Consider the following 48254-nt stretch of genomic DNA (forward strand, 5'->3'; position numbering starts at 1 on the left):
CGCCGACCGCAAACGAGGAATCCGCCAACAACCCGTCCGTTCCACCAATTCAACCCGCTCCACCACGCAGGTTTCATGGAATCGGTCGTCTAGTTTGATGCCGGATGGCCCTGCCTATGATTTTAGACCCTTCCGATGGCTTCAAGGTTGTCACCAACCAGAAAACGCTGGCGTTCAACGGCAGTGACCGGCAACGGCAAATCGTTCTCCGCGATCTGCCCCAATACGTACGAAGCCAAAACACTGCCAAACACTGTGCCTGGTGCGATTCCGCGGCCGTTATAGCCACTGAAACCGATGACGTTGCGATCCAGCTTGTGAAGCCGGGGCAAGTTGTCCGACGTCATTCCAATCATGCCGAACCAGCCGGCTTCAAACTGGACGCCCCGAAGTCCTGGAAAAAGCTTGCGCAGCGATCTTTGGGCCCAGGCCCGGTGAATAGATTGCCCCATTCCCTCAAGCGCACCAACACTGCCAAACACGAGTCGCCCGGAGCGATCGAGGCGAAATGAAGAGAGGACCTATCGAGTGTCCCACACACCCTGCCGCTCAGGCAGGATCGACTTTCTCAGATCGGCGGCAGAGAAGGCGTGGCAAAGTTGAAATAAGGCAGTTGAATCTGTTCCTGGCGTACCTCAGACCAAAGTCCTTTGCCATAAGCATCCGTCGCGACGACCACCCAGTCGGCCTCTACAGAGCCGGTTTCGGTGCCGACTCTCCAGCGCAAACCGTTGTGTTGCGCCACGATGGCCTCGCTTTGCGTAAATATCCTGGCTCCCATAGCAAGCGCGGCCCGCGCTAACCCTCGCGCATAGGCCAATGGCTGTATGGTGCCGGCGCGGCTATCGAGCAGCGCGCCGGTGTAGTCGCCACCGCCTACTTTTCTGTGTGTTGCCTCCGCATTTAGCACCAAGGCAGGCGCTCCACGCTTCTGCCACTGTTCGGCACGGGCCTCAATCTCCTCCAGGCCCTTACGTCCGACCGCACAATGTAAAGTGCCGGCACGTTCCACTTCACATTCGATGTCGTGCTTTTCGATGAGTTCGAACACCGTCTGCGGTCCGCGCCCGAGTTGTTCAAGCAACCGTTCTCCAAACGGCGCGCGGAGCGCGTCCGGAAGCGCGTCAGGCATGAGCCACATACCACGCATTCACGAGCCCGACGTTCCGCCCGGAGCCGCCGAATCCTATTTCAGACGCCTCCAAAAGCGCGACACGCGCCCCACCTTCAGCAAGATGAAGGGCCGCCGACAGCCCCGTATATCCACCGCCAATCACGACGATATCCACTCCAGTTTCACCGGTAAGGGGAGCAGTTTCAGGCGCTGGTGGCGCAGTCAGAGCCCATAGTCCGTGTGATCGTCTATTGTTTCGCATCCGCCAATCTTGATCGACCCGAGGTCCAGCAGCTACGGTGAATACCGGTAAGCTCTGGCGGACCTCTCTAGTATGCAAAACTGACGCCGGCCAGGTGCTAGTTTCTCACTACATCATGCTCGGGGCGCAATGAATAGCCGCCATCGGGCCAAGTCGCGGAGGAGAAACATCGGCCAGGTGAAAGCGATCAGGCGTCGAGATTGTGCAGGTGCTGGCGGTTGCGCAGCACGATCTGGCGAGCGCCCGAGAAGCCGAGTATGCCCTTTGCGTGAAGCTGCGAGAGCGCGCGCGACACGGTCTCGAGCGTGAGGCCCAGATAGTCGCCGATATCGCGCCGACACATCGGCAGCGCCATCATGTTGGCGACGGCGAGGCGGCGATCCATTTCGAGCAGGAAGGTTGCAACACGCTCCATCGCCGTCTTGCGCCCCAGCAGCAACATGTGATCTTCGGCGTGACGCAGCTCGCCTGCCGTCATGGCCCAGAGCTTGCGCGCGACCTGTACGTCGGTGCCGGCGACCCTTTCGAGGCTAGCCCGCTCCACGAGGCGCACGCTTGTGGCGATAATCGCTTCGGCCGCAAGGCGATGCGTCTGGCCCGGTTCGAGGCCGAACACGTCACCGGGAAGGTGGAATGCGCCGATCTGACGGCGGCCGTCGGAGAGCAGCTTGTAGCTGCGCACTGCGCCGGAGACCACCTGATAGACATATTCGGCGGGCTCGTCTTCGCCGTAGATCTCCTCGTCCTTGCGATAGGAGAACTCGGTGGCAACGAGGCCGGCATGTCCCGCGATCGCGCCGAACTGGTCGGAAACGGGACGCGCGGGAGCGATCTTACCGCCGATTTGGGTGTTAATCGCCTCGGTCTTGAGCGTCTGGGTCAGCATCTGCGCCATCTCCGTTGTGATGGTGCATTGGTATGCCGGATCGTACGGTCCGGAAATTTCGAGCGATATCTTAAGGAGGTTTACCTACGGAGAATCCCGGAGGTCAGTGGCCGCGCCTGTCCTGGATGGCATGGCAGATGCATTTCGCGAGGCTTTCATCGAGGAGCGGCTTCAAAATCACGTCCTTGATCCCTGCCGCCGCCGCCCGTGCTGAGATATGTCCGTCCGGATAACCCGTGATCAGGATCACGGGCGTGTCTACGTCGGATTGGCGCAGCCGCCTGGCCAGCTCGATGCCATTGATGTCAGGCATCTTGTAGTCGATGACATAACAATCTGCGCGGGGCGGGTTCGTCGCATTGAGCAGCGCCGTGGCATTCCTGAAGGTCCGTACGGCAAAACCGTCGGTTTCCAACAGGAACCGCAGGGAGCCCAGCACGGCGGCATCGTCATCGACAACATAGACGGTGAGCTTCGCCGATGACGCCATTGGGAGCCGCTGATGGTGCGAGCCGATCTCGATCATGCTGATTGGCTAGCACAGGGCCAGCGCAAGGGCTTTGACCTGACTCAATCCTTGATCAGGCCGGCGCGCATCGCCAGCCGCACCAGCTCCGAGAGGCTGTTGGCCTGCATCTTGGTCATCACATTGGCCCGGTACACCTCGATCGTGCGCGGGCTGATATCGTATTCGCGGGCGATCAACTTGTTGGAGAGGCCTGCGATCAGTGCCTCCATGACCTGCCGTTCGCGCGGGCTCAAGGAGGTGACGCGGGCGGCGATGTCATGGGCGACGGCCTCGTTCTTGGCGACCGGTTCGGCCTGGCGGATAGCGGCTTCGATCATGGTGACGAGGCGGTCGTCCTCGAATGGCTTCTCGAGAAAGTCGACCGCACCAAGCTTCATCGCCTCGACCGCGAGCGGCACGTCGCCGTGACCAGTCATGATCAGGATCGGAAACGGACTGTTCTGCGCCTTCGTGCGCTTGAGAAGCTCGATTCCGTCAAGGCCCGGCATGCGGATGTCCGAGACGACGCAGCCGAAGGCGAGGCCGGGCAGGGCGTCGAGGAAACTTAGCGCGTTGTCGAACAGCGTGACGCCAAAGCCCGAGGAGTCCAGCAGGAAGTTCAGCGAGTCCCGCATCGCCTCGTCGTCGTCGATGACGTAGACATGTCCCTTGGTCGTCATGAATCAGGTCTCATCGGCTGCTGGGAGGGTGAAGCGGAATGTCGCGCCCCCCGATGCGTTGCTTTCGGCCACCATGCGGCCGCCGTGAGCCTCGATGATCGAGCGGCTGATCGACAGTCCGACGCCCATGCCGGTCTCTTTGGTGGTGAAGAAGGTCTGGAACAGATTTGGAATGACGTCGTCCTGAAAGCCGGAACCGGTGTCGGACACCTCCACCTCGATCATATCGTCGCTGACGCGGGCGTTGGTGACGGCGAGCTCACGCCGTGGCGACTGCGCCATCGCTTCCAGCGCGTTGCGGAACAGATTGACCAGCACCTGCTGGATCTGCACGCGGTCGGCAAGGACGAGATCGGCGTTCGGATCGAGGCTGAAACGGAGCTGCACGTTCTGCTCGCGTGCGCCGGCTAGTCCCAGCGCGCCGGCTTCCTCGATCAGTTTGGACAGGGTTTCGACCCGCTTTTCGGACTCGCCGCGGGAAACGAAGTCGCGCAAGCGCCGGATGATCTGGCCTGCACGCACAGCCTGCTCCGAGGCGCGATCCAGCGCGCTCTCGATCTTCGGCGTGTGCGGATCGGTACTGCCGGCGAGCAGTCGCCGCGAGCCCTTCATGTAATTGCTGATCGCCGCCAGCGGTTGGTTCAGCTCATGCGCGAGCGCGGACGCCATCTCGCCCATCGCGCTCAGCCGCGAGACATGGACGAGCTCCGACTGCAATTCCTGGAGCCGCGCCTGGGTCTGCTGATGCTCGGTGAGGTCGCGGACGAACCCGGTGAAATAAGGCTCGCCGCCCGACTGCATCTCGCCGATCGACAGGTGCATCGGGAAGGTGGTCCCGTCGCGGCGTCTGCCGGTGACGATGCGACCGATGCCGATGATGTGCGGATCGTGGCTGGAGCGATAGCGGGCGATGTAGCTGTCATGGCGGGCGCGGTCGGGCTCCGGCATCAAAATGCTGACGTTCTGTCCGATCGCCTCGTGCTCGGACCAGCCGAACAGCCGCTCCGCGGCCGTGCTGAACAGCTGGATGATGCTGTTGCCGCCGATGACGATCATCGCATCGGGAATGGTGTGTAGGATCGAGCGGAGGTGAGTCTCGCGGGTGCGCAGCGCCTCCTCGACCTGCTTCTCCTCGTCGATGTCCAGAAAGATACCGCTGAGATGACGGGCGGCGCCGGCTTCATCGCGAATGACTCCCGCCCGGGCGCGGATCCATTGCCCACTCTCTGATTCGCCTACGACCCGGAAAGACAGGTCGAACCCGCCGCCCCGCTCGGAGACGCGCTTGATCGCCGTCTCGACCCGCTCGCGGTCCCCGGGCTCGAGGCGGGACATAAACAGGTCGTAGCTCCGCGGCTGGCCCCGCGCGACGCCGAGCAAGATACCGGCGGTTTCCGACCAGTCCAGCTCCCGCGTGTTGAGGTCGAGATCCCAGGTGCCAACGCCGAATCCTTCGATTCGGACGCGAAAATATTCGCCGCGAGCGTCGTCTTGTGGATGCGTGACGCGGCTCGGCGACAAGCTATTGCTCCCATTCTCCTGCGGCGGGTTCCGTGCCGTGAAGATGGCTGCAATTTCGCCCAAGGCCGGGCCGGAGGCAAGTTCGGATGTCTGATTTTATTGGCGGATTTCTTCCAGCTGGCGCGACGAAATTTGATCTACCTCATCCCGCCTTGCGTCGGCGCGGCTAGATTCCACCGCATCTCGCTGCCCGGAGGCTCCCGATGACATATGCGACAGTGATGGTCAGCCTGGCGCTCGATCAGCCCAAAAACGGCCGTCTTCTGGCTCGCCCGCCACGGCGTCGCTGCTAGCACGCGCATCGCGGAAGTCGGGAGAAACGAAACCGCCGCCGTGCAATTGGAGAAGATCGCCCATGACGTCGGTGCCGGCCTGATCGTCGCCGGCGCCTGCGGTCATTCGCGCTTCCGCGAGCTGATCCTCAGCGGCGTTACGCAGTATCTTGTGATGCAATCCGCCCGCTGCGTGTTGCTGTCGCACTGACGGCCGGCGAACCCAGATGAACGAGGAGGACGCGCCGTGTACAAGTTTCTTGAGCAGACCGTCGACGGCTACATGACGCGCGACGTCCGGATGGTGAAGCGCGATCTCGACCTGCTCGAACTCAGCGAGATGTTCGAGCGCGACGATTTCAACTCCTATCCAGTCGAGGACGACGGGCAGGTCGTCGGCATCGTCACCAAATTCGACATCCTGAAGGGCTTCGCCCTCACGCCGAGCCAGATGCTGCCGCGCTATCACGATCTGACGAGCCGCAAAGTCGGTGACGTCATGGCGCCTGAATTCATTTATGTCAGTTCCGACACCAAGTTGACGCGCGTGCTCCAGATCATGGTCGAGCACCGCATCAGGAGCGTCATCGTGCTCAACAGCCGCCAGAAGCTGGTCGGAATCATCGCCCGTGAGGACGTCATCGCCGCACTCAAGGCGACCGCGCGCGACTGACAGGCCGTCCGCAAATCGCTCGACTTGAGCTCCATGATTTCACGCAAGCGGTGGTTACCGCGCGCTGCGAGGAGCGCGAGCGGTTGATATCGCTCTCCGACCAGCGGCTGCTTCACATTAACAGAAATTCACTGACCTTGATTTCAATCAAGTCCCCGCGAGGTTGAATGTGGTTTCTGGCGCTGTGTTTCTTTCGAAAGAGAATCCGCATGAGCCAGCCATCTATCTCAAAATCCATGACAACAGGTGAAAGCGGCCTGGCGCTCGTGTTTGCGGTCACCGCCTTCCTCTGCTTGATCGCCTCAGCCAAGGCGCTCGATGCGCCGTTCGCGTTCCATGCCGCGCTCAGCGCGGCGGCGAGCCTGGCCGCGGTGTTCTGCATCGTCAACCGCTACTTCGATCGGCCGGCAGAGCTGCCGCCGGCGGAGATCAACGGGCGCCCCAACTACAATATGGGGCCGATCAAGTTCTCGTCCTTCATGGCGATGTTCTGGGGCATTGCGGGCTTCCTTGTCGGCCTCATCATCGCCTCGCAACTGGCCTGGCCCGCGCTGAACTTCGATCTGCCCTGGACCAGTTTTGGCCGCTTGCGGCCGCTGCACACCTCGGCCGTGATCTTCGCCTTCGGCGGCAATGTGCTGATCGCGACATCCCTCTACGTCGTACAGAAGAGCTGCCGCGTGCGGCTTGCCGGCGATCTCGCGCCCTGGTTCGTCGTCGTCGGCTACAACTTCTTCATCCTGATCGCCGGCACCGGCTATCTGCTCGGCGTCACCCAGTCCAAGGAATATGCCGAGCCGGAATGGTATGCCGACCTCTGGCTGACCATCGTCTGGGTCACCTATCTGCTCGTGTTCCTCGGCACAATCATCAAGCGCAAGGAACCGCACATCTTCGTCGCGAACTGGTTCTATCTCGCCTTCATCGTGACGATCGCGGTGCTGCATCTCGGCAACAATCCCGCGCTTCCAGTCTCGGTGTTCGGCTCCAAATCCTACGTCGCCTGGGGCGGCATCCAGGATGCCATGTTCCAGTGGTGGTATGGCCACAACGCGGTCGGCTTCTTCCTCACCGCCGGCTTTCTCGCCATCATGTACTACTTCATTCCGAAGCGTGCCGAGCGGCCGATCTATTCCTACCGTCTGTCCATCATCCATTTCTGGGCGCTGATCTTCCTCTATATCTGGGCAGGTCCCCATCATCTGCACTACACGGCGCTGCCGGACTGGACGCAGACGCTCGGCATGACCTTCTCGATCATGCTGTGGATGCCATCCTGGGGCGGCATGATCAACGGCCTGATGACGCTGTCGGGTGCATGGGACAAGCTGCGCACCGATCCCGTGCTGCGCATGCTGGTCGTCTCCGTCGCCTTCTACGGCATGTCGACCTTCGAAGGCCCGATGATGTCGATCAAGGTGGTCAACTCGCTCAGCCACTACACCGACTGGACCATCGGCCACGTGCATTCCGGCGCGCTCGGCTGGGTCGGCTTCGTCTCCTTTGGCGCGCTCTATTGCCTGGTGCCGTGGGCCTGGAATCGCAAGGAGCTCTACAGCCTGAAGCTCGTCAACTGGCACTTCTGGATCGCGACGCTGGGCATCGTTCTCTACATCTCGGCGATGTGGGTGTCCGGCATCCTTCAGGGCCTGATGTGGCGCGCTTACACCTCGCTCGGCTTCCTCGAATATTCCTTCATCGAGACCGTCGAGGCGATGCATCCCTTCTACATCATCCGCGCCGCCGGCGGCGCGCTGTTCCTGATCGGCGCTCTGATCATGGCCTACAATCTCTGGATGACCGTTCGCGTCGGCGAACAGGAAGTCCAGATGCCCGTCGCTCTTCAGCCGGCGGAATGAGGAGTTTTGCATGTCGTTCTGGACACGCCACCAAGTCTTCGAAAAGAACTCGATCATCCTGATCGCCGGCATCCTGCTGGTGATCGCGATCGGCGGCCTCGTCGAGATCACGCCGCTGTTCTACCTCAAGAGCACGATCGAAGCGGTCGACGGGATCAGGCCCTACACGCCGCTGGAGCTCGCGGGCCGCAATATCTACGTCCGCGAGGGCTGCTATCTCTGCCATTCGCAGATGATCCGGCCCTTGCGCGACGAGGTCGAGCGCTACGGCCACTTCTCGCTTGCCGCCGAGAGCATGTTCGACCACCCGTTCCAGTGGGGATCGAAGCGCACCGGGCCTGATCTTGCCCGCGTCGGTGCCAAATATTCCGACGACTGGCACGTCACCCATCTGACCAACCCGCGCGCGATCGTGCCGCAATCGGTGATGCCGGGCTATCCGTTCCTCGGCGCAACCGAGGTCGATTCCGAGACGATCGCCGACCACATGCGCACGCTACGCACCGTCGGCGTGCCCTACACCGACGACGAGATCGCCAACGCCGGCGCCGACATGAAGGCCCAGGCCGATCCGGACAATGCCGGCACCGACGCCTTCAGCAAGCGCTACGCCAAGGCCGTGGTGCGCAATTTCGACGGCAAGACCGGCACGCCGACCGAGATGGACGCGCTTATCGCGTATTTGCAGATGCTCGGCACGCTGGTCGACTTCAAGATCTACAACGAGAAAGCCAATCTTCGCTGAGAAGGCATCACCGATGAAAGCCATCCTGACACTCGACAATCTCGCCTCCAGTCTCGTCACCACGATCTGGACGCCGGTCTTCGTCGCGATCTTTCTCGCGATCATCACCTACGCATTCTGGCCCCGCAACAAGGCTGCGTTCGACGAAGCGGCACGCCTGCCGTTGCGGGAGGAGTAAGAGATCATGACCGATCATCATGGCGACATCGATTCCGTCTCCGGCAGGTCCACGACCGGGCACGAGTGGGACGGCATCAAGGAGCTCAACACGCCGCTGCCGCGCTGGTGGGTGATTACGTTCTACCTCACCATCGTCTGGGCGATCGGCTACTGGATCGTCTATCCGGCCTGGCCGCTGATCTCCAGCAATACCACAGGACTGTTCGGCTACTCGACACGCGCCGACGTCGCGGTCGAGCTCGCCAATCTCGAGAAGATCCGCGGAGCCAAGATGGTGGCGCTGGGCGCGGCCTCGCTCGCCGACATCGAGAAGGATCCCGCCTTGCTGGCGCTCGCCCGGGCCAAGGGCAAGACCGTGTTCGGCGACAATTGCGCGCCGTGTCACGGCAGCGGCGGCGCCGGCGCCAAGGGCTATCCGAACCTGAACGACGACGACTGGCTGTGGGGCGGTACGCTCGACCAGATCATGCAGACCATCCAGTTCGGCGCGCGCTCCGGCCACGCCAAGGCGCATGAAGGCCAGATGCTCGCTTTCGGCAAGGACGGCGTGCTGAAGCCGGACGAGGTCGTCACGGTTGCCAACTACGTGCGGTCCTTGTCGGACCTCCCGACCCGGAAGGGCTATGACGCCGCCAAGGGCGAGAAGATCTTCGCAGACAATTGCGTCGCCTGTCACGGCGACGGCGGCAAGGGCAACCCGGAGATGGGCGCGCCCAACCTGACCGATAAGATCTGGCTCTACGGTTCCGACGAGGCAACCCTGATCGAGACCATCAGCCAGGGCCGCGCCGGCGTCATGCCGGCCTGGGAAGGGCGGCTTGATCCTTCCACCATCAAGGCCATGGCGGTCTACGTCCACTCGCTGGGCGGCGGAAAATAGTGGATCAGCGAACGACGGGGGCAAACAAAAGTGCCCCCGTTTGAGCAGGATCAACTGACGCGGCGGCGCCGGGTCTAGGTTTAATCGCACCTCTCGAGACAAATTTCGCGATGAACAAGCCCGTGAACCCGAACGACCTCACATCGGACGACGACAATGGGCCGCTCTACGTAGCCCAGAAGAAGGTGTATCCCCAGAGCGTTTCCGGCACCTTCCGCCGGATCAAATGGGGCCTGATGGCGCTCTGCCTCGGTGTCTACTACGTCCTGCCTTTCGTGCGCTGGAACCGCGGCTTCGGCGCCCCCAGCCAGGCGGTGCTGATCGATCTCCCCAACAGCCGCTTCTATTTCTTCTTCATCGAGCTGTGGCCGCAGGAGGTCTATTACTTCACCGGCCTGTTGATCGTGGCCGCAGTGGCGTTGTTCCTGATGAACTCGGTCGGCGGCCGCATCTGGTGCGGCTATCTCTGCCCGCAGACGGTGTGGACCGATTTGTTCTATGCCGTCGAGCGTCTGGTCGAAGGCGATCGCCGCGAGCGGATGAAGAAGGACAAGTCGTCCGATCCGATGAAGCTCGAGCGCATCTCCGAGATCGTGCTCAAGCATTCGATCTGGCTCCTGATCGCCTGGTGGACCGGCGGCGCCTGGGTGCTCTACTTCAACGACGCGCCGACCCTGGTGAAGGAGCTCGTCACCTTCCAGGGTCCGATGATCGCCTATGTGTGGATCGGCATCCTGACTGCGACGACCTATGTGCTGGCCGGCTCCATGCGCGAGCAGGTCTGCACCTATATGTGCCCGTGGCCGCGGATCCAGGCCGCGCTCACCGACGAATGGGCGCTCAACGTCACCTACCGCTACGACCGCGGCGAGAAGCGCACTTCGGTCAAGAAGGCTATCGAGCTGCGCGCGCTGGGCGAGCACGCCGGCGACTGCGTCGACTGCTACCAGTGCGTCGCGGTCTGCCCCACCGGCATCGATATCCGCAACGGGCCGCAGCTCGAATGCATCCAGTGCGGCCTCTGCATCGACGCCTGCGACAACGTGATGACCAAGATCGGCCGGCCGAAGCGCCTGATCGGCTACGACAACGACATCAACATCCATCGCCGCCAGGAAGGCAAGGCGCCGCTATATCGTGTCGTCCGTCCCCGCACCGTCGTCTACAGCGCGATTATCGCGGCCGTCGGCGGCTTCATGCTCTACACGTTGGCGACGCGCAGCCTGCTCGACGTCAACGTGCTGCACGACCGCAATCCGGTCGCGGTCAGGCTCAGCGATGGCTCGATCCGCAACGCCTATACAGTCCGACTCCTGAACAAGAGCGGCTACGAACGCGTCGTCGCGATCGACGCGGATGGTCCGGTCAACGTGACGATTCATGTCGTCGGCGTGGATTCGGTGACGCCGGACCGGCCGATGATCGTGATCGCCCGCGACTCCACCAGCGAGCTGCGGCTGCTCGTTACCGCGCCGGCGGACAGCAATCCGGAGAAGTCGACCCCCGTTCGCTTCCACGTCACCGATATCGGGCTCGGCGAGGTCGCCTCCGCCACCGATAATTTTGTCGCTCCTTGAGAAAGTCCGGAGTTCGCCATGGCATCCGCACCGAAGCCGCTGACCGGAACGAAGGTGTTCCTGATGCTGGTCGCCTTTTTCGGCGTCGTGATCGGCGTCAACGTGACCATGGCGAAGCTCGCGATCGCGACGCTGCCCGGGACCGACGTCGACAGCCCTTACGCTGCGGGTCTCGCCTATGACCGCGAGATCTCGGCGGCGCAGGACCAGGCCGCGCGCAAATGGCGGGTCAACGCCCATATCGAGCGGCGCGCCGATGGCGGCGCCGTGCTTCAGGTCGAAGCGCGCGATGCGAGCGGCCAGCCGATCGCCGGACTGAAATTCGGCGGCCGCCTGGAGCGGCCGACCGACAAGCGCGCCGATCTCGCGGTCGAACTCTCCGAGGCCGGCGTCGGCATCTATCGCGGCAGCGTTGCTTCCGTCGCGCCGGGCCAGTGGGATCTCGTGATCGAGGGCGACGCGCGGGGCGAGCGTGTGTTCATGTCGCGCAACCGCGCGATCCTGAATTGAGAGAACACGCCATGCAGATGACGCGGGATTTTTCGCACTATGTCCGGGCTGCGGGCGAAGGCCTCCAGCACATCGATCTCGCCGTCGAAGGCGTGCATTGCGCCGGGTGCATGGCGAAGATCGAGCGCGGGCTGTCCGCCATTCCCGACGTCACGCTGGCGCGCGTGAATCTCACCGACCGGCGCGTCGCGCTGGAATGGAAGCAGGGCACGCTCGATCCGGCCCGCTTCATCGATCGGCTCGAAGAGCTCGGCTACAAGGCCTACCCTTACGAGACCGAGAGCGCGGAGGCGACCGAGGTCGCCGAATCGCGCTTCCTGCTGCGCTGCCTCGGCGTCGCCGCGTTCGCCACCATGAACGTGATGATGCTGTCGATCCCGGTGTGGTCCGGCAATGTCTCGGACATGCTGCCGGAGCAGCGCGATTTCTTCCACTGGTTGTCGGCGCTGATCGCGCTGCCGGCGGCGGTCTATGCCGGCCAGCCGTTCTTCCGCTCGGCCTGGCGCGCGCTGTCGGCCAAGACCACCAACATGGACGTGCCGATCTCGATCGGCGTGTGCCTTGCGCTGGGCATGTCCGTGGTCGAGACTATCAACCACGCCGAGCACGCCTATTTCGACGCGGCGATCATGCTGCTGACTTTCCTCCTGGTTGGGCGCTTCCTCGACCAGAACATGCGGCGGCGGACCCGCGCGGTCGCCGGCAATCTCGCCGCGCTCAAGGCTGAGACCGCGGCCAAGTTCGTCGGCCCCGATGAAATCTCGCAGGTGCCGGTCGCCGCGATTCATCCCGGCGACATCGTGCTCTTGCGGCCCGGCGAGCGCTGCGCCGTCGACGGCACCGTAATCGAGGGGCGTTCCGAGATCGATCAAAGCCTGATCACCGGCGAGACGCTCTATGTCACGGCCGAGCACGGCACGCCGGTCTATGCCGGCTCCATGAACATCTCCGGCACGCTGCGGGTGCGGGTCTCGGCGGCCTCCGAAGCGACGCTGCTCGCCGAGATCACGCGGCTACTCGACAACGCGCTCCAGGCGCGCTCGCGCTACATGCGGCTCGCCGACCGCGCCTCGCGGCTCTATGCGCCGGTGGTGCATGCGACCGCGCTGATCACCATTTTGGGCTGGGTCATTGCGGGCGCAAGCTGGCATGATGCGATCGTTACCGGCGTTGCAGTGCTGATCATCACCTGTCCTTGCGCGCTCGGGCTTGCGATTCCGACGGTGCAGACGATCGCCTCGGGCGCGATGTTCAAGTCCGGCGTGTTGCTCAATTCGGGCGATGCCATCGAACGCCTCGCCGAAGTCGACCATGTCATCTTCGACAAGACCGGCACGCTGACGCTGCCGGATCTCGAAGTCACGAACGCGGCCGATATTCCGGCAGATATCCTCGATCTCGCCGGCCGGCTCGCGTTGTCGAGCCATCATCCTGTCGCAGCTGCGGTGGCGCAGGCTGCGGGTGCCAAATCGCCCATCCTCAGTGCGGTCGAAGAGGCCGGGCAGGGCGTGCGTGCTGTGGTCGATGATGTCGAAATCCGACTCGGCCGTCCGTCTTTCTGCGGTGCCGAGGCATTGGTCAGTGGCACCGATCTCGATCCAGAAGCGTCCGTCGTGGTCTTCAGCAAGGGCGGCGAAAAGTTCATCCTCTCCGTGCGCCAGGGCCTGCGTCCGGATGCGCAAGCGGTGATCGCGGCGCTGAAGGCGCGCAACATCGGCATCGAGATCCTGTCCGGCGATCGCGAACCGGCGGTGAGGGCGGCGGCCGACGCCCTCGGCATTCCCGAGTGGTGCGCCGGCGTCACCCCTGCCGACAAGATCGCGCGGATCGAGGAGTTGAAGCAGCGGGGCGCAAAGGTGCTGATGGTTGGCGACGGCATGAACGATGCGCCCTCGCTTGCGGCAGCTCACGTCTCGATGTCGCCGATCTCGGGCGCGCATCTCAGCCAGGCGACCGCCGATCTGGTCTTCCTCGGCCGGCCGTTGGCTCCGGTCGTCGCGGCGATCGACTCTTCGTGCCAGGCGCTGCGCCTGATGCGGCAAAACCTTTGGCTTGCGATCGGCTATAACGTCCTGGCGGTGCCGGTCGCGATCAGCGGCGTGGTGACGCCCCTGATTGCCGCGGCGGCCATGAGCGGATCGTCAGTCCTGGTCATGCTAAATTCGCTGCGCGCACGCAGCACTTCGCGGGAGATCGCGTGATGGAAATTCTGGTGATCCTAGTTCCGCTGATGCTGGCACTCGGAGGTGCCGGTCTCATCGCCTTCCTCTGGTCGCTCCGGAGTGGCCAGTATGACGATCTCGAGGGCGCAGCGTGGCGGGCCGTCGGCGAGGACCGGCCGCCGGAGGAGGCGCAGGGTTAGGGCTAGGTGTGGTCTTTCCAGAGGTTGTCCATCTGGTCTGAACCGAGCAAGCTGAGGTTGCGAAGCTTCAGTGTTCCAAGAGAGACCAGATGAAAGTCCAGAAGGCGCCTTTGACGCCCACCGAGAGGCGATGGTGCGGAGTGTCGTCCAGGGCGGGCTGAGCAAGGCCGACGCCCTATCAGTTCAACACGACACGGAAGACCATCGCCAAATGGGTCGAGCGGTTCCGCAGAAGGTGTGGAGCGGCGCATGATCGATCCTCCAGCCCCCCACTCACCGACGAGCCAAGCCCCGCAACCAGTGCCAGGTCATCCAGACGTTGCGCCGGCAGCGCCACACTGGCCTGCAAATCGCAGGCCAAATGGGCAGTTCGTCATCACCCCGAAGATGCGGCCGAGCTTCTAAGTTGTTGATCTCTCTTGAGGGGGCGCGCAGCACCCACGGCGGTGCGCCGGAGCCTCGGACTGCACGAAGCAATCCCACGCGCCTCTGTGCGAGACAATGGGTGCCAAAAGGGAATAAGGAACCGCACCGTGGCAGCCTCTCTTGACGGCGAAATTCGCGACGGCCGCCACCATATGCAGGTCACGCGAATTTTTTGCGCTTCATGGAACGCGGCAGAACGAACTACTTGCGCCTGCTCGGAACGAATCAGCAAGCGCTACTCAAAGAGGCCAAGAACGATGCGCCCGGCTTTGCCTTCGTTGTGCGCTCCATGACAATCGATTTTCTAAAACCGGCGGTCTTGGATGACCTTCTTGACGTCGTACAGTCCTGCAAGCGGTGAGGGGCGCGTCGATTGCCTTGCTGCAGGAATGCAGGCGCGGAGACGATCTCCTCGTCGCGGCGCGCGTACGGGTGGCGTTTATCTCGGCCGGAAAGGCGCAGCGCATCCCGAAGTCGCTGCGGCTCGCTATGGAAGGGCATAGATAAATCTGACGCCTCATTCACGCTTTTGCCTTCCAGCGTCCCAATGAAATCAAGTCATTAGGCTTCTGTTGCGACATCGGCAAACCAGTGTTCGGCCAAATTGTGTATCACGCGAATTTTTTACGCTTCATGGAACGCGGCAGGACGAATTACTTGCGCCTGCTCGGAACGAGTCAGCACGCGCTGCTCCAAGAGGCGCGGAACGATGCGCCCGACTTTACCTTAGGTCCGGTCGATGACAATCGATTTTCTAAAGCCGGCAGTTTTGGACGACGTCGTTACTCTCCCGCAAGAGGTGAGAGGCGCGTCAATTACCTTACTGCAGGAATGCAGGCGCGCAGAGGATATCTTGGTCACGGCGCGTGTACGTGTGGCGTTTATCTCAGGCGGAAAAGCTCAGCGTATCCCGAAAGGCGCTGCGGCTTGCTATGGAAGGGCATAAATGAAATCTGCTCCCCATTCAAGCCTTGGCCGTCGGGCGACAAACGAAGAGGTGCGTCGCGCCGCGGGTCGGAGGCGCATAACTCCTGTGCGCTGTAGCGTGCAAATCGGACAGACCGGATGGGCTGTTGGCAAGCTCGTAGCCTGCCGTCCCCGTGCTCACTTGGCCCCGTGTGCAAAGAAAAAGACGAAGGTCGGCGTGAAGGCGCGCCAGCGCCCGGCCCAGCGCCTTTCCAAACGTCTGCTTGCCGCGCTCGTCGTGGATGAATTTGGCAGCACTGGTGGTCATACCCGCCGCCAGCAGCGCATCAATGCGTGCTTGAATCTCGGGCAGGGACCGAATCTCTCCGGCATCAAATCGCCGGCAAAACTGACATCATCAGCGAGTTCACGCATCGGACCAGCGGATAAGGTCAACTGATGGAGAGTTGCGCCTCAATGTAGCTGTGCTAGTACGCCCACTCTCGAATCGAGGAGCTAAGAGTGGCGAAAAAGGAAGAAGACGGCTACGAAAAAGAAACCTGTGCGTCGTGAATACACGAAGGCTGACGTGAAGGAGCTGCGCGCTCATTCGAAAGCGAAGACTCCGGTTGCGAATATTGCGAAGCTCACAAAGCGCTCCGAAGGCTCACTCCGCCAAAAGGCGCTCAAGCTTGGAATCCGGCTCGGTCATCAGCGCTAGAAGGCGGCATCATGACGCGCTTCAATAGAGTGTTCTCGACCAGAACGTTGTTGCAGATCATCTGCGTTCTTGTCGCTGTTGTCACAATGAAGTTGTTGGGCACTCATTATGACTTCAGCTGGGCAGCCGCAGTTGCGGTTGACCAGAAGAACACCTTGGCAGGCTGAGCAGAAAAAAAGTACGCCTAGTGGCGAGCTATCGCGCGGCGTTCTGGTGGTGGGTTCGGAATACACCCGATTGGGGACCGTGTCACTGTGGGCAACGGTACTCATTGCCCTATGCGCTTTCATTCCCGCAATCGTGTCAATCCGAAGCCAGCGAGAGGTGGCCCGCAAACGAGCCGCGACCGATCACTTATTCAAGTCGGACGATCAGAAGGCCATGGACGCAATCCCGGTCGAGATGCTCGGTTAAATCTGCTGGCCGAAATCTGAAGCTAAAGCGGCTCTGCAGGACGCGAAAGGTTTTGGCTGGCTCTCAACAAAGTCCTTAACGAACGAATAGCCATGCCGTAACCGGTGTTCGAAAGCCGGTAACGACGTTTGGCGTCGGATTGTTCGCCGGCAATCTCGTAATACGCATAGAAATCCTGATTGAAGTAACGGCTAACGTTGTCTTTATGCTTTGGCGGGGCATTCAAAAATGTCGCCTGAATCCGTCTAGCCGTTATCGGCGACGCGTGACTGATCTGCCGCTCGCGGGGCGGATCGTCCAGCTGCTCGACGATCAATGGGCGTCCGGCTACCGCAATGGAGCCGAACCTTGGCGCCGCTTAAGAGCGCGTGGCTTTCGAGGCTCGCTCCGCGTCATCAGTGGCGCAAAAGCTGCGCAGTCAGCCAATCAGGCGCATAAATTCAAACTCTAGTCGGACTAAATTGAGAAACTTTGACTTCAAGGTACGGTACGTTGACCGCGCCGGGCCTGTCCGACGGCGAGTAGGGCGAAGACGATCTATCGAGTGGAGACCGAGGAATGTTGTACGCGTGTGCTTGCCGCGTGGACTGGCAATGCAGCCAACGAGTTCGTCATAGTCTCGGGTATCCGCGTCGAAAAACTCTTGATTCACCGTCGACAAAGCCGGATTGCTACTGTAGGTTAAGTCATCAATTTCGACGCTCTTCTCGCGAGCGCGCCATAATTATTTTGTTGCAGGTCCCCTGTATGTCCACGGGCTCGATCCTGTTCGGTACCAGCAGCACGAATGTCCGGAATCCGCTGCTGCTTTGCTAACTCCGTGAGTATCTCCGCAAGCCTCTTAGGGAATTGATGCGATGACTGTGCGCGAACAGCTCTTTGCCCTGTTACGCAACCTCCGGTGGATGATTGTCCTGTCGGTAGCCATCTCAATATTGCTATATCTGCCAGATCAGATCCAGGAGCTCTATCGGATAGCCGCTGACGACATTGGTTGGGTGACCGTCAGGGAGTTCTCCGCCCTGGGCGTGATTGCCGTAACGATCTGGGCAGGCGCGTTTCAGCTCACAACTGCGTCCCTGCCGGAAATTGCCCACGCTACGGGCCGTTTGGCCTTTTACATAAGACTTGCGCCCGTTTTGCTTGGGGCACTGCCGATAATCGCCGCGACGGCAGGTCAATTCGCGTCGCGCCCAGCGAGAAAGGTCGGTGAGGTCGAGGAAGTCGGAAGTATCTTCCGCATTCAGGACCAGGCGCTCGCGTTCGAGCGTAACATACTGCTCATCCTCGCAATCGCCATGCTGATCATGCTCGTCTGCTTCGTGATATTTACGTGGCGGATGGGATCAAGAGATCGATCGATTGATCTCGCGAGCCGCGCCAACAATACCTACTTCATCCGCTACAGGTTTCTCGCGCTCACGATCGGCGGCATCGTCCTGTTGACAACAGCATTCATTCTGCTGCCGGATAGGCTCGCACAATTTTTCGGATCGTTCGGCGTGATCGCTCTCTTTGCGGTTTGCGTCGTTGGTCTCACCGTCCACTTTGCCTTACTGACGATCAAGTTTACCTTTCCATTTATACCGGTTGTCTTTGGCGGCTTGTTTCTGCTTGCCTCCTTGTTGGGAGGCGACGACCACGAACTGCGCACCGCCGCTGAAGCAAACAGCCTGCCAAAAGACGCGCGCATGTCCGCGGTCGCGGCGTTCCGTGAGTGGCTCTTACAGAAGCCGCGGCTGGCGGAAGCCAGGAGGCTCGGCGAATATCCCGTCTTCATTGTCGCGGCTCAAGGAGGAGGTATCTATGCTGCGAATAATGCGGCGCGGTTTCTTGCGAGAATGCAGGATCTTTGTCCGGCATTTCGACAGCATCTGTTTGCGATAAGCGCTGTCTCCGGAGGCAGCGTCGGTTCCGCCATCTTCGCCGCTGCGCTCCACGCCGAGAATGCGTCCCTTGATTCGAATGCCGCCGACGGAAAGACATGCCCGAAAATCGCGGACTTTCTGGCCGGTGTCGGACGAGTCCAAGATATTGATGCGCCTGGGCCGGTGGAGCAGCGCGTTGCAAGCGTCTTGGCGACCGATTTTCTTTCGCCTTTGGTTGCCGGCTTCCTGTTTACCGATTTCACTCAGATGTTTTCTCCGGTCGCGATCCCCGCCTTCGATCGCGCGCGTTTTCTGGAATATACTTTGGAGAACGCCGGCGACAAAATGCTCGACAGCCACAAAGGCACCGGCGATCAATCCAATCTGCTAAGGGCCGACTTTCAGTCCCATTGGACAGTCGGCAACAACATGCCGGCGCTGTTGTTCAACACGACAGATGCCGGCAGCGGTAAACGGGCCGTCATCTCTCCCTTCGATTTCGATCCGCTACACCCGAATGACACGGACCTTTGTGTTCTCGCGGGACTCGAACGCGTGGCAACGGGGGCCGACCAAACGGTCAAGAGTCACTCACTTCGGATCTCGCTCAGCACAGCCGCATTCACGAGCGCGCGATTTCCATGGGTGACACCGGCAGCGACCGTCTCATTGAAAAATGACTGCATAACCACTAACCCGCAGGCGCGCCTGGTGGATGGCGGATATGTGGAGAATTCGGGGATCGAGACCGCGCTCGACCTGATTGAGAAGCTTAACAGCATCAAGGGCACTTCTGACGCGCCAAAATTCCGGATCTACCTGCTGTCCCTGGTGAGCGGGCAATTCGGTGATCATGGTTCATTCATGTTCGGTGAGCTCATGGAGCCGGTACGCGCGCTCTTGAGCACGCGAAGCTCCCGAACCTATGTCGCGCTCAATCATGCAACCAGCATCGATCGTCGGCCGGACGCGGAAGTCACCCCCAGCGTACAGCGTTTTCCAACCTTCGGCCGAACCGACATAACAGGCTTGTTCTATAGCCTTCCGCTCGGATGGACGTTGTCCCAGAAGACCGAAGATATCATCTCACTGAGCAGTGGCCGGTTTTGGGACTGCGTCCCGAAGGACGACTTCGATCAGTCCCGCCAGCGGCAGAGCAACGCTGATTGCCTGCAAGTGAAGTTGTTTCATCTCCTGAATGGATCGGTTGCGTCCGCATTTGAAACGCTCAAAGACGCCAAACTCGCACACGCTGCCTACGCCGACGAGCTCGCCAAGGAATATCGACCAACTCCAAAGATCAAGCCGCAGCCATTGCTTGCCTGCTATGAGAGCAATTGGTTGCAAGAGCGAGGTTATGAGAAATATCAGGATAAAGTCGCCGCCTACGCGCACCAGCTGACTGAATCGAGCAAGGACCATTCGCCGGCCCCTTCACCTGTTCCGCCATATCGCAAGAGCTATATGGCATATTTTCAGGCCGAGCAGGTCAAAGCCTTGTTGCAGGAATGGGATCGCGTCGAGGAGACGGATCCCCGCATCCTGGCCTATATTCTGGGATCAGTCTCCTACGACAGCTCCGACTTTACGCGCAGCAGCGAGAACTTCTCTTACAGCGCGGTTTCTCAACTCCCGCAGAAATGGCACGATCGCATCGACAAGAACAACGCAAAGCTTGTGGCCGCAAACAGGCCGCCCGTCGACGTGAACTCATTGCTTAACCATCCCAAGGAGTTGGCCAACTTCGTTCTTGGTTACGACGGCAACCCGTTCGGAAACCAGCCAGGAACGGATGACGGATGGCTGTTTCGTCCGCGAGGAATGTATCAATTGGTCGGGCGTGAACAATATCAGGATGCGCAGAGGCAAACGCAACAGCTTGACGAGCTGGAAGGACTTGATCTGCTAACGCTTCCCGACGCGCTAAGGGATGCAAAGATTTCAGCCAAGGTGACGTTCGCTCACTTTCGAATCAGTCCTTACGAAAACCATCAGACACTGTTCGAGTTGCTGAAAGATCGTGCGAAGGATTGGACGGCCGTGCGTGTGTTGCAGACGGACATGGAACATGCCCCGGCTGACGGCGCGCGCGTCAATGCAAGGAGTGAGATGTTCCTCGGCTGTATCGAGGAGGCGTTGCATCCGACGAAAATCAAGACCCTGCAAAGCCAGTTCTACGGTGAGGAATGAGAAGCTTGAGCCGCCGGTCCGTTTTGCTTGTTGAGTGAACGTTGCGTCGAGATTTCGACGACTGATATTTGAACTTGTTCGTCTCAAAGGGGGACTGCCAATGACGGCAAGGGGTGAAATGTGCGGAACAAGGTTTCGTCGACGGCTTTCAAGACTGTTTGCGGCGGGGGTGGTGTTCGTCACGGCTTTGGGGGTGGGAGCGGCTCCGGCGCAAACGGCCGCAAAGCCGCTTTCGCCCAACGATGTGTCCATCCTCTTCCCTCCACCGCGGTCGTCGGCTGACCTGGCCAATCTGATCGCGGCATCCGATCTCGCCGGCCCCACAGGATCTCCGCAGCGACTTTTTTCCGACGCAGACTTTGCACGCTTTATCGCCAACGCCGAGAATCCCGAGCGTCCGGGAGTGCCCGACTCAGGTGTACGCCACATCCAGCTGCCCGATGCCGTGAAAAAGATCGACGCCTGGTTTGTTGCCGGCATCAGAATCGACCCGGGAGCGCCGGGATTGTCGCCGGATGTCATTGCCCAGTTTGGCCGACAACCGCAAATCCGCCTCATCATTCAGCCGGTAACCAATGGACCAGACGGATTCAAAGTTCATGACACCGCCGGCCACCTCATCTTTAGCTTTAACCTCGACCCGGATCCGCCTCTCGACGGTTGTGCGCCGTTTCCGCGGTTCAAGCCGGACGATGAAGCCTTCAAGGCAATCATTCGCGACGTCGCGACCTTGCGCGATCAACTTGCAGCCGGACATTTTGGCAATGTCAAAGTCTCGACTGCTGGTGATCTGAATGTGCATCCGGGCCTTGTTGGGGCATCGGCAAAGGCGTTTCGCGATGCACTCAAGGCCCTACTCGAGAAGCATCTTTCACCGCAGCGCCTCAACACCATGGCTGTCATGGGCATCTCGCCGCCCGAGCCCTGGGTTTTCGTCTCGATGTTAAGGGTCCCGCAGGCTGGCTTAATACCCGTGCCTGGTCCGACGCTTGATGGCGTACACGCAGCGCAGATGTTCAGCATCATCGGCGGAAAACACGTCGTCCCCCAGCCGATTACCAACAATCAGAGTCCGATCACCTGTCGTCACGCTGCATTGCAAAATCCGCCATTAGCAGCCGCCGATCGCAAGGGTGTTTCGACATCCGAGTTCATTGATGGCAACGTGCCCAACAGTCGCATACTCGAAATCGTCAATATCATTGCCGACCCGAAGAAAAGCCACTTCTTCAATACCGATTGCGTCAGTTGTCACACCGAGACGGCGCAGCCACTCGCCAGGAACGTTCCAAACTTCGCAGTGCCAGGCGTGAACCGAGCAGTCTTGCCAAAGGAAAACTGGAATGTTCGCAATTTCGGTTGGTTCCCATCGTTCTTGCAGGGCGGGCCGGCGGCGGCGACGATAACGCGACGCGCGGCAGCCGAGACGGCCGACGTGGTCGCCTTCATCAATAGCCAATTGCTGAACAAGTAATATTCGCTGTCGCCGTTTCCGGCTGCCCGCCGGCCGCGCGAAAGAGATAGATGGAGTACTTGCCATGGGGAGACGTTCTTTCGGCTCTCACCTTTATTCCTGGGTGAGGCGCTGGCCTCATGTCGCCGGGCTGTTGTTCGCAATCGTCGTCGTCGCGATTGTGTCGGCCGGCTTGGTGTATTTCGCGCCTGAGAAGGTTCGCGATGCAGCTCTTAAAATCAAGAACGACGCAAATCTCCTCGCTCAACTGCTGCCTGCTACCTTGCCGGAGCCATCGAAAATCGAAAGCGCCTATTGGCTGCCGCAGAATTGGAGCTCGCGCCAGCGTTACTGGTTTCACCACACCTCGCAGGGGACGGCGACCATACCTGTCCCTTATCAATGGTTCCTGGCGTTGGAGCGCCCGGAGCTGTCCTTCTCTTACACGAGCTTGACGGACGACGACTACTTGCGCCGCCTTGGCTTTATCCCGAGTCCTAGCTCAAAGGATTTCGCCCGTAACGCGCCCTCATACGGTTATCACGAAGATGGGTCGAATGCGGGCGGTGGGAGCTCCGGTTGGACTCCAAACCTACCCGACAATCCAAATGGCTTGCCTGTCGGGTTTGCCATCCTTAAGGGCGGCGTCGACCCGGCGACGGGAGGCTCGTACGAAGATCAGATCGGATTGACCTGCGCCGCCTGTCATACGGGGCATCTGGAGTACAAAAATGTCAGCCTTCGGTTCGACGGTGGGCCGGCGATGCTCAATCTCGGGGAGGTTGAACGAGTCGTCGGGCTGTCTATCGGCTACACGCTGATTTTGCCGTGGCGGTTCGAGCGTTTCGCCAGCAGACTGGAGCAGATCAAAGGTCAAGGCGTTGATCGAAAGCAGCTTCGAAGCGATCTGGACCTTGCACTTCAAAAGATCAAAAAGCAAAAGGCGCAGGGCGATAGCCTTTTGAGGGAACAGGGAGTTGCGGATCTCGATGAAGGTTTCGGTCGGCTTGACGCGCTGAACCGGATCGGGAACCAGGTTTTCTATAGCAACCTACTCGATCCCCTGACCGGCGAACTCACGGATCCACTCCTCAAGGGCAACTTAGCCCGCCACGATGCGCCCGTGAGCTTTCCGCCGATTTGGGACACACCATATTTCCTCTGGGCGCAGTATGACGCCTCCGTTCTCAACGAACTTGTTCGCAATTCAGGCGAGGCGCTCGGTGTCAGCGCCAAAATCAATATGACCGCGCCCGCGCCCGGACGGCCACTTTTTGCCTCATCGATACATCTATCCGACATCGCGCGGTTCGAAGAACTTCTGCGCGGCGCCGATCCCTTTTCGGCGGCCGATGCAAGCGGCAAAAAATTTACCGGGCTCGTAGCGCCCAGGTGGAGGGACGCACAGGAAAAATTTCGGAGCGACCCGGCATGGGGCATTGACGAAAAGCTCGTTGAAAATGGCCGCGATCTCTATCGCGCGCACTGCTTTGAATGCCACCGAGGCCCGGTCAACGATCCTGCCTTCGACAAAAGATGGCCGGAGCATTCGTTCTGGAAGCCGGAGAACCCCGATCGCTCCGCCAAGAACGAGAAGAATTGGGTGAACATAGGGGGGAGGCATTATTTCAATGTGGTTCAGATGCCGGTCACGGCGATCGGTACCGATCGTCAACAATCCGATGTCCTCACGACGCGCCGCGTTCACCTGCCCGAGTCACTTGGATTAAGTCCAGTCGATGACCTCAACAAAGCCTGGGCTTGCGGCCTTCCAGTGAACACAGGGGCAGATCCTCTTTTCGTACTCGCACTCATGGACGTGGTCGGAAAGACAATTGACCAATGGATCATTGCGAACGGCACCTCGGAAGAAGCCAAGCAGCAGATCTGGGGACCCAGGAAGAATTGCCAAAACCAACGAGTCTACGTTGGGGCTCGGGCGAACCATAACGGAAAGGACGAAGATGTTCTTGCTCTCGAACCTCAATATCGGGCGCGCCCGCTGGATGGTGTTTGGGCGACAGCTCCGTATCTGCACAACGGGTCCGTGCCGACGCTAAGAGACATGTTGTTGCCGCAGAAGGAACGGCCGATGTCCTTCTGCGTTGGCAGTCGCGAATTCGATCCAGTCAACGTCGGGCTTGTCACGAAAACTCAAGCGAGCGACGCCTGTGCGGCCGGTCTGACGGAATTCAGTGTCTCGCTGCTTGGGAACGGCAATCGTGGACATTCGTTTGAAGGCAAGGAAACCGATTTAACGAAGCTGCCGCCTGGTGTCATCGGGCCAGAATTGACCGACGCCGAGCGGCGCGCACTTGTCGAGTATCTCAAGACGCTGTGAGAGGTCCGTTGCCTGCACGTGGAAAGTCAATCGAGACCTTTCGAATTGTCGAAGCCGTTGGCCCATCTCGTCCATACGAGCAGCTCTTCCCTCGGTCGCTTCTCGTGTATTCCCCTGAGGTGGGTCAAGCGCCCTATCACAGATTGTCGCGAAGGAATGTGGAACCAGCTTTCGAAGCATCATTCTTCTTGCCGAACTGCCACGCGACTTGCACGCGACGCGATGTTCATAATTACAAGGTGGCGTTTCTGTCCGACCTGACCGGCCCGGATATGGGCTACGGAGCGCTCTAGCTTTGGTCTCTCAGGAGGTTGTCCATCTGGTCTGAACCGAGGAAGCTGAGGTTGCGAAGCTTCAGTATTCCATGGTGAGACCAGATGAACGTCCACAAGAATGCGCCTTTGACGCCCAAAGGTCGAGAGGCGATGGTGCGAGACGAGGTCGAGGGCGGGCTGAGGCAGGCTGACGCGGCAAGTTAGTTCAGCACGACACCGAAAACCTTGGCCACATGGGTCAAGCGGTTCCGAGCAGAAGGCGTGGATGGCTTTGCGCGACCGCTCGTCGCGACCTCATTCATCGCCGAGCCAAACCCCGCCGGCCACGTGCGCTGCCGTCGAGACGTTGCACCGGCAGCGCCACTCCGGTAAGCAGATTGATGCCGAGGTCGAGGTGGTCACCGGCCACCATCAGCCGTATCTTTCGCCGCTTGGGATTAGGCCGGATACGCGATCTGGAGCCCGCCGAGCCGGTGCGCCGCTACGAGCGCGAGCACCCCGGCGAGCTCATCCATATCGACATCAAGAAGCTCGGCAGATTCGTAAGACCAGGCCACCGCATCACACACGAAGCACATGGGCTGCTCACGATCCAGAGACGAGGCCTCGGCAAGACGAACATCTATGAACTGTATCTCACGGAGACTTCCCGGACAAAAATGTCCGGTCCAGAAAGGTACGTTAGGTCCGATATGGCGCAGACAAAAATGTCCGCTCCTCAATTAATGAGACCTGATGAATGAGACCCATATTGAGAATAAGCAGTAGGGGAATGTACTTTCGCAATAAAGGGAAGGCTCCAAAAGGCGGCGCGTATAGCTCTATGCTAGGTTTGATCGAGTCTCCCAAACTCCAAATTCGGGGAAAGCGCGCATGACGCCGGAACAGTTCCAAACACTATACCCTCACTTAATCGGTTGGATTCATCAAACACTACAAGCACATTCGAACGAAGTAAGGATCGTAAGTTCGCTCGGATTCCCGAGACTGTCGCAATACTTCAGCGGAAATCTCTTATCGTCGACCAAGGTTGCCGTCGTCGAACGGGTTCCGATGCCGCCACTATCATCTTTAGGACTCAGCCAGTTCGCCGAATTCGAAAACGGCGATTACGACGGTATCACGTACCTGGACACATTCTTCGTAAAGCGTCGCTCTGCGTCGAGTGAGCGGCTCCACTTTCATGAATTAGTCCATGTTGTACAGTGGCGATTGCTTGGTCCTGAAAGGTTTCTCGCGACGTACGCCGATGGATTGGAGAAACATGGGTATCGGCAAAGTCCGCTAGAGGCCATGGCTTACACCGCCGAGGAAGTATTTTGTCAGTCCAACGAGAACTTTAATGCCGAAAAGCTGGTTGCGGACGAACTGGATCGAATGTCAGGCGTTTAGCGAAACGCGTGCACGATCGGGGATCCGTCGCGCATTCATCGCACATTGAGAAAAAATGGCTCAATCTTAATGCCGTCGTTGAATCCGACGATTGCGACGACCCTCGGCAACGGATTTGCGCTTTTTGAGCCGCCGCCAGGTCCTTGATGCGGCGATCACCAGCTTGAACACCATCGGCCTGGCGGTGGTTGGCGACAAGGAGCCCTTCGTCCGCACGGTCCTGTATCGCCCGGCTGCGGACACGCGCTCGATGGGATTGGTAGTGCTCAAGTCAGCCCCAATGTGCGGCAAGAAAATCCTAGAAGGGCAGCAGTGCGTCGCGATCCCTGACCAGGCATTCCACCGCCCAGCCGTACGTCGCGCAAAACGTCTTGGCGAAGACGTCGGTCGACGCTTCGGCGGACGCTGGGCTCGCGCCCAATAGACCTCGCGCAAATCCTTCTTCATGGTGGCCTGCACCGAGAGTGGGACCTTGTCCGGGACGTTCACGTCTTGTGCACTCACCATTATGGTGGCTTGTGCGGGGAAAGACCGGCCGGGGCTTCGCCCGCCCGCGCCCCGCCGACTTGCCTGCGCGCTTTTAGCCGGGCAAGTCTCGGCTTGCCGTCCAGGAGCGTTGAAGACGATCTTATCGCTTCGCACAATGAAGAACGATTTGATCACCGACATGTCGAATCTTCCCGCCAAGAAGGTCGAAGAGGTAACCGCTAGCAGTGGGAGTAGCACCGCATCCAGTCCAGGTTCTCGACCATGCTTGGCCGCGACGCACGCGTTGAAGCGTTCGTTGCGAGAACCAACAGGACTTGCTGCTGAAAGACTTTACTGGTAGCGCGCTAGCTCAGGAGCGATTTAACCGTGTGAAGCAGAGTTCATAGTGCCGTCACGGCCTCTTGCGCGCGCAATCCTGCAATCGATATGTGCTCGCCTCGTAGAAACGGCGTACCCGTGCTAAGGCCGGATAGCCATACGGAGGCGACGCAACCTCAATCATGGCGCGTCGCCTCCGAATGTACCGCCTCGAGGAGATGCCGACGTTGTCAGAGCTTCGGAAGTCGCGGGAAATCCATAGCTCCTGAAGCACGCCGTACGCTCCGGCTGCTCCCATGCCTGTACGGATGAGATGGTAGCGAGCCGTACAATCTGCCCCGTGGCTTGTTGCTCGATAACAAGAATGAAGGCCCCTTCGGGATCCTGAATCAGGCGCAGATCCGCCCGCTTCGCGCCTTCAAAGGCTGAACTCTGCTCCGGGGCCACGTAATTCAGATATTAGCTTTTCGACCGCTTCTGCGATCGCGCCCTCATCTCCTGGCACGCCCCTGCGCGAAGCCGAGCCTCCGTGGCGGGCCTTGCGCTTCAGCGCCAGCACGAACACCGCGACGTTAATCCCTCTTGAAGAAATCCATAGTCAAAAGGATACCGAAAGCTCAACCGAGAGCAACTATCAAGCTCGGTAGAGAATGGGACCTCCGCACTGCTATAAGCAACAGAGGTGAGTAAGTGCAAGCTGCTTCCGTTTTCAGAATCGACCGCGTCTTGAGCGCCCGCGAACTCAGGATGGACTTCCTTCGATTGGAAAATAAATGAACCAGACGCCACATTCGCGCGTGTGCAAGCCGGCCATGCCGACGAACCCTTCGTAAGAGTGGTTGCCGATCGTCACTCATGAGTGAGTCCATGAAGTAGATCTTGCACCATGATGATCGCCGCGCGATAGGGCGCATCAGTCCGACGGTGAGATTCTCCACAGTCGCGTGCGTCACTCAACAAAATTACGCGAAGAGGTATCATGCGCGCGCCCGACAAAATCGTCAGAACAACATCGCGAATTGCCTGCTCATGCACTATCTTAAGCTTACCTCGAAGAATCGAAAGATAGCGACAAGCGCAGCTTGTTTGGACCTTCGCTCCTCGTTTAAACGGTCGTCACGGAACGGGAGTGGTTGCGATGGAGCATGGGCAGGCCGAATTGATCGGAGGCAAACCTGCGATCTTCGGGCGGCGTAAAGGTGCGGCCGCGAGCGTGCGTGGCCGTCGGCAAGCGGCATCTGCGCGCGTTTCTACAGGATGTGCTGGAGGATATCGGGTTTATTATCAGCGAATGCGGGACTGCTGAAGAGCTGCCGCTCGTACTCTGCACGGAGCTCCCTGATCTGATCCTGCTCGGCATTGGCTCGGATCGCATCGAGCCTGGACGATTGCTCGAGATACTCGTGCGCGAAAAAAGTTGCAGGCAGAGTGCTGGCATTTGGCGCCCGCGAATCGATCATCATGACGGCAGTGCAGCAGGTCGGGGGCGAATATGGACTTGCTATGCTGCCGCCGCTGAGGACGCCGTTTGCAGCCGAGACGCTGCGCGATCGGGTCGCCATGCTCTTGCCCAGAGAGCCGGCGCCCCGTCCCGCGGTCCATGTCGGAGAAGCCTTACACGCTGGATGGCTTGAGCTCTGGTATGAGCCGAAGTTTGACGCGTGTACCCTCAGCCGCCGCGGCGCCGAGGCGCTTGTGCGAATGCGGCACCCGACCTGGGGCGTTGTTCCACCGGCCTATTTCATCCCAGAGCCTCACGATCCGCATTTTAGGGAGTTGTCGGAGTTCGTGATCGACCGCGCAATCAAGGATTGGCGGTATCTTCTGGAGCAGAAAACTTCAATCGATCTCTCCATCAATCTCCCGGCAGCATTCCTGATGGACCCGCAGGCGGTACGCGATCTGTGTCAGCGCATGCCGTCGCCCCCCGCTTTCGGCGGCTTGACTATTGAAATCGAGAGCGAGGAAGCCATCCGCAATCTAGATCTCCTGATTGAGGTCGCGCGCGAGGTTCGCTTTTACAACATTGGCCTTGCAATCGACAATGTCGGCGCCAATTGGCCGCAGCTGATGGGGGTGGAGAGATTCCCGTTCATGAAATTGAAAGTGGACCGGCAATACGTCTCGGGTTGCGGAAATGGGCCCCTGAAGCGAACGGTGTGCCGCCAGATCGTCGATCTAGCCAAAGAATACAGTGCGCGCACCGTCGCCGAAGGTGTGGAGAGCCATGCCGACCTGATCGCTGTGACCGAACTCGGCTTCGACCTTGCGCAGGGCCATCTGTTCGGAAAGGCCATGCCGCTGAAGCAATTTGCGCAGTCATCTTTCAGCACTCCTCCACTTCTTCCAAACTAGGTGCGTGAGAGTGGCTGAGCACAGTCAAGCAAAGCGTAGCAGCGCTCGCCCACACCGCCATGCTTACTCGGCGCCAGGCGTGAGGCTGACTGCAATTATCGGTCAGTCTGCAAGGCCAGTGTCGCTCCTCCCGGCGCGACTTCATTTCCCTCCGAGCGAGACTTGGACAAAACCTCCAGTCAGGGCGTGTGACCGGAGGTTTGCCGAAACCCGGCCTAGACGTGCGTCGGCTCGCGGCTTTTAGTCGCGCCGCCGGTTTCGGATCATCGAGCGTCGCGTAGCCCGCGCTGCCGTGCCGGACAAACCGACGGAAGCGCGCGGCGGTCGAGTCGCGACATGCTCTCGGAGTACTGCCGAGGGCTCTCATAGCTTGAATTGAAGCGGCCTGTTGCTGTAGCAGATGCAACATGGTCTCAGCCCCGGGACAGCACAATTGCGCAAATTGCCCGCCAGAGAGCCTATCTGTGTTTGGCACGGCATTTGAAGGGATCGCCAATGGCATCGCTCGCCTAAGGAGTCGGAAGGCATGGCTTACAAGATCGTCGCTTCGCAATGCACCGTTTGTGGTGCATGTGAGTTCGAGTGTCCCAACGCGGCAATCAGCCTCAAGCGCGACATTTACGTTATCGATGCCAAAAAGTGTACGGAGTGCGAGGGCCATTCCGACACGCCGCAATGCGCGGCCGTCTGTCCGATGCCTGACACCTGTGTCCCGTCTAAGACAGCATAAGCAGCCCGCGTAAGGCTTCATCGATGTCGTGAACGAAGTAGTCGAAGTCGCGCTCAAAGGGGGCTGTCGGATGACACCTCAAATTTATCTGGAATAAGGACAAGGCCGCTTCGATGCTCCAGTGGCCGCGTTGAGGCTTGTCGTCGCTGGCTGACGAGCCGAGGCGAGGTGGACGGGCGTCGAGTATCTCAAGATCGCTTACAGAATATCTAGAACTGCGTTACTTCGGAGCCGAGGAGCCGGTCTCCTCGCGCGACGAGATCGTTCCGGAGATCCTGAAGAGGTCCGAGAAGCTCGACCTCCGCTTGCCCGTGGTCACCGTGCACGAGTGCATGGAGTGTACGGTCATAGCCCGATCCCGCCGCCCGCGCTCTGGTTGCCTACTTCAGTTCGCAACTCAGAATGCATCCTGATGAGGTCAGGAGCTGTTTCTGCATATCGCCCGCGTCCAGGCTCCACTCGCCAAGCCGCGGCCGACGCATCGAAGGCGCGCGCCAAAGTCGCTCAGCACGTGAATACCTGCCGCCCCGAGGAGATCATCTCAGGGCTAGCCGAATACCAAGCTGTCCGACCTGATCATCCCTGCGATTCTAGAGTAATCCGGCATTGGCAATTCCTAAGGAGCCTCATGGCGGTGTGATCAAACGGACGTCGGCCGAGGATGATCGCAACTTCCTGACGGGCGGGTTCGAGAAGCTGCTGACGGAAAAACCAGGCCCGTCGCAAAGATATATAGAAAGCGGCCCGGGCTCGTTCCGGCCGCGGAGCTCATCCGGTTACCAGAACAGGGTATCGAACGCGAACGCATTCACAGGCGGAGCCTCCAAGCAGCTTATTGTGTTGGCGCCGCAGCGAGTGTCTGATCGGCAGCTCTGGATCAATCCCGACTGCAGGCTGAAAACTCGAAAGTGGGCGGAGGTGCGTCCCGCGCTCGTCAATATGGTGGCTGCGAGTTGCGGGCTGCGCCACGTGCCGACCGTTTTGCCACGCTTTTGTGAATGAAATGCAAACGCTTTGGGAGCTTGCGATGTCCTTGCGAGCTTCCCAAATTCTAGAGACGGGAATGCCGGACGGCGTTGGCCAAGGCGGTCGCATAACAGCCGGCGACAAGCTCGATTCTCGATCCGACGGCCGATAGCCTGCCGGCGATGTCGATCGAAGTCACTAACGGTCGATGCTAACCCAGCTCTACTTTTCATTTATCCATCGCGTGGATGTGTCCCATCGCAACAATCTATTTTACCTCCCTTACGGAATGTCATAGGAGATTGGCGCCTTGGCACGATCTTCGGGAAGATAATCGAGCGTTGCTGGTGTTTTGGGGATGGCAAATGCTGCTGCGCGACGGTAAGCGGCCGCTTGAGTTTCAGGGCGCGGCGCATTGCGCGAAGGATCCAGCTCCATCAAGGCACTGCCTTGCCAACTGGACGCGGGTGCGAGTGGTGGGCAATCCTGAAGTGTCCCACAGGAGCGGAAGGCAAGCGGCTCCAGATTTTGCGCGGAGGCGATATCCGCTTCTCGTGTTTGACGGCGAATGCCCTCGCCGTAAATCGATCGCCGGTAGTCCTCCCTACCGACGAAAGCTGGTGCGATGCGTAAAGCAGCGTCGCTCCTGCGAGACTTTCGCCCGGCCTCCAGAGTAGGCCGGGCGCTTTTTTATATGCCTGGCTATGAGTGACGGCACGGGATCATTCATTTTGACGTCATTGCGTGACCCCGGGTACTTGCATGGCATCTGCTACACCAAGCATGAGGCCGGTGCTGCTAATCCTATCTATTTATGGAAGGCTTTGGCCTCGTGTTTGTACGCGTGGGTAGTGGCGGATACTCGATCTTAGGTACCCGCCCGGTCAGCGAATACAGAAACACTACGATATCGTTCTCTTCCTCATCGCTAAGCTTGGCGCCGAGCTGGATTTCACTCATCAGGGCAACAGCTTGCTTCACGCTCCAAACTTGGCCCGAATGGAAATAAGGGGCTCGCAACGCGACGTTCCGCAAGGACGCCGCGCGGAAGACATATTCGTCACCGACTGCCTTGGTGACCGCGAACCAACCCTTATCGGCGGCCCGGGAGCAGGCTTGCGTCAGGCTTTTTCATCACAGCCGAATGGGAAGTATGCCTGTCCACCGGCGTTGATTCCCTTGTGGCAAGCGGAGCATCCGTTCTCTATAAACAGCGCCAACCCTGACTTCTGCTGATCATCCAGAGCATGTGTTTTGCCCTCCAGATACTGATCGAATGGGGCCGCAGGTGAAATGAGAGTCGCTTCATTAGCCTCGATTGCCTCGCATAGTTTTCGAAGGGGACTGGTATCGGTTCGGGAAGGCGTTTTTGAACAAGGCGACATAGCTGGCCATTGAGTTAAAGGTATCGAGCACACGATCCGGAGTCGCATTCATTTCGGCACTTGCCTGCACAGGGCCGGTGGCTTGCGCCTTCGGGTCCGCGGCGCCTCGGTCCCAGAATTGCGCCACATTGAACACCGCGTTGTAGACGGTGGGGGCCCGACGTAGGCCGACCTTCCAGCCGTGACCGACTGAGGTCGGAACGGCATTCCGCCGGTACCGAGATTGTGGCATGTATCGCAGCTAATGATCTCGCTTGCCGATAGCCGCGGATCGAAGGACAGCATCTTGCCAAGCTCGACTTTTTCATGTGTGACTGAATTGTCCTTTACCGCAGGAATGACTCAGGGGATCGGATGGAAGATCTGCTTGGCGGTTCTCATCAGCTCATCGTCCGGACATCAGCAGCCCAGTCGCCAAAACAGATGCTGCGGCCACAAGCCGAAGCTTCCGGATCGATTTGTTCATACACCCACCTCATCAGCTCTGATTGTTAATCAAGGAAACAGTCGAGAACGAGGCCACCCTCCGTTCGTTCAACGGCTTGGCGCAGTATGCACCAGATCCTCTGAAATCGAGACTGCATCAAACGTACGATTTCAAGATGCTCGCTCGCCCGGGCGAACAAACAACGTCGGATGTCTTGGCTTGATGAATACATGCAGTGTTACAGATGCGACAAGCGCTGGTCCCGGCTAGACATCATCGCACAGAGAGTTTTGTGATGAGATCGAATTGCCAGCTTGCGGGCCGAACGCGAGAACGGCGGTAATAAGGTCTAAGCAGGTTTGGCGAGACACTGGGCCGAGGCGCCAAGGCGGTGCGCATCGCCCACGATTTTGCCGAGCCCTGCCCTACAGGAGCCTCTCCGACTCATATCCGGGCCGCTCCGGGGACGCCGCCGCCGCGAAATCCCGCTCCTCTGTAACGGACCAGCCCCAAGCCTGAACATGGCCTGCCTTCCACCTGAAGTTCGCTGGCATGACAATTGCCGTTCTCAAATCTGAAAGGCGCGGCTACCCAGAGCTTGACGGTGCGACGGTCCGATTAGTCGAATACTCCCATTCGACGCCAGCTCAAGTCGCCGGCCTGACACCGGATCAGGCCGGGTGTTGGTTGGAATAACAAACCACTTCGTCTGACTGACGGCGAGTGGCAGCTTTTGAAGTCCTGCGCGCTGATGGCAAAAGCCGCTGAACTTCTGCAGAAGCAACCGTTACTTCGTGCCCTTGCGTTGAAAGACTGCGATACAAGCGGACATGCTGGGAGGAGATCGTGACATCATGTCCGCAGATGGCCAGGTCGTGACATGTCATCGGCGTCTTCCCCGGAACGACGTGATTGACCAGCTGTCCATGGCTGGTTCAGGTTAAATATGGTAAGCGTGATAGCTTCGATTGACGATCGCTTGAATGAGATCAGATACGTGCGGAATGACATTTGGCGCTGTCGCAGAAGGCTTCAATGTGAGCTGAGTGATGTCGAGCGTAAGTTCCTCGAAGAGCGTCTGCTTGAGCGGCACTCTGCCTTTGACCGGCTCCTGGCGACCACGTTTCCTTTTACATTGAAACTGTGAAGAAAATTTCGGGACCTGGCCGCGGGGCATTGGCGCGGAAATGGCTTCCGCCCGCAGAACGCCTGCGCCCGCGTCAGGAACGTAGCGCTCCGGCGCCGCGGGCTGTCGGGCCCTCATAGCCGCCGCCGAGCTGAATGGCGTCGGTCCTTGGTTCACCGACGTGCTGGCCCGCTGCGCGGCGTGAACGCGGATACTGGAATCGTTCGGGCACCCATCCAGGGGTGTCGCCGGGGGACACCGATCGCCTCGTTTCTGTGACACCGCGGTCACCGTGACTAGCTTTCATTCGACAAAGCGATCGAAGAAGCTTGAATCGGCCGTAGCGTCAGATTGTACAGAGCAGGCGAACGATATTCCAGACCAGGTGCAGCCGAATGATAAGACCCGTTCTCGCTTTTGTATTGTGTTCCGCTCTCGAGTTGATCGGCCCAAGCACGGGCGCGGTTGCGGACACAAGGCGGTACGCGTGCACGATCACTGCCGCCGATCGAGAGCCGGTCGGAGTTCGGAATGAGCGGGTCATTCTCAGCGTTCAATATGGCTGCCGGATCGCGGGTGGTCTCTTGAGCGACGCGGAGATCACAGCGGTGTCGGTCAGCGAGTGGGCTGCTGACAAAGGGTCATACTTGGCTTCCCTGGAATTTCACCGCGCGCTGGAGGGAGTTGCAATTGGACAACTCTCCGAGGCGACCGGCTTCTCTATCATGGAAGGCGAGCAGGGCATTGCGGTCGCAACTTCCGGCACGACAGTATTCAAGTTCGCATCTGGCTCATTGGCAGCCCTTTCAGGGAAGACCCTTAAATTTACGACCAAACCCACTGGCCTACGTAGCTTCGAATTGGACTTCACAGATTGGCCCGAATCTCTTCTACGGAGGTGAACGTGTCTTACGCTGATTTCCGCAGGCGCTCGGACGCACGAATTACCATCCATACTCTTAGCCGCACACAATACGTGCTCCCCAGCCTGTGTGCTGTCCTCCAAGGCGAGCACACGCGCAACAAGTTAAGCTAAAACTCCGAAGGCACTCGAGCGCTGTACAGCTTTCAAATTGACCTTCACCCGAGCCGATCAGCAGCTCTTTATGGTGCTGATCAGCATCAGGGACGAACTGGTCCCGCAGAAGGGGCATCTCTTCGGCAGCGCCTGCGCGACACCGAAGCTATCGACAAGGAACAGACACAGCCCGATGATGAGCACGAAGAAGAAGAAGCTGCTGGCCCACAGCCGGGGCTCCAGCAACATTTTTGCTGACCTCGGCCTGGCGAACGACCAGGAGCACCAACTCAAGGCAGAACTTGTCGTACAACTGAAGCGGTTGATGGCGGAGCGGGAGATCACGCAGACCGAAGCCGCGAGGCTGGTGGGCGTGAAGCAGCCCAACCTGTCCAAGATGCTTCGGGGCCAGTTCAGGCTGGTTTCTGTGGTAAAGCTGCTGCGTATGCTGACGGCGTTCCACCAGGACGTCGAGATAACGGTAAAGCCACATCGGAAGCGTGGCAGAGCGGGCCGGATCACGTTATTCCGGCCTGAGAGCTACCGAAAAGGGGAGGGTTCATGACATCCAACGCGACGGCGCCCAAAACCGCTCATGACCCCGCCCGTCGTGCCCGAACTGCAATGATTACATTCGGCCGACTGAAAATCCCTCGCCACCCCTCTCCTCGCGGAGACCTGCCTGCGCTTTCAGGAACAAGTGGGCGAGCAAGGACGCGGAGCTCGCCCGAGAGACCGACGCGCCCCAGCAGGAGCGCAAGAAGCTCCAAACGGGTCGTGAGCAGGTCGTGAACCGACTGGCGGCTGAGTGCAGCCAACTCGCCGTTACAGAAGCAAGGAACGCGGGCGAGGCAGCTCGATGGATTGGGCTGATTCCACCGGACTCCCTCTTTCTCTCGAAGGAGAAGATCTCGGCTTGCAAGACGGGCATCTTCCATCCAGAGCGCAGATCGTAATCGGATATCTTTAGAGCGGGATCCCCGGCTGCAGTCTTCGCCAGGCCGAGTGCCGAATACTGTGACATGGCGTCCAATGCCGATTTCCCAAGATCAATCAGCGCCCACACGAACAACCCAAGCCCGCCGAGTACGGTGCAGCCACAGACGACGTTCAGGATGGCCAACCCAGGGGTAGTCATGCCGAATCCCGAAGGCGGCGATGGTTGACAGAAAGTACGCCGCGGCCAGCAGGATCATTCCAACCAGTCACTGACGGACATGCTCATCACAGCGGAAAGCGCGACGATGGCAGCGATGAGTCGGATCCCGAAATGCCGGTGCTCGGTGATGTTCAAGTTGAGCGATGTCTCCTTGGCGATATCTTTCTGCGTCCCTAACTCGACCTTCAATGCGGCGAATAACCGATCTTTGGCGGCGTAGATTTCCCGGAGAGCGCAACTGATTGTCTTGTTTCAGACAGGTCGTTAGCCGGTACGCCTGTCGGTGGCCAACAGGTCAGGTTTCTAACAATCCGCATCCTGCCAACTATCTAGCTCTACAGACGTGGGTTTTTGTCTTCGACCAGCGCTGGCACACTCATTGCAAACCCCTGCGCAAGAGGCGGCTGTTAGCCCTTTGCATCAACATGCAGAGAAACACCCCCCTGATGGCAGGCAGTGAGTAAAGAAGCCGATATGACCACCCGCTGGAGAGTAGGCATGACTTCACCGAGACGCGTCTTGGTCAGCGATCCCGTCGACAAGTCAACAGCGTCACGCACACGGCGTTCGCAAGCGCTCAGCCGAGATGAACTGCAAGATCGTGAACGACCGCCGCCGCATGATCCGGAAGGCCGCGAAGTTGCGATCGGTAGGACCGGTCACGGAGATTGCACGCTTTACACCTGAATGCCGGATCGGAAATCCGTCGGTCTACCGGAAAAGCGTCGCTTCATGATCTGAGGCGACAATCAAAGGAAATTTGTATGAGCCGAGCAACTACCCAGAGTGTCGCTGAGATCAAGGCGCGCAACAAGCAGCTAATCGATGAGGTGTTGAAGGTCTACCCAGAGAAGACCGCCAAAAGACGCGCCAAGCATCTCAGTGTTCACGAGACGGGGAGGTCGGATTGTGGCGTCAAGTCGAATATCAAGTCCATTCCGGGCGTGATGACCATCCGTGGCTGCGCCTACGCAGGCTCCAAGGGCGTGGTCTGGGGGCCGATCAAGGACATGATCCACATTAGCCACGGTCCGGTCGGCTGTGGTCAGTACTCATGGGGCTCGCGGCGCAACTACTACGTCGGCACGACCGGCATCGACACCTTCGTGACACTGCAGTTCACCTCCGATTTCCAGGAAAAGGATATCGTATTCGGCGGCGATAAAAAGGTGACGAAACTCATCGATGAGCTCCAGGAGCTATTTCCTCTCAACAGGGGCATCACCATTCAGTCCGAATGTCCGATCGGTTTGATCGGCGACGATATCGAGGCGGTCTCCAGAGAAAAGTCACAGGAATATGGCGGCAAAACCATCGTGCCTGTGCGGTGCGAGGGCTTTCGTGGCGTGTCACAATCGCTCGGACATCACATCGCGAACGACGCAGTTCGAGATTGGATCTTCGACAAGAGCGCCCCAGAGGCCAGTTCAAAATTTGAGCCGACGCCATATGATGTTGCGATTATCGGCGACTACAACATCGGCGGCGATGCCTGGTCGTCACGGATCCTGCTCGAAGAAATGGGCCTGCGCGTCATCGCCCAGTGGTCCGGAGATGGATCTCTCGCTGAATTGGAGGCGACGCCGAAGGCGAAGCTCAACATATTGCATTGCTATCGCTCGATGAACTACATCTCACGGCACATGGAGGAAAAATTCGGGATTCCCTGGTGCGAGTACAACTTCTTCGGGCCTTCCAAAATCGCGGAGTCGCTGCGCAAAATTGCAAGCTTCTTCGATGATAAGATCAAAGAAGGCGCCGAGCGCGTCATCGCGAAATATCAGCCGCTTGTCGATGCGGTGACCGCGAAATACCTGCCGCGGCTCGAAGGCAAGACCGTAATGCTGTTCGTCGGCGGCTTACGTCCTCGCCACGTCATTGGCGCCTACGAGGACCTCGGCATGGATGTTGTCGGCACAGGCTATGAGTTCGGGCATAACGATGACTACCAGCGCACCGCTCAGCACTACGTCAAAGATGGCACACTGATCTACGACGATGTCACCGGCTACGAATTCGAGCGCTTCGTCGAAAAGATCCGGCCAGACCTCGTAGGTTCCGGTATCAAGGAAAAATACGTCTTCCAGAAAATGGGCGTGCCGTTCCGTCAAATGCATTCCTGGGACTACTCGGGTCCTTACCACGGCTACGACGGCTTCGCGATCTTCGCCCGCGACATGGACATGGCGATCAATTCCCCGATCTGGGGGAAGACCACGGCACCTTGGAAGGACGCTCCGCGGCCGAGCCTCATGGCGGCGGAATAGGAACGCCGACGCCCGGCCTCTTTCTTCCGCAGAGGAGGGGAAGGGCAGGAGAACGAACACAAGAACCCAACGAGTGCCATGATGACACAGAACGCCGAACACATACTCGACCACTCCGAGCTTTTCCGGGGAGACGAATACCAGCAGATGCTGGCCAATAAGAAGGCGCTATTTGAGAATCCGCATGATCCCGCCGAAGTCGACCGTATCAGAGAATGGTCCAAGACGCCCGATTACCGCGAGAAGAACTTTGCCCGCGAGGCGCTAACGGTTAATCCGGCGAAGGCTTGCCAGCCGCTAGGTGCGGTGTTCGCCGCGCTCGGGTTCGAGCGCACACTGCCGTTCGTCCACGGCTCACAGGGCTGCGTTGCGTATTATCGCAGCCATCTGTCACGCCACTTCAAGGAGCCGACCTCGTGCGTCTCCTCGTCCATGACGGAAGACGCGGCCGTGTTCGGGGGGCTCAACAATCTTACCGACGGGCTTGCCAACAGCTACAACATGTACAAGCCGAAGATGATCGCGGTCGCGACGACCTGCATGGCGGAAGTCATCGGCGACGACCTCAACGCCTTCATCAAAACATCCAAGGAAAAAGGTTCAGTCCCCGCGGACTACGATGTACCATTCGCTCACACTCCCGCATTCGTCGGCAGCCACGTTACCGGCTACGACAACACGCTCAAGGGCATCCTCGAGCATTTCTGGGACGGCAAAGCCGGCACGGCACCAAAACTCCAGCGCAAGGCCAACGACACGATCAACTTCATCGGCGGCTTCGACGGCTACACTGTCGGTAACATGCGTGAAATAAAGCGCATATTCGAGCTGATGGGGATCGGCTACACCATCCTCGCGGACAACAGTGATGTGTTCGACACCCCCACCGACGGCGAGTTCCGCATGTATGATGGCGGCACCACGCTGAAGGATGCCGCGGACGCAGTCCACGCGAAGGCAACCATTTCCATGCAGCAATATTGTACGGAGAAGACGTTGGCCTTCATCAAGGGGCACGACCAAGAGGTCGTCGCCTTCAATCACCCCCTGGGCGTCAGCGCCACGGACGATTTCCTGATGACGCTGTCGCGTATCACCAACAAGGCAATTCCAAATGCGCTGGAGCGGGAGCGCGGGCGTCTGGTAGACGCAATGGCTGACTCTAGCGCGCATCTTCACGGCAAGAAGTTCGCGATCTACGGCGATCCTGACCTCTGCTATGGCGTGGCCGCATTCTTGTTAGAGCTCGGCGCTGAGCCCACCCACGTGCTCTCGACGAACGGGGGTAAGGCCTGGCAGCAGAAAATGCAGGTGCTGTTCGCGAGCTCGCCGTTCGGTAAAAACTGCCGCGCCTTCCCCGGCAAGGATCTCTGGCACATGCGTTCGCTCCTGTTCACAGAACCGGTCGATTTCCTGATCGGTAACACCTACGGCAAATATCTCGAGCGTGACACTGGAACACCGCTTATCCGCATCGGGTTTCCCATCTTCGATCGCCATCATCACCATCGTTATCCAGTGTGGGGCTATCAGGGTAGCATGAATGTGCTGGTCAAGATTCTAGACAAGATCTTTGATGAGATCGATAGAAAAACCAGCTCGCTCGGCAAGACAGACTACAGCTTCGACATCATACGCTAAGGCGAGCGCCCCGCCTCATCGTCCGCAGGAACAGCGGCGCTGAGGCGGAGATTATCCGCCGGCCATCCTCTTGGTCTGTGCGGTGTCTTGACATCCCCGAAAGAGACAACATGACTACGCTTCGCACGACCATACTGGACGCCTTTAACGAACCGGGCTGCGCCAGGAACGCGAGCAAGTCGAACGTCGAGCGCAAGAATGGATGCACCAAGCAGCTGAAGCCGGGCGGCGCCGCCGGCGGGTGTGCCTTCGATGGCGCCAAAATCGCACTGCAGCCCTTCACCGATGTCGCCCATCTTGTGCATGGTCCAATCGCCTGTGAGGGCAATTCCTGGGACAATCGCGGTTCCGCCTCCTCCGGCTCCGATCTGTGGCGCAGAAGCTTCACCACTGACATGAGCGAGACCGACGTCGTGTTCGGCGGCGAGAAACGGCTGTACAGGGCAGTCAAGGAGATCACAGAGAAATACGACCCACAAGCCATCTTCGTCTACCAGACGTGCGTGCCCGCGATGATCGGTGACGACATCGATATGGTCTGCAAGGCGGCCTCCGCCAAATTCGGCAAACCGGTCATTCCCATCAATGCACCGGGATTTGTGGGGTCGAAGAACCTTGGTAACAAGCTCGCAGGCGAAGCACTGCTGGAGCACGTCATCGGTACTGGAGAGCCCGATTACACCACTCCGTATGACATCAACATCATCGGCGAATACAACCTGTCGGGCGAGCTCTGGCAGGTCAAGCCGCTGCTCGATGAGCTCGGAATTCGGATCCTGTCGTGCATCTCGGGGGACGGCAAGTACCGCGAGGTTGCTTATTCACACCGAGCCAAAGCCACGATGATGGTCTGCTCAAAAGCAATGATCAACGTCGCACGCAAGATGAGGCAGCGCTACGGCATCCCGTTTTTTGAAGGATCGTTCTACGGTATTGAGGATACCAGCGATTCACTGCGCCAGATCGCGCGCATGCTAATCGAACGTGGCGCGCCGGCTGAGTTGATGGAACGAACGCAAGCCCTAATCGTACGCGAAGAGACCAAAGCCTGGACTGCGATCGAACGTTTCAAGCCGCGCTTTGCCGGCAAGAGGGTCGTTCTCATCACCGGTGGCGTGAAATCCTGGTCGATGGTGGCCGCTTTGCAGGAGGCCGGGCTTGAAATCGTCGGCACGTCCGTGAAGAAATCGACCGAGAAGGACAAGGAACGTATCAAGGAATTAATAGGCCAGAACGCCCACATGATCGAGGACATGTCACCTCACGAGATCTACAAGATGCTCAAGGACGCAAAAGCCGACATCATGCTTTCGGGCGGCAAGTCGCAATTCGTCGCACTAAAGGCGGCGACGCCATGGCTCGATATCAACCAGGAGCGCTGCCACGCCTATATGGGCTATGTCGGGATTATCAAGCTCATGGAGGAGATCGAGAAAGCGCTCTACAATCCGATATGGGATCAGCTTCGCCAAGGCGCGCCCTGGGATGAGTTCGATTGGCAGCGTCAGGCAAAGAAGGTTGCGCAGAGGGATGCGCAAGCCGTTGATCCGGTTCGGGCCGCGAGCACGAACGGCGTCAAGACGATAAGTTTCTCCAACAAAACTGAGATCGGCGATGGTGAGCGCGCGATTGCGGCGCATGGCCCGAACCTCGTCGAGCCCGTCAAGCCGTGCACCAATTCCACCGCAAGGGGCCTTGCTTGTAAGGACGCTCTTTCCGATCTCCAGCCCCCGGCGCTGCAGGCGGCGGAGTAGGAGAACGAGATGGCGATCGTAACTGCCTCGAAGAAAGCCTGTTCGGTCAATCCGCTCAAGATGAGCCAGCCGATCGGCGGCTCATTTGCCTTCATGGGCCTGCGCGGCGCAATGCCGCTTTTGCACGGCCCGCAAGGTTGCGCCTCCTTCGGGCTGACGCTGTTCGTGCGCCATTTCAACGAAGCCGTGCCGATGCAGACGACCGCCATGAACGAGGTTGCCACCGTGCTCGGCGGTCTCGAGAATCTCGAACGGGCGATCCTCAACATCTACAATCGCGTCGAACCCGAGATCATTGGTATCAATTCGACTGGCGTCACCGAGACCAATGGCGATGACGTCGAGGCCTTCATCCGGTTGATCCGGCAGAAGCATCCGCAGCTCGAAAAGCTTCCCCTTGTCTACGTCTCGACGCCGGATTTCAAGGATGCCTTTCAGGATGGCTGGGGCAAAACAGTGGCGCGGATGATCGAGGTGCTCGTGGCTCCCGTCGACGCAGTGAGACCGCGCGATGGCTCCCGCGTCAACGTGCTACCTGGCTGCCATCTCACGCCCGGCGATCTCGACGAGCTTCGCACGATCTTTGAGGATTTTGGGCTCAAGCCCTTCTTCCTGCCGGACGTTGCCGGTTCGCTGGATGGCCACATCCCCGACGAATTCACGCCGACCACGATCGGCGGCATTGGAATGGACGAGATCGCGACGATGGGGCAGGCGGCCTGGACGATCGCAATCGGCGCGCAAATGCGCCGTGCGGCCGAGATCATGCAGGCTCGGACAGGCACGCCGTTCCGTCTGTTCGAGCGGCTCTGCGGCCTTATGCCAAGTGACGAATTCATCGCGTTTCTGAGCGAGATCAGCGGCCGGTCGGTGCCCTGGAAATATCGCCGGCAACGTGGACAGCTGGCAGACGCCATGCTGGATGCGCATTTCCATATCGGCGGCCGCAAGCTCGCGATCGGCGCCGAGCCGGACTTGTTATTCGATCTCTCCAGCTTCCTTCACGAGATGGGGGCGCAGGTAACGGCTGCGGTGACGACGACGAACTCACCGGTGCTCCAGCGGGTCAGGACCGAGGACGTCCTGATCGGCGATCTGGAGGATCTTGAAGAGCTTGCCAGGTTACGTGACTGCGACCTCTTGATGTCGCATTCACACGGTCGACAGGCCGCTTCGCGACTCAATGTTCCGTTCCTCCGGGTGGGCTTTCCGATGTTCGATCGCCTTGGCGCTGCGCACCTCACGACCGTTGGCTATCGCGGCACGCGTGATCTGATCTTTGATATCGCCAATCTGATCATCACCGACCGCGAAACCAACCATGGGCCGACGCCCGACTCCTGGCCATCACCTGCGGTGACCTGCAGGTCCATCCGCCCCAGTTGCCTTGAGCAGGAAGAGAAAAAACACGGATGAAAGTTGCATTCGCCACTCAGGACTTGAAGCACGTCGATGCGCACTTCGGCTGGGCCAAGAACATCGTGATCTACGAGGTCGGCCCGGACGGGCATCGGTTTATTGAGGCGGTTCAGTTCGGCGGTGACCTCACGGAAGACGGCAATGAGGATAAGCTGGCGCCGAAGATCCAGGCGATCAGGGACTGCGCAATCCTCTATGTAGCGGCGATCGGCGGCTCGGGTGCTGCGCGCGTCGTCGCGAGCAACATCCATCCGATGAAGGTGCTACAACCAGAGCCCATCGACGACCTTTGCGTCAAACTCGAGACCGTGCTGAAGGGGTCGCCGCCGCCCTGGCTGCGGAAGCTGCTCACCAAAAGCTCGGAACGTACGGTGGATTTCGAAGCCTGAAGGAAAGAGGATGCCCGATCAATCTGAAATCACTCCAGCCGCCCCCGCGGCAGAGCGGCCATTTCTCAAAGAGCTCATCAAGATCTTGCGCGCCCAGGACGCCCACGGCGCCTGGGAGGGCAAGAAGGACCTCGACCTGCTCGACCCCTACATTCTGGACAAGCGCAAGCGCCGTGCGCTGCCGATCGTTGGCAATCCCGAGCCCGACATGATATGGCGACTGCAGTTGTTCTTTGACGCCATTGCGCTCTCGATCGAGAAGGCGACAGGCGTGATGATCTCGCCAATGCTGAAGATGCATCAGGAAGGGTTCGGTCGGATCGTACTGATCGGGGGCCGGCTCGTTGTCGTGAGCAAGCAGCTACGGGACGTGCATCGCTTTGGTTTCAACAATCTGTGTCATCTTGCCGAGCAAGGCGACGAAATCGTCAACAGTGGTGTTGAGATGATCCGCGAGTTCCCGGACGTGGCGAATTATTGAGGCAAGTATGAGCGATGTTGAAAGCCTGAAGGCGGAAATAAAGAAGCTGTCGGCCAAAGCGACCCAGGCCAAGATGGACCTCCATGACCTCTCCGAGGAACTGCCCGTCAACTGGACCGCGATCCTGAGCGTGGCGCAGAAGGCCCACGACGCCTTCAGCGAGCTCGAAAGCAAGCGCCAAGATCTCCAGGCGCTACACGATGCATAACGGACCTCAAGCCATGTCATTCAGGACCCGCGACGGCCGCGATTGGAGGCCGGACTACCTGGTTTGGATCGATCCGAACAAGTGCATCGGCTGCGGCCGCTGCTACAAGGTCTGCGGCCGCGAGGTCATGACGCTGAACGGCCTGAGCGAAGACGGCGAGATGATCGATCTCGATGAGGACGACGATGAGGTCGAAAAGAAGGTCATGGTGATGAAGGACGAGGGGGCCTGCATCGGCTGCAGCGCCTGCGCCCGGGTCTGCCCGACGAACTGTCAGACCCACGCGCCAGCTGCTTGAACCGACTCTTCTGTCGCTATGAACAGGGGTGGTTGGTCAGAGACAAAGGTAGCTCGGGAGATCCGGCATGGAGCCGACGACATGTACGGCGCGAAGCCTTGGACCCTCTCGAAAGTGCGCGTCAATGCTAAGCTTGGAGTGAATCATGGTCGAAAAAGGTGTGCCGTTGAAGTCGCGGATTGAAAGGCCAACGGCCGCGACTCCAGATGATGATCCCTATCTATGGTTGGAAAAGATCCAAGGCGGACGAGCGTTGAACTTCGTCGAGCGGCAGAATAGCAGAACGCTGCGGGTGTTCGGCGGACCGGCCGCGGGACGAGATTGCGATGCGCTGACCGCGATTTACGATCGGCCTGACAGGATCCCCTACGGCTGGCGCCGCGGCAGCTATCTTTACAATTTCTGGCAGGACGCCACCAACCCGCGCGGGCTGTGGCGGCGGACAACAATGGCGGAGTTTCGAAGACCCAATCCGGCGTGGGAGATCATGCTGGATATCGACCAGCTTGCGGCAAGCGAGCGCGAAGACTGGCTACTGAGCTCGACAAGCTCACTGCCGGGAAGCCCGCGAAGTATCTTAAGCCTGTCGCGCGGCGGCAGCGATGCCGTCACCTTGCGGGAATTCGACGCCGAGACGAGGAGCTTCGTCGCGGGCGGCTTTGCGATGCCGGAAGCCAAGGGCCGCGTCGACTGGCTCGACACGGACACGCTGCTGCTGTCCAGCGCCCATGGCGAGGGCATGGTCACGAGCTCCGGATATTCCAGGACCGTTCGCCTGTGGTGTCGTGGCGAACCTGTGGATCGGGCAGAAGTGATCTTCGAGACCGCGGCTGATCACATGCGTGTCTATGGCCTCGCCGACCATACCGGCGCGGTCCCGCGTACCTGGATCATCGATCGGATCGACTTCTTCAACCACCGCATCTGGCTGCGCGATCACGCCGGCACCACCACGAAGCTCGAGCTTCCGACCGGCATCTGGATGCAGGCCCATGGCGACTGGTTTGCGATGAAGCTGCGCCAGCCCTGGTCGATCGGTGGTCGAACCTATGCCACCGATGCCGTCCTCGGCATCTCGCTTTCGGCTTTCCTTGCAGGCAGCCGCGACTTTTCGCTCCTGTTCGAGCCCGGACCGCGGCGCGCATTGCAGGACTTGTTCTGGACGGCCGGCAGACTGGTGCTCTCGATCCTCGACGAACTTAAGCCGCAATTCCAGATCTGCACGCCATTCGCCACGGGCTGGAGCCGCGCGATACTCGGCGGGCTTCCCGAAATCGGCGTAGTCGACGTCTGGCCGCTCGATTGTCATCCATCTGAGAGCAACGGCGACCTGCTTGCCGAAGTGCAGGACCCGCTCACGCCACCGTCGCTGCTGTTGATCGAGCGCGGCGTCGAAAGTCCTGTCGTGTTGAAGCAGGCATCGAAGGCCTTCACCGCCGATGGCCTCGTGGTGACGCAGCATGAGGCGATCTCGATCGATGGCGAGCATATCCCCTATGTGCAGACAGGCCCCGCAGGCGCAACCGGCGATGCGCCGGTCTATATGACCGCCTATGGCGGCCTCGGTCGCTCGGTGAAACCATATTACAATTCGTCGCTCGGCAAGCTGTGGCTGGAGCGCGGCGGCACCGTTGTGCAGGCGAATTTGCGCGGCGGCGGCGAGTTCGGCACGCGATGGCACGAGGCTGGCCGGCTCACCGGCAAGAAGCTGTCGCATGACGACTTCGCGGCCGTTGCCGCCGATCTCGTCCGCCGCGGTGTCACGAAAGCGAAACGGATCGCAGCCAGGGGCGGATCGAACGGCGGCATCCTCATTACCAACATGCTGACGCGTTACCCAGAGCGTTTCGGCGCGCTGTTCTGCACCGTCCCGCTGACCGACATGCGCCGCTACACCAAGCTGCTTGCCGGCGCGAGCTGGATCGCGGAGTACGGCGACCCCGACAAGCGTGAGGACTGGGAATGGTTGAAGACCTATTCCGCCTATCACAACGCAAAACCCGGCCAGCCCTATCCGCCAATCCTGATCGCCACGAGGCGGCGGGACGACCGCGTCCATCCCGGACATGCGCGCAAGATGGCCGCGAAGCTCCAGGCGATGGGCTATGAGGCTTATTTCTACGAGGGGGCGGGCGGGCACAGCCACGGCAAGGACAACAAGGAGCGCGCCGGCCTCGAAGCGCTGGGCTTTGCATTTCTTAAGAGCAAGATTGGCTGGCAGGAGGAGGAGGCGTCAGCCAGCTAACGCAATTGCCAGATGACATTCGTAGGATATCGACCAGAGCGAGGGCAGTCTGACCGACGTCCAGACCTGCCGCACGGACGATTCGAGATCCTGCGTGCTTGAACCAACGCATGGTGGAGTTAGTGTCTCGCTGGGACTTGGATGACGACCGTTTCTCTTCACAACTCTATGACCTCACTTACGTGCTGTATCTCAGCCCGGTGCTGCGCGTGATCTTCCAGGACCGTGACCGGACTGCGTCACTGCGTCTTGTCTTGCCCTTTAGAATGTATCCGCGCAAAAGTTCGCGATTTAACGTTCGAATGGCCTTTTGCACGTTCCGCAGGCGCTCGATTCGTTGAAGGATTATCTTCCAGCGGCCGCAGCCGCGCTTTCTTTAGGAAGCAAGAACACCGAGTAGGAGGAGCGCAATCAGACGGCAGAGCGAGCGAGGCTCATACTAACAGCTATTTGCCGGTGACGCGCGCTGGCGGTTACGACAGCGATCATCGAAACGCCAGCAGCGATCGTCATGATGGGCGGGGCACAAACCCCGCCACTCAAAGCGCATGACCCGCGTCCGATGTCTGACATCGAACGAGACCGTTAGCTACAAGCGCACCGTCGTGCTGAGCTGCCGAGGCAATCTTAGACCGGATCAGGCACGTGATGTTCGTTGCTGGCGTTGGCACGGCCTTTGCTGCTGAGCTTGAGCACGGTGTCGGGCGGAGTGCATGCAGACGCGCTCTCTCGTTCATTGAACTCGTGCCGCGTTTCTTGGGGACAAACGAGCTTGCACAAACAATCGCGCGAAGGTTTGGGAATAGCTTTGGAGAGCAACATGATTGTTCGTATGGAGTCGCCAGCTCCCCCGATCAGGGTGGAAAGCTGGGTACGTGGCGAGCCCCTCACCAACTTTAAGCTGGGTACGCTGTATATTGTCGAGTTTTGGCCGACTTGGTGCGGCGGATGTGGGACGGAGATTTCCCACCTCGCGCAGCTGCAAGAAAAATACGACAATAGCGCAGTTGAGGTCATTGCAGTTGCACCTTCCGAGCGAGGCTCAACGGCCGAGGAGGCGCGAACAAAATTGGACGCGTGGTTGACCAAGAAAGTCTCCAAGCTGAACTTTCGGATCGCGTTCGATTACGCGGGAAACATGAAGAAGTGCTGGATGGCGCCCAGTCTTTCTAGCACTATCCCCACCTCATTCGTCATCGACCGTGACGGTCTCGTCGCCTTTATCGGTCCCCCAATGCAACTGTATGACGTGTTTCCAAAAATCGTAAATGGCACCTGGCGCACGAGCGATGAAGCCATAGCAGCGGATGCTGAGCGAATCGCTGAAGCAGAATCTGAAATGCGCGAGAAAGCCCGGGTGCAAGCATTCTGGGGCAAACTTGGACCGGCGCTGAAGGCGCAGGATTCGTCGACGGCGTTTACGGCCGCTAAAGAGGGCGTCGCAGTGATGCCGGATGACATCAACGTTCACCTAGACGACCGATTCCATGAAACCTGCGTGGTGGAGCGGGTTGAATTGGTGGAACGGACGGGTTGTTGGCGGATTCCTCGTTTGCGGTCGGCG

General features: G+C 59.4%; 34 protein-coding genes and 8 pseudogenes. 32 read left to right on the forward strand and 10 right to left on the reverse strand.

Annotated elements, in window-relative coordinates; genetic code table 11:
• Positions 1-161: 161 nt before the first annotated feature.
• From ABID58_RS35515 to fixL, 5 genes and pseudogenes are all read right to left on the reverse strand, one after another.
• A pseudogene (locus tag ABID58_RS35515) lies at positions 162-1376 on the reverse strand (NAD(P)/FAD-dependent oxidoreductase); the annotation flags it as partial.
• Positions 1377-1563: 187 nt separating this feature from the next.
• Positions 1564-2262: a helix-turn-helix domain-containing protein gene (locus tag ABID58_RS35520; RefSeq protein WP_187437203.1), complete on the reverse strand. Its 699-nt coding sequence runs from the start codon at positions 2260-2262 to the stop codon at positions 1564-1566.
• A 103-nt stretch (positions 2263-2365) separates the two neighbouring features.
• Complete coding sequence (locus tag ABID58_RS35525; RefSeq protein ID WP_317242853.1) at positions 2366-2788, reverse strand: response regulator; 423 nt, start codon at positions 2786-2788, stop codon at positions 2366-2368.
• Positions 2789-2832: 44 nt separating this feature from the next.
• Positions 2833-3450 (reverse strand): response regulator FixJ, encoded by a 618-nt coding sequence (fixJ, locus tag ABID58_RS35530; protein ID WP_354037546.1) that lies wholly within the window; start codon positions 3448-3450, stop codon positions 2833-2835.
• A gap of 3 nt (positions 3451-3453) precedes the next feature.
• Positions 3454-4971: a sensor protein FixL gene (gene fixL, locus ABID58_RS35535; protein WP_354037547.1), complete on the reverse strand. Its 1518-nt coding sequence runs from the start codon at positions 4969-4971 to the stop codon at positions 3454-3456.
• A gap of 264 nt (positions 4972-5235) precedes the next feature.
• On the opposite strand from fixL, the pseudogene ABID58_RS35540 reads away from it, so the two are divergent.
• From ABID58_RS35540 to ABID58_RS35600, 13 genes and pseudogenes are all read left to right on the forward strand, one after another.
• A pseudogene (locus tag ABID58_RS35540) lies at positions 5236-5454 on the forward strand (putative universal stress family protein); the annotation flags it as partial.
• A 36-nt stretch (positions 5455-5490) separates the two neighbouring features.
• Entirely contained in the window at positions 5491-5916 is a 426-nt protein-coding gene (locus tag ABID58_RS35545; protein WP_085399671.1) for a CBS domain-containing protein, read from the forward strand.
• Positions 5917-6125: 209 nt separating this feature from the next.
• Positions 6126-7775: a cytochrome-c oxidase, cbb3-type subunit I gene (gene ccoN, locus ABID58_RS35550; protein ID WP_354037548.1), complete on the forward strand. Its 1650-nt coding sequence runs from the start codon at positions 6126-6128 to the stop codon at positions 7773-7775.
• A 10-nt stretch (positions 7776-7785) separates the two neighbouring features.
• Positions 7786-8520, forward strand: a complete 735-nt coding sequence (gene ccoO, locus ABID58_RS35555; protein ID WP_354037549.1) for a cytochrome-c oxidase, cbb3-type subunit II — start codon at positions 7786-7788, stop codon at positions 8518-8520.
• Between the two features lie 13 nt (positions 8521-8533).
• Positions 8534-8698, forward strand: coding sequence for a cbb3-type cytochrome c oxidase subunit 3 (locus ABID58_RS35560; RefSeq protein WP_085399669.1), 165 nt, complete (start codon positions 8534-8536; stop codon positions 8696-8698).
• Positions 8699-8704: 6 nt separating this feature from the next.
• Positions 8705-9580 carry a cytochrome-c oxidase, cbb3-type subunit III gene (gene ccoP, locus ABID58_RS35565; RefSeq protein WP_354037550.1) on the forward strand — a complete coding sequence of 292 codons (876 nt, stop codon included), beginning with the start codon at positions 8705-8707 and terminating at the stop codon, positions 9578-9580.
• A gap of 110 nt (positions 9581-9690) precedes the next feature.
• Complete coding sequence (gene ccoG / locus ABID58_RS35570) at positions 9691-11157, forward strand: cytochrome c oxidase accessory protein CcoG (protein ID WP_354037551.1); 1467 nt, start codon at positions 9691-9693, stop codon at positions 11155-11157.
• Between the two features lie 18 nt (positions 11158-11175).
• Positions 11176-11667 (forward strand): FixH family protein, encoded by a 492-nt coding sequence (locus ABID58_RS35575; protein WP_354037552.1) that lies wholly within the window; start codon positions 11176-11178, stop codon positions 11665-11667.
• Between the two features lie 11 nt (positions 11668-11678).
• Positions 11679-13868 (forward strand): cation-translocating P-type ATPase, encoded by a 2190-nt coding sequence (locus ABID58_RS35580; RefSeq protein ID WP_354037553.1) that lies wholly within the window; start codon positions 11679-11681, stop codon positions 13866-13868.
• Complete coding sequence (ccoS, locus tag ABID58_RS35585; protein ID WP_085399664.1) at positions 13868-14029, forward strand: cbb3-type cytochrome oxidase assembly protein CcoS; 162 nt, start codon at positions 13868-13870, stop codon at positions 14027-14029. The genes ABID58_RS35580 and ccoS overlap by 1 nt, the downstream gene beginning before the upstream one ends.
• A gap of 533 nt (positions 14030-14562) precedes the next feature.
• Positions 14563-14962, forward strand: a pseudogene (locus ABID58_RS35590) (hotdog domain-containing protein).
• 45 nt (positions 14963-15007) lie between these two features.
• A pseudogene (locus ABID58_RS35595) lies at positions 15008-15401 on the forward strand (hotdog domain-containing protein).
• A gap of 198 nt (positions 15402-15599) precedes the next feature.
• The gene (locus tag ABID58_RS35600; protein WP_354037554.1) at positions 15600-15821 is read left to right on the forward strand and encodes a hypothetical protein; all 222 of its coding nucleotides are present in this window, start codon (positions 15600-15602) and stop codon (positions 15819-15821) included.
• A gap of 697 nt (positions 15822-16518) precedes the next feature.
• Here ABID58_RS35600 and ABID58_RS35605 read toward each other — a convergent pair.
• On the reverse strand, positions 16519-16812 hold the full coding sequence (locus tag ABID58_RS35605) for a hypothetical protein (protein WP_354037571.1): 294 nt from the start codon (positions 16810-16812) through the stop codon (positions 16519-16521).
• Positions 16813-17353: 541 nt separating this feature from the next.
• Between ABID58_RS35605 and ABID58_RS35610 the strand changes: the two genes are divergently transcribed.
• The 4 genes from ABID58_RS35610 (at position 17354) to ABID58_RS35630 (ending at position 26015) form a co-directional block, all read left to right on the forward strand.
• A complete protein-coding gene (locus ABID58_RS35610) occupies positions 17354-20554 on the forward strand; it encodes a hypothetical protein (RefSeq protein WP_354037555.1) in 3201 nt (1066 codons plus the stop codon).
• Between the two features lie 100 nt (positions 20555-20654).
• Positions 20655-22028: a hypothetical protein gene (locus ABID58_RS35615; protein WP_354037556.1), complete on the forward strand. Its 1374-nt coding sequence runs from the start codon at positions 20655-20657 to the stop codon at positions 22026-22028.
• Positions 22029-22092: 64 nt separating this feature from the next.
• Positions 22093-24348, forward strand: coding sequence for a di-heme-cytochrome C peroxidase (locus ABID58_RS35620; protein ID WP_354037557.1), 2256 nt, complete (start codon positions 22093-22095; stop codon positions 24346-24348).
• Positions 24349-25496: 1148 nt separating this feature from the next.
• On the forward strand, positions 25497-26015 hold the full coding sequence (locus ABID58_RS35630) for a hypothetical protein (RefSeq protein WP_144030660.1): 519 nt from the start codon (positions 25497-25499) through the stop codon (positions 26013-26015).
• 35 nt (positions 26016-26050) lie between these two features.
• On the opposite strand, the pseudogene ABID58_RS37490 reads toward ABID58_RS35630, so the two are convergent.
• A pseudogene (locus ABID58_RS37490) lies at positions 26051-26285 on the reverse strand (IS256 family transposase); the annotation flags it as partial.
• A gap of 1675 nt (positions 26286-27960) precedes the next feature.
• Between ABID58_RS37490 and ABID58_RS35640 the strand changes: the two are divergent.
• Together ABID58_RS35640 and ABID58_RS35645 are read left to right on the forward strand one after the other, a co-directional pair.
• Positions 27961-29177: pseudogene (locus tag ABID58_RS35640) on the forward strand (EAL domain-containing response regulator).
• A 526-nt stretch (positions 29178-29703) separates the two neighbouring features.
• The gene (locus ABID58_RS35645) at positions 29704-29907 is read left to right on the forward strand and encodes a 4Fe-4S dicluster domain-containing protein (RefSeq protein ID WP_085399650.1); all 204 of its coding nucleotides are present in this window, start codon (positions 29704-29706) and stop codon (positions 29905-29907) included.
• A 220-nt stretch (positions 29908-30127) separates the two neighbouring features.
• Here the strand turns inward: ABID58_RS35645 and ABID58_RS35650 are convergent, their stop codons facing one another.
• A complete protein-coding gene (locus tag ABID58_RS35650; RefSeq protein WP_354037559.1) occupies positions 30128-30256 on the reverse strand; it encodes a hypothetical protein in 129 nt (42 codons plus the stop codon).
• 476 nt (positions 30257-30732) lie between these two features.
• Between ABID58_RS35650 and ABID58_RS35655 the strand changes: the two are divergent.
• A pseudogene (locus ABID58_RS35655) lies at positions 30733-30909 on the forward strand (hypothetical protein); the annotation flags it as partial.
• A 246-nt stretch (positions 30910-31155) separates the two neighbouring features.
• Here the strand turns inward: ABID58_RS35655 and ABID58_RS35660 are convergent.
• Complete coding sequence (locus ABID58_RS35660; protein ID WP_354037560.1) at positions 31156-31314, reverse strand: hypothetical protein; 159 nt, start codon at positions 31312-31314, stop codon at positions 31156-31158.
• A gap of 867 nt (positions 31315-32181) precedes the next feature.
• Positions 32182-32543 (reverse strand): annotated as a pseudogene (locus ABID58_RS35665) (cytochrome-c peroxidase).
• Positions 32544-34395: 1852 nt separating this feature from the next.
• On the opposite strand from ABID58_RS35665, the gene ABID58_RS35670 reads away from it, so the two are divergent.
• The 12 genes from ABID58_RS35670 to ABID58_RS35725 form a co-directional block, all read left to right on the forward strand.
• Positions 34396-34713, forward strand: a complete 318-nt coding sequence (locus ABID58_RS35670; protein ID WP_354037561.1) for a hypothetical protein — start codon at positions 34396-34398, stop codon at positions 34711-34713.
• A 204-nt stretch (positions 34714-34917) separates the two neighbouring features.
• Positions 34918-35394, forward strand: a complete 477-nt coding sequence (locus tag ABID58_RS35675) for a helix-turn-helix domain-containing protein (protein WP_349642880.1) — start codon at positions 34918-34920, stop codon at positions 35392-35394.
• A gap of 1358 nt (positions 35395-36752) precedes the next feature.
• Entirely contained in the window at positions 36753-38255 is a 1503-nt protein-coding gene (nifD, locus tag ABID58_RS35680; RefSeq protein ID WP_354037562.1) for a nitrogenase molybdenum-iron protein alpha chain, read from the forward strand.
• Between the two features lie 81 nt (positions 38256-38336).
• Positions 38337-39896, forward strand: coding sequence for a nitrogenase molybdenum-iron protein subunit beta (gene nifK / locus ABID58_RS35685; protein WP_354037570.1), 1560 nt, complete (start codon positions 38337-38339; stop codon positions 39894-39896).
• Positions 39897-40006: 110 nt separating this feature from the next.
• A complete protein-coding gene (nifE, locus tag ABID58_RS35690) occupies positions 40007-41650 on the forward strand; it encodes a nitrogenase iron-molybdenum cofactor biosynthesis protein NifE (protein ID WP_354037563.1) in 1644 nt (547 codons plus the stop codon).
• 9 nt (positions 41651-41659) lie between these two features.
• Complete coding sequence (nifN, locus tag ABID58_RS35695) at positions 41660-43066, forward strand: nitrogenase iron-molybdenum cofactor biosynthesis protein NifN (RefSeq protein WP_354037564.1); 1407 nt, start codon at positions 41660-41662, stop codon at positions 43064-43066.
• Positions 43063-43458, forward strand: a complete 396-nt coding sequence (gene nifX, locus ABID58_RS35700) for a nitrogen fixation protein NifX (protein WP_085399643.1) — start codon at positions 43063-43065, stop codon at positions 43456-43458. The genes nifN and nifX overlap by 4 nt, the downstream gene beginning before the upstream one ends.
• Positions 43459-43468: 10 nt before the next feature.
• Positions 43469-43939 (forward strand): NifX-associated nitrogen fixation protein, encoded by a 471-nt coding sequence (locus ABID58_RS35705; RefSeq protein ID WP_354037565.1) that lies wholly within the window; start codon positions 43469-43471, stop codon positions 43937-43939.
• Positions 43940-43946: 7 nt separating this feature from the next.
• On the forward strand, positions 43947-44147 hold the full coding sequence (locus ABID58_RS35710; RefSeq protein WP_354037566.1) for a CCE_0567 family metalloprotein: 201 nt from the start codon (positions 43947-43949) through the stop codon (positions 44145-44147).
• A gap of 13 nt (positions 44148-44160) precedes the next feature.
• Positions 44161-44445 carry a ferredoxin III, nif-specific gene (gene fdxB / locus ABID58_RS35715; RefSeq protein WP_354037567.1) on the forward strand — a complete coding sequence of 95 codons (285 nt, stop codon included), beginning with the start codon at positions 44161-44163 and terminating at the stop codon, positions 44443-44445.
• 145 nt (positions 44446-44590) lie between these two features.
• Positions 44591-46690 carry a prolyl oligopeptidase family serine peptidase gene (locus tag ABID58_RS35720; RefSeq protein ID WP_354037568.1) on the forward strand — a complete coding sequence of 700 codons (2100 nt, stop codon included), beginning with the start codon at positions 44591-44593 and terminating at the stop codon, positions 46688-46690.
• 820 nt (positions 46691-47510) lie between these two features.
• On the forward strand, positions 47511-48254 hold a 744-nt coding region (locus ABID58_RS35725), incomplete at its 3' end, for a TlpA disulfide reductase family protein (RefSeq protein WP_354037569.1).

Origin of the sequence: Bradyrhizobium sp. S3.2.6 (assembly GCF_040546885.1) — a bacterium.
GTDB classification, from domain to species: domain Bacteria; phylum Pseudomonadota; class Alphaproteobacteria; order Rhizobiales; family Xanthobacteraceae; genus Bradyrhizobium; species Bradyrhizobium cytisi.

Excerpts from the sequence above, each read along its gene's own strand:
- ABID58_RS35710 (WP_354037566.1), top strand. The coding sequence starts at position 43,947 with ATGAGCGATGTTGAAAGCCTGAAGGCGGAAATAAAGAAGCTGTCGGCC.
- ccoO (WP_354037549.1), top strand. The coding sequence starts at position 7,786 with ATGTCGTTCTGGACACGCCACCAAGTCTTCGAAAAGAACTCGATCATC.
- ABID58_RS35560 (WP_085399669.1), top strand. The coding sequence starts at position 8,534 with ATGAAAGCCATCCTGACACTCGACAATCTCGCCTCCAGTCTCGTCACC.
- fdxB (WP_354037567.1), top strand. The coding sequence starts at position 44,161 with ATGTCATTCAGGACCCGCGACGGCCGCGATTGGAGGCCGGACTACCTG.
- ccoN (WP_354037548.1), top strand. The coding sequence starts at position 6,126 with ATGAGCCAGCCATCTATCTCAAAATCCATGACAACAGGTGAAAGCGGC.
- ccoG (WP_354037551.1), top strand. The coding sequence starts at position 9,691 with ATGAACAAGCCCGTGAACCCGAACGACCTCACATCGGACGACGACAAT.
- ABID58_RS35520 (WP_187437203.1), bottom strand. The coding sequence starts at position 2,262 with ATGCTGACCCAGACGCTCAAGACCGAGGCGATTAACACCCAAATCGGC.
- nifN (WP_354037564.1), top strand. The coding sequence starts at position 41,660 with ATGGCGATCGTAACTGCCTCGAAGAAAGCCTGTTCGGTCAATCCGCTC.
- ABID58_RS35575 (WP_354037552.1), top strand. The coding sequence starts at position 11,176 with ATGGCATCCGCACCGAAGCCGCTGACCGGAACGAAGGTGTTCCTGATG.
- fixJ (WP_354037546.1), bottom strand. The coding sequence starts at position 3,450 with ATGACGACCAAGGGACATGTCTACGTCATCGACGACGACGAGGCGATG.
- ABID58_RS35620 (WP_354037557.1), top strand. The coding sequence starts at position 22,093 with ATGGGGAGACGTTCTTTCGGCTCTCACCTTTATTCCTGGGTGAGGCGC.
- nifD (WP_354037562.1), top strand. The coding sequence starts at position 36,753 with ATGAGCCGAGCAACTACCCAGAGTGTCGCTGAGATCAAGGCGCGCAAC.
- ccoP (WP_354037550.1), top strand. The coding sequence starts at position 8,705 with ATGACCGATCATCATGGCGACATCGATTCCGTCTCCGGCAGGTCCACG.
- nifX (WP_085399643.1), top strand. The coding sequence starts at position 43,063 with ATGAAAGTTGCATTCGCCACTCAGGACTTGAAGCACGTCGATGCGCAC.
- ABID58_RS35580 (WP_354037553.1), top strand. The coding sequence starts at position 11,679 with ATGCAGATGACGCGGGATTTTTCGCACTATGTCCGGGCTGCGGGCGAA.
- nifE (WP_354037563.1), top strand. The coding sequence starts at position 40,007 with ATGACTACGCTTCGCACGACCATACTGGACGCCTTTAACGAACCGGGC.
- ABID58_RS35645 (WP_085399650.1), top strand. The coding sequence starts at position 29,704 with ATGGCTTACAAGATCGTCGCTTCGCAATGCACCGTTTGTGGTGCATGT.
- ABID58_RS35650 (WP_354037559.1), bottom strand. The coding sequence starts at position 30,256 with ATGACCGTACACTCCATGCACTCGTGCACGGTGACCACGGGCAAGCGG.
- ABID58_RS35630 (WP_144030660.1), top strand. The coding sequence starts at position 25,497 with ATGACGCCGGAACAGTTCCAAACACTATACCCTCACTTAATCGGTTGG.
- nifK (WP_354037570.1), top strand. The coding sequence starts at position 38,337 with ATGACACAGAACGCCGAACACATACTCGACCACTCCGAGCTTTTCCGG.
- ABID58_RS35675 (WP_349642880.1), top strand. The coding sequence starts at position 34,918 with ATGGTGCTGATCAGCATCAGGGACGAACTGGTCCCGCAGAAGGGGCAT.
- ABID58_RS35615 (WP_354037556.1), top strand. The coding sequence starts at position 20,655 with ATGACGGCAAGGGGTGAAATGTGCGGAACAAGGTTTCGTCGACGGCTT.
- ABID58_RS35705 (WP_354037565.1), top strand. The coding sequence starts at position 43,469 with ATGCCCGATCAATCTGAAATCACTCCAGCCGCCCCCGCGGCAGAGCGG.
- ABID58_RS35720 (WP_354037568.1), top strand. The coding sequence starts at position 44,591 with ATGGTCGAAAAAGGTGTGCCGTTGAAGTCGCGGATTGAAAGGCCAACG.
- ABID58_RS35525 (WP_317242853.1), bottom strand. The coding sequence starts at position 2,788 with ATGATCGAGATCGGCTCGCACCATCAGCGGCTCCCAATGGCGTCATCG.
- ABID58_RS35610 (WP_354037555.1), top strand. The coding sequence starts at position 17,354 with ATGACTGTGCGCGAACAGCTCTTTGCCCTGTTACGCAACCTCCGGTGG.
- ccoS (WP_085399664.1), top strand. The coding sequence starts at position 13,868 with ATGGAAATTCTGGTGATCCTAGTTCCGCTGATGCTGGCACTCGGAGGT.